General features: G+C 58.2%; 47 protein-coding genes and 3 pseudogenes (1 of these 50 running past the window's edge). 31 read left to right on the top strand and 19 right to left on the bottom strand.

Annotation, left to right across the window (positions count from 1 at the left end):
- Positions 1 to 786, bottom strand: partial view of a sensor histidine kinase gene (locus DEM27_RS28050; RefSeq protein ID WP_109461558.1) — the 5' portion only. 408 nt of this gene lie to the left of the window's left edge; only the first 786 of its 1,194 coding nucleotides appear in the window; the start codon lies at positions 784 to 786; the stop codon falls past the left edge of the window.
- A gap of 208 nt (positions 787 to 994) precedes the next feature.
- On the opposite strand from DEM27_RS28050, the gene DEM27_RS28045 reads away from it, so the two are divergent.
- The 3 genes from DEM27_RS28045 (at position 995) to DEM27_RS28035 (ending at position 6,376) form a co-directional block, all read left to right on the top strand.
- The gene (locus DEM27_RS28045; protein ID WP_109461557.1) at positions 995 to 2,377 is read left to right on the top strand and encodes a sensor histidine kinase; all 1,383 of its coding nucleotides are present in this window, start codon (positions 995 to 997) and stop codon (positions 2,375 to 2,377) included.
- On the top strand, positions 2,377 to 2,745 hold the full coding sequence (locus DEM27_RS28040; RefSeq protein WP_109461556.1) for a response regulator: 369 nt from the start codon (positions 2,377 to 2,379) through the stop codon (positions 2,743 to 2,745). Before DEM27_RS28045 ends, DEM27_RS28040 begins: the two co-directional genes overlap by 1 nt.
- A 79-nt stretch (positions 2,746 to 2,824) precedes the next feature.
- Positions 2,825 to 6,376: a PAS domain-containing protein gene (locus tag DEM27_RS28035; RefSeq protein WP_165823647.1), complete on the top strand. Its 3,552-nt coding sequence runs from the start codon at positions 2,825 to 2,827 to the stop codon at positions 6,374 to 6,376.
- Between the two features lie 146 nt (positions 6,377 to 6,522).
- Here DEM27_RS28035 and DEM27_RS28030 read toward each other — a convergent pair whose 3' ends face one another.
- From DEM27_RS28030 to DEM27_RS28020, 3 genes are all read right to left on the bottom strand, one after another.
- Positions 6,523 to 7,176, bottom strand: coding sequence for an alpha/beta hydrolase (locus tag DEM27_RS28030; RefSeq protein WP_109461554.1), 654 nt, complete (start codon positions 7,174 to 7,176; stop codon positions 6,523 to 6,525).
- 298 nt (positions 7,177 to 7,474) lie between these two features.
- A complete protein-coding gene (locus DEM27_RS28025) occupies positions 7,475 to 7,924 on the bottom strand; it encodes a DUF2383 domain-containing protein (RefSeq protein ID WP_109461553.1) in 450 nt (149 codons plus the stop codon).
- A gap of 89 nt (positions 7,925 to 8,013) precedes the next feature.
- Positions 8,014 to 8,490 (bottom strand): DUF3833 family protein, encoded by a 477-nt coding sequence (locus DEM27_RS28020; protein ID WP_165823645.1) that lies wholly within the window; start codon positions 8,488 to 8,490, stop codon positions 8,014 to 8,016.
- Between the two features lie 210 nt (positions 8,491 to 8,700).
- On the opposite strand from DEM27_RS28020, the gene DEM27_RS28015 reads away from it, so the two are divergent.
- From DEM27_RS28015 to DEM27_RS28000, 4 genes are read left to right on the top strand one after another with little or no spacing between them, the layout of a single operon-like run.
- Entirely contained in the window at positions 8,701 to 8,994 is a 294-nt protein-coding gene (locus tag DEM27_RS28015; protein ID WP_109461551.1) for a hypothetical protein, read from the top strand.
- Between the two features lie 44 nt (positions 8,995 to 9,038).
- A complete protein-coding gene (gene ligD / locus DEM27_RS28010; RefSeq protein ID WP_109461550.1) occupies positions 9,039 to 11,675 on the top strand; it encodes a DNA ligase D in 2,637 nt (878 codons plus the stop codon).
- A gap of 14 nt (positions 11,676 to 11,689) precedes the next feature.
- Complete coding sequence (locus DEM27_RS28005) at positions 11,690 to 12,589, top strand: hypothetical protein (protein ID WP_109461549.1); 900 nt, start codon at positions 11,690 to 11,692, stop codon at positions 12,587 to 12,589.
- On the top strand, positions 12,567 to 13,076 hold the full coding sequence (locus DEM27_RS28000; RefSeq protein WP_109461548.1) for a DUF4334 domain-containing protein: 510 nt from the start codon (positions 12,567 to 12,569) through the stop codon (positions 13,074 to 13,076). Before DEM27_RS28005 ends, DEM27_RS28000 begins: the two co-directional genes overlap by 23 nt.
- Before the next feature lie 137 nt (positions 13,077 to 13,213).
- Here DEM27_RS28000 and ligD (DEM27_RS27995) read toward each other — a convergent pair whose 3' ends face one another.
- From ligD (DEM27_RS27995) to ku (DEM27_RS27985), 3 genes are read right to left on the bottom strand one after another with little or no spacing between them, the layout of a single operon-like run.
- Positions 13,214 to 14,260, bottom strand: a complete 1,047-nt coding sequence (ligD, locus tag DEM27_RS27995; protein ID WP_109461547.1) for a non-homologous end-joining DNA ligase — start codon at positions 14,258 to 14,260, stop codon at positions 13,214 to 13,216.
- Positions 14,257 to 15,069 carry a non-homologous end joining protein Ku gene (ku, locus tag DEM27_RS27990; RefSeq protein WP_109461546.1) on the bottom strand — a complete coding sequence of 271 codons (813 nt, stop codon included), beginning with the start codon at positions 15,067 to 15,069 and terminating at the stop codon, positions 14,257 to 14,259. Before ku (DEM27_RS27990) ends, ligD (DEM27_RS27995) begins: the two co-directional genes overlap by 4 nt.
- A gap of 15 nt (positions 15,070 to 15,084) precedes the next feature.
- Positions 15,085 to 15,981: a non-homologous end joining protein Ku gene (ku, locus tag DEM27_RS27985; protein WP_109461545.1), complete on the bottom strand. Its 897-nt coding sequence runs from the start codon at positions 15,979 to 15,981 to the stop codon at positions 15,085 to 15,087.
- A gap of 198 nt (positions 15,982 to 16,179) precedes the next feature.
- Between ku (DEM27_RS27985) and DEM27_RS27980 the strand changes: the two genes are divergently transcribed.
- From DEM27_RS27980 to DEM27_RS27970, 3 genes and pseudogenes are all read left to right on the top strand, one after another.
- Positions 16,180 to 16,362, top strand: coding sequence for a hypothetical protein (locus DEM27_RS27980; RefSeq protein ID WP_109461544.1), 183 nt, complete (start codon positions 16,180 to 16,182; stop codon positions 16,360 to 16,362).
- A 5-nt stretch (positions 16,363 to 16,367) separates the two neighbouring features.
- Positions 16,368 to 17,137: pseudogene (gene xth / locus DEM27_RS27975) on the top strand (exodeoxyribonuclease III).
- Between the two features lie 3 nt (positions 17,138 to 17,140).
- Complete coding sequence (locus DEM27_RS27970; RefSeq protein WP_109461543.1) at positions 17,141 to 17,512, top strand: hypothetical protein; 372 nt, start codon at positions 17,141 to 17,143, stop codon at positions 17,510 to 17,512.
- Between the two features lie 102 nt (positions 17,513 to 17,614).
- Here DEM27_RS27970 and DEM27_RS27965 read toward each other — a convergent pair whose 3' ends face one another.
- The 10 genes and pseudogenes from DEM27_RS27965 to DEM27_RS27920 all read right to left on the bottom strand — a co-directional run.
- Entirely contained in the window at positions 17,615 to 19,981 is a 2,367-nt protein-coding gene (locus tag DEM27_RS27965; RefSeq protein ID WP_109461542.1) for a hybrid sensor histidine kinase/response regulator, read from the bottom strand.
- A 28-nt stretch (positions 19,982 to 20,009) separates the two neighbouring features.
- On the bottom strand, positions 20,010 to 20,648 hold the full coding sequence (locus DEM27_RS27960) for a chemotaxis protein CheX (RefSeq protein ID WP_109461541.1): 639 nt from the start codon (positions 20,646 to 20,648) through the stop codon (positions 20,010 to 20,012).
- Entirely contained in the window at positions 20,645 to 21,028 is a 384-nt protein-coding gene (locus DEM27_RS27955; protein WP_109461645.1) for a response regulator, read from the bottom strand. The genes DEM27_RS27960 and DEM27_RS27955 overlap by 4 nt, the downstream gene beginning before the upstream one ends.
- A gap of 105 nt (positions 21,029 to 21,133) precedes the next feature.
- A complete protein-coding gene (locus DEM27_RS27950; protein WP_109461540.1) occupies positions 21,134 to 21,376 on the bottom strand; it encodes a hypothetical protein in 243 nt (80 codons plus the stop codon).
- Positions 21,373 to 23,328: a chemotaxis protein CheA gene (locus DEM27_RS27945; RefSeq protein WP_109461539.1), complete on the bottom strand. Its 1,956-nt coding sequence runs from the start codon at positions 23,326 to 23,328 to the stop codon at positions 21,373 to 21,375. The genes DEM27_RS27950 and DEM27_RS27945 overlap by 4 nt, the downstream gene beginning before the upstream one ends.
- Positions 23,329 to 24,195, bottom strand: coding sequence for a CheR family methyltransferase (locus DEM27_RS27940; protein ID WP_109461538.1), 867 nt, complete (start codon positions 24,193 to 24,195; stop codon positions 23,329 to 23,331). It lies immediately after the preceding gene.
- Positions 24,195 to 25,280, bottom strand: coding sequence for a protein-glutamate methylesterase/protein-glutamine glutaminase (locus DEM27_RS27935; RefSeq protein WP_109461537.1), 1,086 nt, complete (start codon positions 25,278 to 25,280; stop codon positions 24,195 to 24,197). Before DEM27_RS27935 ends, DEM27_RS27940 begins: the two co-directional genes overlap by 1 nt.
- 2 nt (positions 25,281 to 25,282) lie before the next feature.
- Positions 25,283 to 26,707 (bottom strand): chemotaxis protein CheW, encoded by a 1,425-nt coding sequence (locus DEM27_RS27930; protein WP_109461536.1) that lies wholly within the window; start codon positions 26,705 to 26,707, stop codon positions 25,283 to 25,285.
- A 4-nt stretch (positions 26,708 to 26,711) separates the two neighbouring features.
- Positions 26,712 to 28,520 carry a methyl-accepting chemotaxis protein gene (locus DEM27_RS27925; RefSeq protein ID WP_245446177.1) on the bottom strand — a complete coding sequence of 603 codons (1,809 nt, stop codon included), beginning with the start codon at positions 28,518 to 28,520 and terminating at the stop codon, positions 26,712 to 26,714.
- A 419-nt stretch (positions 28,521 to 28,939) separates the two neighbouring features.
- Positions 28,940 to 29,200 (bottom strand): annotated as a pseudogene (locus DEM27_RS27920) (type 1 glutamine amidotransferase family protein); the annotation flags it as partial.
- 298 nt (positions 29,201 to 29,498) lie between these two features.
- Here DEM27_RS27920 and DEM27_RS27915 point away from each other — a divergent pair.
- The 5 genes from DEM27_RS27915 (at position 29,499) to DEM27_RS27895 (ending at position 37,546) form a co-directional block, all read left to right on the top strand.
- Positions 29,499 to 32,921 (top strand): response regulator, encoded by a 3,423-nt coding sequence (locus DEM27_RS27915; RefSeq protein WP_109461534.1) that lies wholly within the window; start codon positions 29,499 to 29,501, stop codon positions 32,919 to 32,921.
- The gene (locus tag DEM27_RS27910; protein WP_420028862.1) at positions 32,918 to 33,757 is read left to right on the top strand and encodes a CheR family methyltransferase; all 840 of its coding nucleotides are present in this window, start codon (positions 32,918 to 32,920) and stop codon (positions 33,755 to 33,757) included. The genes DEM27_RS27915 and DEM27_RS27910 overlap by 4 nt, the downstream gene beginning before the upstream one ends.
- Entirely contained in the window at positions 33,757 to 34,320 is a 564-nt protein-coding gene (locus tag DEM27_RS27905) for a chemotaxis protein CheB (protein WP_109461533.1), read from the top strand. Before DEM27_RS27910 ends, DEM27_RS27905 begins: the two co-directional genes overlap by 1 nt.
- Positions 34,321 to 34,328: 8 nt before the next feature.
- Positions 34,329 to 35,387, top strand: coding sequence for a sensor histidine kinase (locus DEM27_RS27900; protein WP_109461532.1), 1,059 nt, complete (start codon positions 34,329 to 34,331; stop codon positions 35,385 to 35,387).
- A 74-nt stretch (positions 35,388 to 35,461) separates the two neighbouring features.
- Positions 35,462 to 37,546, top strand: coding sequence for a hybrid sensor histidine kinase/response regulator (locus tag DEM27_RS27895; RefSeq protein WP_245446175.1), 2,085 nt, complete (start codon positions 35,462 to 35,464; stop codon positions 37,544 to 37,546).
- A 170-nt stretch (positions 37,547 to 37,716) separates the two neighbouring features.
- Here DEM27_RS27895 and rnk read toward each other — a convergent pair whose 3' ends face one another.
- Positions 37,717 to 38,115 (bottom strand): nucleoside diphosphate kinase regulator, encoded by a 399-nt coding sequence (rnk, locus tag DEM27_RS27890; protein WP_109461531.1) that lies wholly within the window; start codon positions 38,113 to 38,115, stop codon positions 37,717 to 37,719.
- Between the two features lie 965 nt (positions 38,116 to 39,080).
- Between rnk and DEM27_RS27885 the strand changes: the two genes are divergently transcribed.
- From DEM27_RS27885 to DEM27_RS27820, 14 genes and pseudogenes are all read left to right on the top strand, one after another.
- The gene (locus DEM27_RS27885) at positions 39,081 to 39,398 is read left to right on the top strand and encodes an ArsR/SmtB family transcription factor (protein WP_109461530.1); all 318 of its coding nucleotides are present in this window, start codon (positions 39,081 to 39,083) and stop codon (positions 39,396 to 39,398) included.
- Between the two features lie 363 nt (positions 39,399 to 39,761).
- Positions 39,762 to 40,859: an HD-GYP domain-containing protein gene (locus DEM27_RS27880; protein ID WP_109461642.1), complete on the top strand. Its 1,098-nt coding sequence runs from the start codon at positions 39,762 to 39,764 to the stop codon at positions 40,857 to 40,859.
- Positions 40,856 to 41,197 carry an STAS domain-containing protein gene (locus DEM27_RS27875; RefSeq protein WP_109461529.1) on the top strand — a complete coding sequence of 114 codons (342 nt, stop codon included), beginning with the start codon at positions 40,856 to 40,858 and terminating at the stop codon, positions 41,195 to 41,197. The genes DEM27_RS27880 and DEM27_RS27875 overlap by 4 nt, the downstream gene beginning before the upstream one ends.
- Positions 41,197 to 41,565 carry a response regulator gene (locus DEM27_RS27870; RefSeq protein ID WP_109461528.1) on the top strand — a complete coding sequence of 123 codons (369 nt, stop codon included), beginning with the start codon at positions 41,197 to 41,199 and terminating at the stop codon, positions 41,563 to 41,565. Before DEM27_RS27875 ends, DEM27_RS27870 begins: the two co-directional genes overlap by 1 nt.
- Positions 41,562 to 43,553 carry a chemotaxis protein CheA gene (locus DEM27_RS27865; protein ID WP_245446173.1) on the top strand — a complete coding sequence of 664 codons (1,992 nt, stop codon included), beginning with the start codon at positions 41,562 to 41,564 and terminating at the stop codon, positions 43,551 to 43,553. The genes DEM27_RS27870 and DEM27_RS27865 overlap by 4 nt, the downstream gene beginning before the upstream one ends.
- Positions 43,550 to 44,065, top strand: coding sequence for a chemotaxis protein CheW (locus DEM27_RS27860; RefSeq protein ID WP_109461527.1), 516 nt, complete (start codon positions 43,550 to 43,552; stop codon positions 44,063 to 44,065). Before DEM27_RS27865 ends, DEM27_RS27860 begins: the two co-directional genes overlap by 4 nt.
- A 22-nt stretch (positions 44,066 to 44,087) precedes the next feature.
- Positions 44,088 to 45,731: pseudogene (locus tag DEM27_RS27855) on the top strand (methyl-accepting chemotaxis protein); the annotation flags it as partial.
- A gap of 272 nt (positions 45,732 to 46,003) precedes the next feature.
- Positions 46,004 to 47,830 (top strand): methyl-accepting chemotaxis protein, encoded by a 1,827-nt coding sequence (locus DEM27_RS27850; RefSeq protein ID WP_109461525.1) that lies wholly within the window; start codon positions 46,004 to 46,006, stop codon positions 47,828 to 47,830.
- Entirely contained in the window at positions 47,830 to 48,324 is a 495-nt protein-coding gene (locus DEM27_RS27845; RefSeq protein ID WP_109461524.1) for a chemotaxis protein CheW, read from the top strand. The genes DEM27_RS27850 and DEM27_RS27845 overlap by 1 nt, the downstream gene beginning before the upstream one ends.
- A 101-nt stretch (positions 48,325 to 48,425) precedes the next feature.
- Positions 48,426 to 49,283, top strand: a complete 858-nt coding sequence (locus DEM27_RS27840) for a CheR family methyltransferase (protein WP_420028861.1) — start codon at positions 48,426 to 48,428, stop codon at positions 49,281 to 49,283.
- Positions 49,284 to 49,292: 9 nt separating this feature from the next.
- A complete protein-coding gene (locus tag DEM27_RS27835; protein WP_109461522.1) occupies positions 49,293 to 50,381 on the top strand; it encodes a protein-glutamate methylesterase/protein-glutamine glutaminase in 1,089 nt (362 codons plus the stop codon).
- A 91-nt stretch (positions 50,382 to 50,472) separates the two neighbouring features.
- A complete protein-coding gene (locus tag DEM27_RS27830; protein WP_109461521.1) occupies positions 50,473 to 50,709 on the top strand; it encodes a hypothetical protein in 237 nt (78 codons plus the stop codon).
- 427 nt (positions 50,710 to 51,136) lie between these two features.
- Positions 51,137 to 52,864: a chemotaxis protein gene (locus tag DEM27_RS27825; protein ID WP_128755578.1), complete on the top strand. Its 1,728-nt coding sequence runs from the start codon at positions 51,137 to 51,139 to the stop codon at positions 52,862 to 52,864.
- A gap of 188 nt (positions 52,865 to 53,052) precedes the next feature.
- The gene (locus DEM27_RS27820; protein ID WP_109461519.1) at positions 53,053 to 54,936 is read left to right on the top strand and encodes a diguanylate cyclase; all 1,884 of its coding nucleotides are present in this window, start codon (positions 53,053 to 53,055) and stop codon (positions 54,934 to 54,936) included.
- 989 nt (positions 54,937 to 55,925) lie between these two features.
- Here the strand turns inward: DEM27_RS27820 and DEM27_RS27810 are convergent.
- Complete coding sequence (locus tag DEM27_RS27810) at positions 55,926 to 56,249, bottom strand: winged helix-turn-helix transcriptional regulator (RefSeq protein WP_109461640.1); 324 nt, start codon at positions 56,247 to 56,249, stop codon at positions 55,926 to 55,928.
- A gap of 128 nt (positions 56,250 to 56,377) precedes the next feature.
- On the opposite strand from DEM27_RS27810, the gene DEM27_RS27805 reads away from it, so the two are divergent.
- Together DEM27_RS27805 and DEM27_RS34210 are read left to right on the top strand one after the other, a co-directional pair.
- Positions 56,378 to 57,007, top strand: coding sequence for a VOC family protein (locus tag DEM27_RS27805; protein WP_109461517.1), 630 nt, complete (start codon positions 56,378 to 56,380; stop codon positions 57,005 to 57,007).
- A gap of 391 nt (positions 57,008 to 57,398) precedes the next feature.
- The gene (locus DEM27_RS34210; protein WP_165823644.1) at positions 57,399 to 57,566 is read left to right on the top strand and encodes a hypothetical protein; all 168 of its coding nucleotides are present in this window, start codon (positions 57,399 to 57,401) and stop codon (positions 57,564 to 57,566) included.
- The last annotated feature ends 105 nt before the right edge of the window (positions 57,567 to 57,671 follow it).

Here is a 57,671-nt window from a genome sequence, read left to right as displayed (position 1 = left end):
CGAGCGCACATCGTTGTGCCGCCAGAGCCTGTCGTGCACGGCTGCGACGGTCTGCACCCGATGGCCGGCATCCCGCAGCGCGCGGGATACGTCCTCGTTGTCAGCGGAACGCGCCTGCATCGACAGGAGGCCTGCCACGATGCTCAAGGAATTCTTGACACGGTGGCTCGCTTCCTGCGTGAGGACTTCCTGGTGCCGCACCGCTTCGCGCAACTTCATGTCGCGCTCTTCTCGCTGCATCGCGACGCCGAGGATCGAGGCAAAACTCTCCATGAAGGCGACATCTTCTTCATCGAAACGACCTTCACCGGGGCTGTCCACCTCAAGCACCCCATAGCTCTTGCTTTCGCTGCGGATGATCACATTCAAAGCCCGTTTAATGCCGTGTTCAACCAGCAGGGTCGGTGTTCTGAAACGCTCCTCGTTGGCGAGGTGGTTCGAGATCACGGCCTTTTCGGTATGAAAGGCATATCCCGCCGGGCTTTCCAGATCATCCCCAACCTTCGCCTCTCCCACCACGCCCGGCTTCCATCCGACACCAGCGGTGACTAAGAATCCCGCTCCATGCCCCAGGTGCTGTAGATATTTGGCATGCGTCGCGTTGAGGCCGACAGCCGACAACCTGGCCGCTTCCTGAAGCAGTTCACCCAAATCCTCCGTTTTGAGGGCCAGGTACCCGAAGTCGGCCGCAATGCGCTGCTGGCGAAGCCTGTACGAGAGCTCTTCGTGGAGGGGTTTTACGTCTGGATGAGGAGAGGCTTCCTCATGGATATCGAGTTCGGGCAATGCGAAAGCCTTTTATTTGCTACATCCGATGGAAACAATTACGGCGCACGAAAGTTCACTCATCGGCGGATCAGGCTCATTAGCGAGCGCGCATATTCTTGTCGAGCCTGTCCAGCCGCCCTAAATGACAGAAAAATGGCGTTTCGGAAAACCGGTATCTCGTATCCTGCTCCGAAGACCAAGGGAAAATGCAGGAATGCGAGACTGAATGCCGAACACAGCCGTCAATTTCGCCGCCATCCTCAGCGGGATGCCGCAGCCTTATCTGGTACTCGATCCCAATCTTCACATCGTCGCCGCAAGCGACAGCTATCTCGCGGTGACCTCGCGAACCCGCGAGGATATCGTGGGCCGCCACATCCTCGAAGCGTTCCCGGAAAATCCGGAAGAGGCGGGCACCGTTGAGCAAGGTCCTCTGGAGGTTTCCTTGCGTCACGTCCTGGCGACCGGCAAGCCGCATGAGATGGCTGTCATTCAGTACGATATTCCCCGCCTCGGTGGCGGGTTTTCGCAGAAGTTCTGGACGCCGATCCACACACCTGTCCCTGGCGATGACGGAAAGGTCGCGTTCATCATCCAAAATCCCATGGATGTGACGGAGAGCGTGCTGCGCAGTCGCGAAGCAGACGCCCGGCTGCGGGTTGCTCTGCACGCTGCCGATCTTGCATCCTGGGAATACGAGCCCGACACGGACATCTGGCGCAGAAGCCACGCGGTCGACGAGCTGTTCGGGTTTAGGATCGGCGAGGCAGGTGCAGTCGCAGCACCCTTTTTCGCCCGGATCCATACGGATGATTTGAGTACCGTCAAGGCGGCGATGCATGGCGCAATGGACTGCCCCGACCAGACAGCCATGAACTTTGATTATCGCATTTCCCTTCCGAGTGGTGGGATCAGGCACGTTGCATCGCGTGGCGAGATATTGCGCACGTCCAGTGGCAGGGTCAGGATGATAGGCGTTCTCATGGATGTGACGGCCGATCGCGAGCGGGAGACTGAGCTTGAGAATGCGTTGAGGCAGCAGGAATTATTGCTTGCTGAAGTCAATCACCGGGTAAAAAACAGTCTGCAGCTCGTTATCAGTACCCTGCGACTGCAAGCACGTCGCCTTCATTTCCCGGTAACGGTCGGCGCCTTTGAAGAAGCCATCTCCAGGGTCCGGGCGATTGTATCGGTTCACGAACGGCTGTATCGCACGGGAAACGTGTTGACCGTCGATATGGCCAACCATCTGCGAAAACTGTGCCTCGATATTGTCGGCGACGATATGGCTGATAGGTTACGAGTGGAGGTCGCTCCTATCGAGCTGCCGCCTGAGCGGGCCATTCCGCTGTCGGTTATCGTCAATGAGCTTCTGGCTCACTGGATCCAGGCAACGGGCCGACAGGTTCGTATTTTTCTTCAGGAGCCAACGGACGGGCAGTTGGAGCTTCGTTTCGAAGTCGATGGGCGACCTGCGTCGAAGCCTCTCGGCGAACTGAGTGTAAAGCTGATTGCAACAATGGCTGCCCAGATCAGGGGCAGTTTCGAGGAGAGCCATGAAGGCGGCACGTACCACGCTGTTTTGCTGTTCCCAAAGGCGGAGTTCTGATGCCGTTGCGCGTGATGATCGTCGAAGACGAAATGCTCCTTGCTCTTGACCTTGAGGATATGTTGCTTGACGCCGGCTTCATGGTCGTGGGGCAAGCGACCGACATGGATCAGGCTATCGCGCTCGCCGAGAAAGCCGGGGGGCAGATTGATGTGGCGATTATGGACGTCAATCTAGCCCGCGGCTCCAACGGCGTCGAAACCGCCGGCGCTCTTCGAACGCGCTGGAATATCCCGTCTTTGTTCGTGTCCGGCAATTTGGATGAGGTGGCGCGCGCGCGGGCACAACAATGGAATCCGGTTGGCTTTGTCGGCAAGCCCTATTCTGAACGAGAGGTCCTGTCATCGCTGAATGCGTTGGCAGCCTGATGCGTCACCGATCCTCCTTGCTGAACCAGCCGATGGGCTTTATTCCCGACTGATCGATTTCCCACGCCAGAGATACTCAGTGACCACGACCAAAGACATGCACCAGCAGATAGTCGAAAGGCTCAGCGCGGCTCAAGCGGCGGGCGGAGTCGGAAGCTTTTCGATCGACATCACGAATGATCTCGTCACCGCCACACCGGAGTTCTCGAAACTCTACGGCTTTTCCCACGTCGCTGTAAGACCGGCAACCGATTTCGAAGCAGTTGTTCTCGCCGACGACGAAGCGATCGTGTCGCACCCAGGAACGCGCAGAGATGGGAACGCCGCGACCGAGGTAGAATATCGTGTTCGCAGGCAAGACAACGGGGAAATCCGCTGGATCGCCCGAAAGGGTGAATTCGAGCGGGATGCGAGCGGCAGTCCTGTCAGATTTATCGGTATCGCCCGTGACGTAACGTCTAGAAGGGTCGCAGAGGATAATCTGCGGAAAACGCAGGAGAAGCTCGCGCTTGCTCTGGAAGCGACCGGAGTAGGGACGTTTGACTATGATCTCGTCCATGACATCCTTGAATGGGATGACAGGTGTCGCGAGCTGTTCGGGCTTCCGGTCGGGGCTCCAGTCTCCTACGACACGTTCCTGAGCGGTTTGCATCCGGATGACCGGGACGAGATTGATGCTGCCGTCAAGGCAGCAGTCAGCGTTGAGGGCGACGGAGATTATGACGTCGCCTACCGTACGGTCGGCGTCGTGGACGGTGTTGTCCGCTGGGTCGCGGCAAAAGGCCGGACGTTTTTCGAGAATGGAACAGCGCTCCGTTTTATCGGGACAGTCCGCGATGTGACGCAGGCGCGGCTGGAAGAGATGGCGCACAGGGAGACCGAGGAGCGCTATCGTCTGGCGAGCCGGGCTACCAACGACGCGATTTGGGACTGGGATTTCTCCACGAACTTTGTGCTGTGGAACGAGGCACTGTCGAAGGCATACGGTCATGCCATCGAGGATGTGAAGCCGACAGGGGAGTGGTGGATCGAGCACATCCACCCGGACGACCGGGTCCGGATCGACCAATCCATCCATGCGGCGATCGACGGATCCAATGCGGACTGGAGCGGCGAATATCGCTTCCGCCGTGTCGACGGGACCTATGCGCCCGTGCTGGATCGCGGACATATCATTCGGAATGAGAAGGGCACCGCAATTCGCATGATCGGCGCAATGCTCGATCTTACCCGCGTGCAGGAAGCGGAAGCCGCCCTTCGGGAGAGTGAACTGCGCTATCGCAGTCTGTTTGCCTCTCTGGACGAGGGCCTTTGCATGATCGAATTTCTCGACGGTCCCAACGGACCGCTGAGTGACTACGTCCATCTCGAATATAATGATGCTTACAAGCGGCAGTCTGGTGTGCCTGACATCATCGGGAAAACAGTTCGCGAGGCCTTTCCGCAGGAGGCCGATAAATGGGTCGAGTTCTATCGCACTGTCTTGGAGACAGGGGTACCGCGGCGGCTTGAACTCGCATTTGACGAGACCAAGCGCATCCTCGATGTCGGTGCCTTCCGTGTTGAGCCGCCGAGCCGGCGCCAGATTGCGGTCATCTGTCAGGATGTCACCGCGCGCCGAAAGGCGGAACAGGCACTACAGGAGATGAACGAGACGCTCGAGCGACGCGTGGCGGAGCGAACCGCCGACCGCGACCGCATGTGGCGGCTGTCGACCGATATCATGCTTGTCGCGGACTTCTCCGCAAGGATAACTGCGGTCAATCCGGCTTGGAAATCGGTATTTGGCTGGGCGGACGATGAGTTGATCGGACGCTCCTTCATGGACCTGGTTCACCCGGACGACAGGCAGTCCACGCTCGACGAAGTGGGTAAGCTCGGGCAGGGCGTGACGACTTTCCTCTTCGAGAACCGGTACCAGGCAAGGGACGGCAGCTATCGAACAATTTCCTGGACAGCAGTGCCTGATGACGCATTCATCCATGCCGTCGGGCGTGACGTTACCGAAGAACGCGAAGCGGCGCTGGCGTTGAAAAGAACGGAAACGGCACTCCAGCAGGCGCAGAAGATGGAGGCCATCGGAAACCTCACGGGCGGTGTCGCTCACGACTTCAACAACCTTCTTCAGGTCGTCGCCGGCAACCTGCAGCTTTTGGCCAAAGACGTTTCAGGCAACGACCAGGCGCAGCGCCGGATCGGAAATGCGTTGGCTGGCGTCGACCGTGGTTCGAAGCTCGCGTCGCAACTGCTGGCCTTCGGGCGTCGACAAGCTTTGGATCCCCGCGTTCTCAACATCGGCCGCCTCGTGCGGGGTATGGACGAAATGTTGCGCCGGACGATCGGAGAGGGCGTCGAGGTCGAGACCATCGTTTCGGGCGGGCTTTGGAACACGCTCGTCGACCCGATGCAGATCGAGAACGCGATCCTCAACCTCGCAATTAATGCTCGCGACGCGATGGACGGTTTCGGCAAGCTGACAATCGAAGTCGGAAACGGCTATATCGACGATGCCTATGCGAGGCTGCACCAGGACGTGCAACCGGGGCAGTATGTTGTGTTGGCGGTCACCGACACAGGCACAGGCATGTCCCCTGACCTGATCGAAAAGGTCTTCGAGCCCTTCTTTTCGACAAAGCCGGAAGGGAAAGGGACCGGTCTTGGCCTTTCCATGGTCTATGGCTTCGTCAAACAGACCGGCGGCCACGTCAAGATCTACAGCGAGGTGGGCCACGGCACGACCATCAAAATGTATCTGCCTCGCTCAATGGGGCAGGAAGATCTTGAGGTCGTGACCCTTGATGGCCCCATTGAAGGCGGCCCCGAGACCATCCTCGTCGCTGAGGATGACGAGGGTGTGCGGGCAACCGTCGTCGAGATGCTGCAAGAACTGGGCTATCGCGTCCTCAAGGCGCCCGACGCCAGCGCTGCGCTCAGCATTTTGGAGAGTGGTATGCCAATCGACCTGCTGTTCACCGATGTCGTGATGCCCGGCCCTTTGAAAAGTGCCGAGCTTGCTCGCAAAGCGAAAGAGCGGCTCCCTCACATCGCCATCCTGTTTACATCGGGCTACACAGAAAACTCGATCGTGCATGGGGGCAGGCTCGATCCCGGTGTCCAGCTTCTATCCAAGCCCTACACACGAGAGGCGCTGGCACGAAAAATTCGCCACGTGCTCAACAACGAACAGCAAGTCGTTCAGTCGGCGAGGGGCGAGCCGAAGCCGGATCGCGCTGACAACTCTAATGACTCACCGTTTCAAGTCGGAGCTTCGTTCCTCCGCGTGCTCCTCGTAGAAGATAACGCTCTCATCCGTATGTCTGACGCAGACATGGTCGGGGATCTCGGGTACGAGGTCCTCGAAGCAGGCTCGGCGGAGGAGGCTCTGCCACTGCTGGAGACAGGTGACGTCGACATTCTTGTTACCGATCTCGGTCTGCCAGGAATGTCGGGCGAGGAGTTTTCGCGCGAGGTTCGCCGTCGGTGGCCGCAGATAGGGATCGTGTTCTCCACCGGGCAGAACATTGCACCGGACCTGGAAGATAACGCGAGAACGGCTCTACTCAGAAAACCGCATGGGCTGGATGATGTAAAAACCGCGTTGGACGCTGTTACCAGACTGCAAGATGAATAAATCCGTCGATAGCTACACCCAACAGCGAGCCCACCTGCGGTGGTCGCTTCCGGTAGACGTTGCGATCGGTTGCATGAGGGGACGGTGCGTGCGCCGAACGAGGTCGGAGCGGCGCACATGAGTATCGGAGTGAGCGTCCGCCCCAGTCAGCCGTCCAGCCGCTGCTTTAGGAACCGAGCTGCGTCCTTTGCCTGCTCTGACGAGATCGTGTGACCGACATTTGGGAAGATTTTGAGCGTGACGTCAAAACCAGCGGATTTGAGCTGTCCGCTGGCCGTCACGGATGCCGACGATGGTATGGTCCTATCGGCTCCCCCATGTATGAGCATGACGGATGTGTCGGATGACGATGATGCCGGAGGTAGCGGCATGAGGCCAGCAAAACTCACGACGGCGCCAATTTTCCAGCGTCCTGAGGTGACCGCGTCGAGTGCCACAATAGCACCCTGTGAGACGCCGACAAATGCGACGTGCTGCAAGTCGTTCTGGAAACCTTCACGTTCGATTATATCGCTGACCAACTCGTCGAAAGCACGACGCGCCGCCCGGATGCGATCCGGACGGAGGACCTGATCATCGACGGTGAACCATTGCCGTCCGCCAGACCGATGTGCAAAAGGCGCGTCTGGAGACACAAATTCTGTCTCGCGCAACGTCGCTTTCCATGACTCGCCGATCGCAGCCATGACCGAACCGCGCCCGCGTATGCCATGGAAGAATATCACCAGACGCCGGGATTGCCGGGTCTCCACCGACCCGCCATCCACATCAGCATCGCTAACGGCGGCCAGCGGAAACATCAGCGCGTTCCGACGCCATTGCCTCCATAGGATGGGACAGCGATGTCATTGCCAGAAAGAGTGCAATGGCGGATTTAAGGAAATTCCCTGAGCTCTGCTTCAACTTGCTGTCCTTGAAAAGGCCGCAACGGGCGGCAGATTTTGTCATTCGGCTGGACACGCGAAGGGCGCTCAACCCACTCGAGGGGAGCGCCCTTCAGACCCGGACAGCCACGAACGCGCGACGGTATCGTCGCAGCAGGCGGCTATCAATCGGGGTGTGAGCCTTAGATGCGGACTCGATTGCTCGATTTCAAGATCAAAGGGCCTTTGCTGTCGTCTCGAACCACTCGCGATGACGCTGCTCGTCGTGCAAAGCCTTCAGGAAGAAGGCTTTCGATTCCGGTATCGCGTCCTCGTGCCGGGAAGCCCGCTCGTAAGCCGTAACGGTATCGTCTTCGTTGGTCTTCATCGCCTTCAGGATGGCGGCATCGCCGAACAGGTCGGCCAGGGCGATCTTGCCCGTGGTCAGCATCTGCTTCATGTCACCTTCGGTCGGCGCCTCCGTGCCGATCTCGCGCGCCATTTCCTTGAGGACTTGGAGATGCTGGAGATGGTCGTCACGGAATGTGGCGACCTGCGCGCTGAGCTGCTTGTCGTCGAGACGTTCGATGACTGATTCATACGCGGCGATTGCATCGTGCTCGAGATAAATGAGGTTCGTGACGAGCTCTTCGATCTTGGATTCATTGCCGACCATGGTGACCATTGGTTTCTCCTCGTTTGAATTGGCAGGTCGCAAACCGAGGCAGCGATGATAAGTTCCCGAATTCTTGTAAGGTGACAGCCCGACGTTGTTCAGCACCGTTCGTAGAAGGCCTGGATGGTGGCGAACTCGATGCCGAGTTTCGTCAGCGAGGCGTGAGCTGTCATATGGTTCTCGTCATGGAGGAAGAACCAGTCGTTGAAGCCGAATTTCGTTTTGGAACCGTCGGCTGCGGGGACCTCCCGATGATACTTCCATTGGAAAGCATTGCCGTCCTGCCTGCCGTCGGCTGTTCCGTCGACCAGCGTCTCGCGCCCCTCGTAACGCCCATCCCCACGGTTGATGATCGTCCACGTGAGGATGTCGCGATGACCGTCCTCGAAGAGGTAAGTTTCCTTCAGCGACAGCGTGTTCGCCGATGCGTCGTAGCGTCCGTCGGCCTCGATCGTGAATCGGTTCTGAAGGTTACCCATACGGCTAAGCGTTACGCCCCATCCACGGAGCGCGCCGGAGAAGAATTTTTCAAGAATAAAAAGCGGGCGCTGGTCGGCGAAGTCTTCAATGTTCACGAGGCTTCCTCCACAGTTGAGATACGCCTTCAACCGAACCGTCGCCTTGCTTCCAGGTTCCATGCATCCCACCGTCTGGGCAAGATAATAAATCAGTACCTCGGCTTAATCAGCGAGTCTCATTTGGCAGCATTTACGCTCATGTTGTCTCTTCGAGGAAACTACCGGCCTCCACCAGCGTTTGCCTCCTTGAAACGGAGGAGGGAAGCAATGGCAGACGACAGCACGGCGACCATCCGGGCCATGTTCGACACACGTGAGGCGGCGGATCTCGCCGTCGAGCATCTGGTCCAGCAGCACGGGATTTCCCGCCCCGACATTTTTATCCAGTCGGCGTCCGATCAGAACACCACCGGCACACATTCATCTCGCGGCGATGTTGCACGCAGCGATGCGACGCATGAAGGCGTGATCGAGGTATCCGCTGATATCGCTGCAAGCAAGATGCAGGACGTCCTAAAGAGTCTAACCGATTCAGGTGCAATCCGGGTTTCGGGAAAATGATCCGACGCAGCCGGGACATCTATTTTGCGTGAGGGTTGTTCGACATGACCGACAAACTTTCCAAGTATCGTCAGAAACGGGACTTTAAGAAAACGAAGGAACCGAGTGGTGAGGTTTCGGTCAAATCCTCGAACAGACGTCGCTTTGTAATTCAAAAGCACGATGCGACGCGGCTGCATTACGATCTTCGCCTCGAGTTGGATGGAGTGTTCAAATCGTGGGCGGTCACAAAGGGGCCGTCGCTCGACCCGCACGACAAGCGATTGGCGGTCGAGGTGGAGGATCACCCCCTCGACTATGGTGACTTCGAAGGTACGATCCCGAAAGGACAGTATGGCGGCGGCACTGTCATGCTCTGGGATAGAGGTTATTGGAAACCCGAAGGATCCAAAACGCCGGAGGAAGCTCTGGCCAAAGGCGACTTCAAGTTCACGCTGGAGGGCGATCGGCTGCATGGCAGTTTTGTCCTGGTGCGCATGCGCCATGATCGCAACGGTGGCAAGCGCACAAACTGGCTGCTGATCAAGCATCACGACGAATTTTCCGTTGAGGAAAATGGCGCCGCGATCCTGGACGATAATCTGACATCCGTCGCTTCCGGACGGGAGATGGACGCGATCGCTTCCGGGAAGGGGCGCAAGCCGAAGCCATTCATGTTGAGCGCCCCAGCGATCGAAGCCGACGCGGTCTGGGACAGTAACGAGGGCCTTGCAGATGAGGAGCGCAGGGCTGGCAAGAATCTGAAGCCGAAAACAAAGCCTAAGACCTCTGGCATGCCCGACTTCATTCCACCGCAGCTATGTGAGAGCCTTGACCGCCCGCCTGCTGCGGGTGGGTGGGTTCATGAGATCAAGTTCGACGGATACCGCATCCAGATGCGTGTCGAGGATGGTGAAGTGACACTTAAGACCCGCAAGGGCCTCGACTGGACTGCCAAGTGGCCAGCGATCGCCGCTTCGGCGTCCGAACTTCCGGACAGCATCATTGATGGCGAAATCTGCGCGCTAGACGAAAACGGTGCGCCAGACTTCGCCGCGCTTCAGGCCGCCCTCTCGGAACAGAAGACCGACGACCTCGTCTTCTTCGCCTTCGACCTGCTGTTTTCCGGCGAGGATGATCTTCGCGATCTACCCTTGACCGAGCGGAAGGACCGCCTGCAGACACTGCTGTCAGACTCGGGCGACGATCCGCGGCTTCGATTTGTCGAGCATTTCGAGACCGGCGGCGATGCAGTCCTGAGGTCGGCCTGTCGCCTCTCCCTTGAAGGGATCGTCTCGAAAGAAGCCGACGCACCTTACCAGTCTGGCCGTACGGACACCTGGGCAAAATCGAAGTGCCGGGCGGGCCACGAGGTTATCATCGGCGCCTACGCTAAGACCAATGGAAAATTCCGGTCTCTGCTCGTCGGCGTTAATCGCGGCAACCACTTCGTTTATGTCGGTCGGGTCGGCACAGGCTACGGCGCCAAGGTCGTCGAGAAGCTGCTGCCAAAACTGCAGGAGCATGAAGCATCCAAGTCGCCGTTCACGGGCATTGGTGCGCCAAAGAAGAGCGCTGACATTGTCTGGCTGAAACCGGAGTTGGTCGCCGAGATCGAGTTTGCGGGCTGGACAGCCGACGGTCAGGTGCGACAGGCGGCGTTCAAGGGTCTGCGCGAGGATAAGCCGGCCGAAGAGGTCGAAGCGGAAAAGCCGGTATCGCCTGCAAAGGCCGATACGCCTCAGCCGGCAAAGGTCGCCGAAAGGCCGACCCGCCGCAAAGGGGCTAAGGCTGAGGTCATGGGTGTGATGATTTCTAGTCCGGACAAGCCTCTCTGGCCTGATGCCGGCGACAGTGAACCCGTCACGAAGGAAGACCTCGCTCACTATCATGAAGCCGTCGGTGCCTGGCTCATCGACCACGTCAAAGGCCGCCCCTGTTCCATCATTCGGGCGCCGGACGGGATAGGGGGCGAGCAATTTTTCCAGCGCCACGCCATGCCGGGGACGTCGAACCTGCTCGAACTGGTGAAGGTCTTTGGCGACAAAAAACCTTACCTGCAGGTCGACCGCATCGAGGGGCTTATCGCCATCGCTCAAATTGGTGGCCTTGAGCTCCATCCGTGGAATTGCGAGCCGGGACAGCCCGAGGTGCCTGGCCGACTTGTGTTCGACCTCGATCCTGGGCCGGACGTGCCATTTTCGGCGGTGGTGGAAGCCGCGCGCGAGATGCGGGACCGCCTCGACGAACTTGGCCTCATCAGTTTTTGCAAGACGACCGGCGGCAAGGGGCTGCACGTCGTGACGCCGCTCGCTGTGAACAAGAGGAAGCCGTTGTCCTGGGACCAGGCCAAGGGCTTTGCCCATGACGTCTGTCAACAGATGGCTGCGGAGGATCCTGACCGCTATCTGATCAAGATGACAAAAAGTCTGCGCAACGGCCGCATTTTCCTCGACTACTTGCGCAACGATCGCATGGCGACAGCGGTGGCGCCACTGTCGCCGCGCGCTCGTCCAGGCGCGACGGTCTCCATGCCGCTCACCTGGACGCAGGTGAAGACCGATCTCGACCCCAAGCGCTTCACGGTCAGAACCGTGCCTTCACTGCTTGCGAAATCATCCGCCTGGCAAGACTATTGCGATGGACAGCGCCCGCTGGAGCAGGCGATCAAGCGGCTTGGAAAGGCACGAAAGGCTGCGTGAGCAGCGGAAAACGAATGGGCGAGCGAAGCGAAAAAGAAACCCCTGTCGGCGCGACCATGGACCTTCCGCATGATCGGATGACCGTCGAGCGGTTTCGCGAGGCCTTCCCGCGCGCCCGCTGGAGCGAAAGCCGGAAGGCCTGGTTTGTGCCAGGCCGCACCGCCCAGAGGCGTATCGGCCGTTGGCCGGCGGAGATCGAGGCTGAGGCCGATGCATTTGCTGACGATAAGGGTCGTGACGCCTTCGCCTTTGATCCGATCGAAAGCCGATATCTTGAGGCTGGAAGCGCCGCTCTTCTCATCCGAACGCCCTATTCCAGGACGCTCGTGTCGGAAATCCGCGAGATCCGGGACGCCCGCTGGGATGCAGATCGTCGTCTGTGGAGCGTGCCGTATCGGTCTTACGAGGATCTTCGCAGCCGGTGGCCGGTTATCGAGGCGATCGCCGCAAGAAGCGAGCCGGAGGCTAGGAAAGAACGACGGGAAGCAATCCGCGGAACGCAAGAGGAAGAGCTCGCCAAAGCACGGAGCCGGGAGCGGCGCCGCAAGCGCTATCCCGTTCCTTCCGACCAAGTACCGCCTTTCGACCGGGCGATTTCGACCTCAATCGGCATCGTCGTCTTTGCTGCACTTGATGGGGAGTTGGCTGAAGCCGAGACGATCGAATCCTTTTATTTCTCACCCACCGCTGGCAGCGACTACCCCTGGGTCTCGTGGCGTGTCGGCACACTTGAGGAGCTTGTTACGACATGGCCCGCCAAGTCTGACCCGACGGCAGAGGAGCGCCAGCGCGGCTGGTGGCAGCCGACGCTAGACGAATTGTGCATAGCTCGACGTAAGGCTAGATCACGGGAAAAGTCCCGCCAACGCCGATTGGAGGGGGCGTCTTCGGATGAACCAACAGACAGTATTTGAGGAGTTCAGGCATCTGCAGGCGATCGCGCCCGTCGAACTTGTCGGCCTTTGGAAAGGACGTGGTATTGCGACCGGGCATCCTTTCGATGGCGTCCTCGAGAACCTCGGATGGTTCGGTAAACGCTTTGCTCCGGACCTGCGAGCCGATGCCCTACTGTTCAAATCGGGTGAGCGACGGCTGATCGCTATCAATCCGTCGCTCGTACCCGTGGGATTGGCTCTTCGCTTCCATCGCTTCGGCAGAACACGTGCGGCGCGCAATCTGTTCTCATATCTTCAACGGCGCTTGACTGCGCAGGGGCCTGTTGCGACGCTAAGGCTCTTGCCGTTCGAAGGCGTTTCAAGCGCCGCGATGGTCTATGATCATAACCCGATCGCGGACTATTTCCGCCGGATCGACGCGGACACGGTGATGGGAATGATGGTCATCAAGGGTGATGATCGCCGATTTTTCTTCGAGCTTGAACGTGTGAAGGAGGATCGTTGACGACACTTGCGAAACGGGCTTGCGCCAACCATCTATCGACTATCACCCGTTTTGATGATCGCCTGCCGCGCAGGTTTCCTGCATCGCACGGTCGTCCGGGTCGACAGGGCGCTCCCCGCAAGGGTTGAGCGCCCTGTTCATTTGGGAATGGCTCTGTCCGTCAGTTCGAAGACGGCGGCATTGTCCTGAACGTCTCGCAGCCCTTTGAACGACGCATGTCGAAGGTTGCCGTCCGCAGTCCAGCCTCTGAACTCAATCTCGGCAATGAGTGTGGGCTGGGCAAAAACAAGATTTTTGCCTTTAAGCGGGACAACAGGTCTCTTCGTCGTTAGCTCATCGAGGGTTTTGCGGAGACAGGCGGCATCCTTGGCGCTAAACCCTGTGCCAACGGACCCGACCGAGACCCAGTCGTCCCGTTTGCGAGCGGCAAGAAGCAGGCTGCCCAGTCCGCCCCGCGCGGCAGACGATTGCTCGTAACCGACGATCATGAAACTCTCGCTCTGGACGCACTTGATTTTCAGCCAGTCGCCGCTTCGCCCGGAGCGGTACGGTCGGTCACGGTGCTTCGCGATGATCCCTTCGAGGCCAAGTGAACAGGCATTGCCGAGAAGGTCGTGGCCGTCACCGCTAACTTCCTCGGAAAGCTGGATTGCTCCAACTTCCCCGTCGAGCAGGTCTTCCAGCAAATGCCGGCGGACCGATAGCTCGGTACCCGTTAGATCATGCCCGTCGAAATAGAGAAGGTCGAAGGCGAACAAAACCGCTTCCGAAGACGCGCGCTTGCCGCCGCGACCTCCGAGCGATCGCTGTAAAGCGCCAAAGTCTGACGTGCCTTGGTCGTTTAGTACGACAGCCTCGCCGTCGAGGATCGCCGTGCCAACGCCGAGTTTTTTCGCCGCCTCGGCAATCCTGGGAAAGCGGTTCGTCCAGTCATGGCCGCCCCGCGTGATCAGGCGCACCCCCTTGGGTTCGATGTGGACCGCCAGCCGGTAACCGTCCCATTTCACCTCGAATGCCCAATCATCTCCGACAGGGGGAGACGGCTTCAGCGTTGCAAGGCAAGGCTCGACGCGATCCGGCATGGGATCGAACGGCAGGTTTGGCTGTGCGGGATCACGCGGTTTGCGCGGCTTTGATTTAGCGACCTGGTCATCCTGCAGGAGGGGCTTGGCGCGGCGGCTCACTTGCTGGACCGAGTCTCGGCCGCGACCGACTTCTTCAGCGCATCCATGATGTTGATCACATTGCTCGGGCCGGGCTTTGAGGACGGTTCCTTCGATTTGCTCCGGCTGGGCTTCTTCAGGGCCTTCTTCTTGGTCTCGATCAGGTCCAGCAGATGGTCGTGGACAGGATCGACGACCATCTTCGGCGACCAGTTCTTCGTTTGCTTTTTGATCAACTGCTGAACCAGCGGCATCATGTCTGAATCCGCCTTTTCGTCGCCAACGCCCTCGAAGTAGCTGTTTTCATCGCGTACCTCATCGCCATAGCGCAGCGTCCAGAGTACGATACCCTTGTCGCGTGGCTCCAGCATGATGGCGCGCTCGCGACGAGAGATCACTAGCCTGGATATGCCCACCATTTTCTGCGCTTCCATCGCGTCACGGATGACCGAAAAGGCCTCTTGGCCGACGGGATCGTTGGGGGAGAGGTAGTAAGGTGTGTCGAGCCAGATCCATTCGATGCTGTCGCGCGGTGTGAACGTAGAGATGTCGATCGTTTTGGTGCTGTCGAGTGCGACATTCTCGAGTTCGTCGTCTTCCAGCATGATGTAGTCGTCTTCGCCGCGCTGGTAGCCTTTCACTTCGTCATCTTCCTTCACCTCTTTCCCGGTGACGGAATCGACATAGTGGCTGACGACGCGGTTCTGTGTTTGGCGGTTAAGCGTGTGGAAACGAACCTTTTCGCTTTCCGATGTCGCAGGCATCATCTGCACCGGGCATGTGACGAGCGAAAGCTTGAGGTAGCCTTTCCAGTAAGGGCGAACGGCCATGAACGTATCTCCCCTTTAACCGGCGCGACGTGATGGCGCGGACGATTGCTTGGTCTTGCTTGCAGTTTTCGATGCTGCCTTGCGTGATGTGCCGCGGTTGGCACTCGCAGCCGGGCGCTTCGGCCGGGCTGGCTTTGTGCCCATTCCCGCGCTCTCGCGCAGTGCCTGAAGAAGATCGCTCGGCTTCGACGCGGCCGGTGCCTTTTTCCTTGGCAGCGGCCGACCCTCGATCTTGGCCTTCACGAGTTCGGCTACAGCCGCCTCATAACGGTCGTCGAACTTGCTGGCATCGAAACTGCCTTTTTTGGTGCCGATGATATGCTCGGCCAGGTCCAGCATCTCGCCCTCGATCTTCAGGTGGGGCATCTCGTCGAAGGCGTCCTTCGACGATCGAACCTCGTAATCGAAGTTGAGCGTCGACGCGATCAGGCCTTTGCCGTGCGCACGGATGAGAACGGTGCGCAGGCGGCGAAACAGAACGGTCCGGGCGATGGCTGCCACCTTCGCCTGCTTCATGCCATCGCGAAGCAGAACGAAGGCTTCCTTGCCCATCTTGTCTGGCGCCAGATAGTACGGCTTGTCGAAGTATGTCGTATCGATCTGGGAGCATGGGATAAAGGCGTCAACCCTCAGCGTCTTGTCGCTGTCGGGGATGGCCGCGGCCACCTCGTTGGGCTCCAAAATGACGTATTGACCGTTTTCGACTTCGTAGCCCTTCACCTGGTCGTCACGTTCCACGGCATCGCCAGTCTCGCTATCGACAAACTCGCGCTTCACGCGATTGCCTGTCTTCCGATTGAGCGTGTTGAAGGCGATGCGCTCCGACGACGACGCGGCGGTGTAAAGCGCCACCGGACAGGAGACTTCTCCAAACTTGATATAGCCTTTCCAATTCGCCCGCGGTGACACCATGACGCTCGAACTCCTACGCAACCATGGCGATTCAACCGAATCACCCGGCGAATCGTTCCGAGTCGAAATGAATCTGATTTCAAAGACTTAAGCGTAGTTTCTGTGCCCGTTATGCGAGTCTGCACTAGCCTGATGATTCCATGCATCTTTTGGTCTCCCGGTGCGTTTTCTCATCGCTACACCCATAAGGAGAAAGCCATGAACAAGCGCGAACTGATCGATACTGGAACCGATAAACGCTATGTCCGCCGTGACGAGGATGGCAAGTTCAAGGAAAGCGTCGATGTTGGCAAATCCCTCTCCGCCGACAAGCGCCACAAGGCCAAGAACGAAGCGAAGCCCGGTGAAGGCGATAGAGGTGATCACCACGCCAAGCACTGACCGTTTTGAAGCTCGCGACCTACAACATCAACGGCATCAATGGGCGGCTCGACATCCTCTCGCAATGGCTGGAGGAAGCCGCCCCAGATGTCGTCTGCCTGCAGGAACTCAAGGCGCCGGATGAAAAGTTCCCGCGACGGGCGATCGAGAAAGCTGGCTATGGCGCGATCTGGCGTGGGCAGAAAAGCTGGAATGGGGTCGCGATCTTGGCGCGCGATGCAGATCCGATCGAGACGCGCCGTGTCCTGCCTGGCGACGCAGATGATGATCAGGGTCGTTACATCGAAGCGGCAGTCGATGGCATCATCGTCGGATGCCTCTATCTTCCGAACGGCAACCCGGCGCCGGGGCCAAAATTCGACTACAAGCTCCGTTGGTTCAAGCGTCTCCAAAAATACGCTCAGGAATTGCTCGACCTTGAGGTACCCGTAGCGCTGATCGGTGATTTCAATGTCATGCCGACTGATCTCGACGTCTATAAACCAGAGCGCTGGCGCGATGACGCGCTATTCCGACCGGAGGTCCGCCGCGCCTATGCCGCAATGCTTAAACAGGGGTGGGCGGACGCCATTCGCACGCTCTATCCAGACGAGCGGATCTACACGTTCTGGAATACTGGCGCAATTCGTTCGAGCGAGATGCCGGCCTGCGCATCGACCATTTTCTTCTCAGCCCATCGCTGGCGACCAACCTGAAATCGGCCGGTGTCGATCGTTGGGTTCGCGCCCTGCCAAAAACCAGCGATCATGCGCCCGCGTGGATCGAAGTGGATTGAAGAATGAGCGCGAAGTCCTCGGTTGGAAAGGGTGGCAAGTCCAGCTCGGAGACGAAATACCCCGACACGCCCGATGGACGTTACTTTGTCGTTCGAGGCCGGCTTTGGCGGAAAAGCAACCCGGCGCTGTCACCATCGCTCCGCGACGAGCTGGTGAAGGAGCTCATGTCAGCGCGCCGCGACGTTCGGAAATTCAAGGGAGACCCGCAACGCATGTCCGAAGCGCGTGAGCGGGTTGATGCCGTCAAGGTCGCGCTCGGCGAGCGTGGGCCGGTCTGGTGGAATGACGGGGCGCCAGATTTCAACCGGCATCTGGCGGCAAATACCCACTACGCCGATTGGTACGCAGACCTCACATGTTGGAACAAAGATTAAGCTATAAGTCCTTGTACATACTCTAAAAAAGACGCGGGGGTGGACGGCTAGGCCGACAGTTCAGATCCCTTCAAGAGCTTCAAATGTCTCGATCGGCCATGCCTATCGAGGATTCGAAGGCTTGAGCATCTCTGTCACCTTCTGGGCAAGGTCATCAATGGCAAACGGCTTCGTGATCATTTCCATCCCCGGCGCTAGAAACTCAGCACGTGCAGCGGCCGCTGCGGCATAACCGGTGATAAACAAAACATTCAGCGCGGGACGCGCAGCTATCGCGATTTCCGCGAGTTGTCGACCATTCAAGCCGGGAAGACCTACATCGGAGACAAGCAAATCAATTCGCCCTTTGCCTTCAATGAATGGCAATGCCTGCGCACCATCAATGGCTTCTAATACCCTGTATCCAAGCTCTTTCAGGGTATCGACGACAAGCATGCGAACAGAATCGTCATCTTCTACGACGAGTATAGTTTCACCCTTGCCCCGGGGAAGAATGGCCTCCTCTTCCTTCTCAAATGCCGATTGCTCTCCGGTTGCGTGGCTGGCGGGAATATAAAGCTTGATGGTCGTTCCCATTCCGAGCTGGCTGTAGATTCGGGCATGCCCCCCGGACTGCTGCGCGAAGCCGTAGATCATCGAGAGACCCAGACCGGTTCCCTGACCAATTGGCTTTGTGGTGAAAAAGGGATCGAATGCCTTAGCGATGGTCGCCTGTGACATACCGGTACCCGTGTCACTCACAGCGATCACAACGTAGCTTCCAGGCTCAAGGGTCTCGCCCTTGGCAAGGTCGGCTTCGGTGAAAGCTACGTTGTTCGTTTCGATCGTCAATTGGCCGCCGTTCGGCATGGCGTCGCGGGCATTGATCACCAGATTGAGTATGGCGCTTTCCAGCTGATTGGCATCGGTTTCGGCCTTCCAAGTCTCGGCGGCAACGTTGATCGCAAGTTCGATCTGCTCGCCGAGGGTGCGTTGAAAGAGCTCCTCCATGGACGTGACGAGCTGCTTTACGTCAACAGATTGCCGATCAAGCGATTGGCGCCGAGAAAAAGCAAGTAGCCGGTGGGTTAGCGAGGCCGCGCGATGCGCGGAGGAGGTCGCGGCGTCGATGAACTTGTCGAGATCTTCCGTTCTGCGGGCCGCAATCCTTCGCTTAATTATAGACAGAGCGCCAATCACTCCAGTCAACATGTTATTGAAATCATGTGCAATACCGCCGGTTAGCTGGCCGACGGCTTCCATCTTCTGCGCCTGTCGTAATTGGGCTTCCGTTTCTTCCAGGGCGACCTTTTGCTGCTGTTCGACGGTCACGTCACGACCATAGGCGTAAACACGGTCGTCTTCCCGGGACGTCATCCATGAAATCGTCCGAGGGGACCCGTCCTCGTGAGTCATCCTCACCTCGATCTCGGTGTGGATGTTCTCGGCGGCTTTCCTCAGGTCCGATTTCGCCTGGTCGCGATCCTCTGGCCATACAGCGTCGATCACTTTGCTGCCAGTAACCTTATCAGGCGCGTGACCAAGGATGTCGAACCACGAGGGGCTGACATCCCGAAACACACCTGCCGTATCGATCACGACAAGGAGGTCTCGGGAGTTCTTCCATACCCGGTCACGCTCGCGCAGGCTTTCACGAGCGAGCTCTGCAAGCATGTCGTTCGCTTCACGCAAGCTTTCTTGTGTATGCTTGGCTTCGGTAATATCGAATATCACGCCAACATAGCGGCGCCCGTCTGTATGGATGTCGTCAACATACTCGCCGCGCCGCGCGAGCCAGCGCTCTTGTCCGTCACTTGCGCGTCTGATCCGGAACTCAATATTGCCTTCGCTTTGAAGCTCATCCGGCCTGGTGAGATCGATGACAGGTTTGTCGTCGGGATGGATGAGACCATTAAGAGTTCTGACCGGCAGCATTTTGTTGGGATGCAAACCGAATAACCGGCATAGCTGCTCCGAAACGCTGATCGTCCCGTAGCCCACAATGTATTCGAAGGTACCGATTCCACCGGCTGATTGGGCAATGCGGAGCTGCTCATCGACACGCTTTTGTTCAGTAATGTCGATCAAGGATCCAACAAATTTGGCTGGCTCGCCTTCCGCATCGCGTATCGCGCGGCCGCTGGCGCGGACCCAGCGATACCCACCGTCGGCGCGTAAAAGTCTGTATTCCCTGGAAAAAACTTCTGATCCGGCAATTATCCCGGCAACCGCAATCTTTACCCGTTTAAGATCCTCAGGGTGGATGGATACGAAGAAGCGATCGGGCGAGACGCCGTCGGCCAGTTCGACCGGATCCTGGTTCGTGATACCGGCAAACAACGCATCCGCGACGAAACGCTTTTTACTGATATCCCATTCCCACCCACAGGTCGCACCGGCTGCGTCAAGCACTAACTGCAGACGTCGCTGAGCAGCGTTTAGGTCCGCATGTAACTCTTCAATTCTCGGCCCATCGGCATTATCAGCCATCAACTCAGCTCACATTCATCAGACTTGCCTAATCGGTTTCGTTCATCACGCGTTCGATGAAATCAGAAATGAGCTGCTTCAGCTTCTCCAGAGAGGGCAGGTCCATGATCATCGCGATATATCCGCGAATATTTCGTTCCCGTACCGAGAAGTTGATATAGAGAAACAACACAAAGCTTGCGTCTCGGCTGCTGTTGTGTGCATCAAACAATAGGGTGCTGTCGCCGCGCCGGACATCCGGCAGGGACATTTTTAGGCTGTGCTGCAGCATATTCGCCATAGAGCCTAGACAGCCATTCAGAATGACGTTGCCGGTCTCGGCCAGGGCTTCGTCTTCCATTTCGAGAAGTTCAGCCTCTTGCATCTCGTCGCCGACTATTGCGCGCACGAGCGAAAGCCCATTGCTCTGCGGGAAAATCAGGAGCGCGCGTCCGGAAAAGGGGCCGTCGAACTGCTGCTGTACTGCGATGAGGGATTCGCTCTCCCGCTGCCCAATCAACGACGCTGCGGACCTTCGTGTGACGATCTCGACTGAAGGTACAGAAAGGAGGACTTCCTTGTTGACCATTTTTCGTAAGCTTGCTGCGGCACGGCTAACCCCTATATTAACAAGCTCTGTGAGCGCGTCGCGCTCCAGTTCGTTCAGATCTGTCGTGTCCGCTATCATGTGCCTGCCTTCTTGAGCCGAAGAGCAGCTCCTGATATGAACGGACCGAGTGCATCCTGGGTAACGGGTTTTGCGACAAACGTGGCGTTTAAGGCACGGACCCGGGCGATAATTTCATCCTGAACATTGGCTGTGATGACTGCGATCGGCATGTGAGGATGCGCGGAGCGCAATTCAGCTGCCAACTCCAGCCCGTCTTTGTCGGGCATGTTGAAATCCAGTATGGCGACGTCGATCTGCTGAGATCCGACAAGGGCCAAGGCATCCTGAGCGCTGCCAGCTTCCACACGCGTCCAGTCAGGCTGCAAAGCGGCAAGCGCCTTACCTGCCACGATTCGAGCCAATTTACTATCATCTACGACCAGAACCGTGACCGTCATTTTACCCCCGAAGTCCTCGCGACCATCGGGCCGCATATATGCTGGAACACTTATTTGCCTGAAGACGCTTTCGCAAGTTCGAGAGACGATCCTCAGGCGTCTTTCTCATAGACTGACTTTCACCGAAGCCAAGACCTTATCCGATATCAAGGTTGAGACGGAGGTCTCTGCTATCCTCGGCCTGAAAACCATCAATGCCTGCCAAAGGGCTGTATGGATCGTCGTCGCGGCGCTCAGATCTATATGTAGGTCAGGATGGCGATCCATGTAGTCCACCAGCACTTCGACTTCCTCGACGCCGCATGGCCCAGTCAGCCGGATTGCCTTGTCATCGACGCTAACAGTCATCGGATCAACTCCTTGAGATCCAGGACGAGCAGCACCCTGCCGTCGCCGAGGAGTGTTGTGCCGGCTATGCCTGTCACACCCTGCAGCAGACCCGACAGCGGTCGCGAAAGGGTTTCGGCCCTCTCGGCAATTGCATCGACAACCACGCCGATCCGGTCTTCCCCGGCTCGGGCCACCAGAACCTTCAAGTCCGAACCCGCGGCGTTCGCGTGCGGGATCTGCAGCAAGTCGGCGAGATCAAGCAAGGGGATGGTGCGGTCGCGCAAAATGAATGCACGGCCCGCCCTGATTGGCTGAATGGCCTGTGTTGGCACTTTCACGGTTTCAAGGATGTCGGAAATCGGAATCCCGTAACGTTCGCCACCAACTTCAACTACCATCAGTTGTGCCATCGAGAAGCTGATCGGGAGCTTGAGCGTGAAGGACGTTCCGGTTTCAGGCCTGCTTTGCATGTCGAGCGTGCCGCCGAGCCGCTGGATCGAACGCTGCACGACATCGAGGCCGACGCCGCGGCCCGAGAGGTCCGATACCGCGGCGGCAGTCGAAAAGCCCGGCGAGAAGACGAGCTGCAAAGCATCGCCGTCACTCAGGGCCGCCGCGCGCGAGGCGGTCAGCAGGCCGCGGTCCACGGCGGCTTTTCGGATTCGCTCCGGGTCCATGCCCCGGCCGTCGTCGGTCACCTCGATCTCGATCTGATCGCCCCGCTGCCGTGCGCGCAGAAGGATGCGCCCTCTCGCCGGCTTCGATGATTGCACCCGTTCGCCTTCGTGTTCGATACCGTGGTCGAGCCCGTTCCGGATGAGATGGAGCAGGGGCTCAAACAGGTTTTCGACGATCTCCCGATCGGCTTCGACAGTCTCGCCTTCGATCACCAGATCTAGCGCCTTTCCGAGCTTCGTCGACGTCTCTCGGACCAGCCGCGGAAAACGGCGGAACGTCCGCTCCAGAGGGATCATCCGGGCCTTGGTGACGGCGCTGTACAGCGATCCCACCAGCCTTTCGATCTCCTCGTGGCTGGAGCTGATGCGTCTGGCGAGCGCGCTGTCACCCTGGATTCGCGCTGCTTCGGCGAGCGGCACCAAGCCGTTCTTAGCGGTGACCAGTTCACCGGCGATCTCGATCAGCCTGTCGATCCGCGCCGCATCCACCCGCATCGTCGTCTGGCGATCGGCCGAGCGTTCAGGCGGGAGATCTGTTGCGGCGGATTTCCGCTGATCGTCCGGCCGCGGCAACTCCGCCAGCGTCACCTGATCGGGGATGAGGCGAAATTCGGCTTGCAGCTTCGACAGCGGCCCATCGCAGATCGCCTCGATCACCAGGGTGCAGCGGAAGGGATCATAGTCTCTCAGAGAAGGAGGTGGCTCTCTGAGCGAGAGCGACAGATGTCGAAGCCCGGGCAGGCGCGCGACCAACGCCAGAGGATCGTCGCCATTGAAGAAGCATTCCGGGTGCGGTTCGTAGCGAATGGCGATCGCCGCCCCGTGGGCATCGGAGGAGAGTAGTTCGGCAAGTGAGATCGCCCAATCCGGTATTGTTGTCGATGGGCCCGTCGGTTCGTGGGTTTCGCGCCCGATCATTTCGCTGGTCAAAAGTCCCAGCAGCCGGGAGGCTTGCTTCTCCTGAGCGTCGGACAGATGCCCGGTCTCCACGATTGCGTCGATGCTGTCTTCCACCCATTCGATCACCGATAGAAGCGGATCAACGAGGGTCGCGTCCACTGCAATGGTGCCTGCTCTCGCTTGCGAGAGGAGGTCTTCGCCGCGATGCAGGACGTCCTGCATCGGGCCGAGGTCGAAAAGGCCGACGGAGCCCTTCAGCGTATGTACCGCCCGAAAGGCGCTTTCCAGATGTTCGCGATTCCCGGTATCCGCTTCAAGTGCCATCAGATCGTCCGAGGCCTGCTGGACGAGTTCGCGCGCCTCGATGGCGAATTGTTCGATCAATTCATCCATCTATCTGTGTCTCGTCTCGCGATAAACGATGGCATCGGGAAAACGCACCGGTTCGAAGGTCTCCGATATCCTCGACATCGACTCGGTATGGCCAAGGCATACATAGCCGCCGGGATAGAGCATTTCATGAATGTTCCGCGCCGCAGCCTCGCGGGCAGCCTCGTCGAAATAGATAAGCAGGTTGCGGCAGAAGATCACGTCGAAACGACCGATCGCGGCAAGGCTCTGGCGATCGACGATATTGCCCTTGGCGAAAGTGACCGATTCCCTGAGATCGTCGATCAGCCGACGCTGCTGATCCCGTTCGGGTTCAAAATAGCGATCGAGAAGATCGGAGGGAAGTTTGGAGAGCGACCGCTCGCCGAAATAACCGTCGACCGCGCGGCGCAGAATGTCGGTATCGATATCTGTACCGACGATCTCGATATTGTAGGCATCGACCAGCGCCCAGTTTTCGAGCAGCCAGATTGCAATGGAGTAGGGTTCCTCTCCGCTGGAGCAGGGCATCGACCAGATGCGGATCCGGTCGCCCGGATCCTTCGCGCGGATGAGGTCGGGAAGGATCGAATTGCTCAGGCATGCGAGCTGGTGCAGTTCGCGATAGAAATAGGTCTCATTGACCGTGACGCTGTTGATCAGTCGTTCGGATTCACCAAGATCGCCACGCAGTATCGAAATGTAGTCCCTTACCGATTGCGCCCGCCGCTGACGCACCAGATCAGTGATGCGGCGCTCGATGTAATAGCGCTTCGTCTCACCAAACACCATGCCGCTGCGCTTGTAGATGAGCGCGCAGATTTCCTCGAGGTCGCCCGCAGAAAGAGGCTCTTCTTGGTATTTCTGGGAGATGATTGGCGGCACGGCCATCAGCAGACCCGATCCACAAGGTGTTGCCCGATTTGGTCCAGTCGCTTCACCTCTGACGCTCCGCCGCGCCGTACCAGCTCGCCCGGCATTCCCCAGACGATGGCAGTCTCCTCGGCTTCGGCAATCGTGTAGCCGCCGGCAGACCTGAGTTCGGCCATGGATGTCGCGCCGTCGTTGCCCATGCCGGTCATCAGGACGCCGATCAAGGATTGCGCCGGCAGGTGCTTCATCGCCGAGCGTACCATGCGATCGACGCTCGGATGCCACCGAAATTCGGGGTCGCTCGGCGCCGCCATCGCCACCAGAGCCCCGGCGCGGGAAGAGATCAGGATATCGGCGTCACCCCGGGCGATGTAGATATTGCCTGGCTCGAGCCGCGTTGGCCGCGCGACTTCCGTAACGCTCATCGCGCAAATCTTGTCGAGGCGCTTGGCAAGGGGGCCGGTAAAAGAGGCGGGCATGTGCTGCGCGACAACGATTGGCCATTTGAACCCGGACGGCAACCGGGCAAGCACCGCATCAAGCGCCGGAGGGCCACCTGTCGACGTGCCGACCAGCACCAGCCCATGGCCCGCCACACCTTCGGTCATGGGACGGGACGCGGTGTGCCGAGGTTTGGAAGGGGATATCGGTGCGGACGGCAGGGGCTGCGCGAGGCGGACGCGCTCTGCGAGCCGGCGGCTGCGCCGGATGCGCACGGAGGCGGCGATGCGGACCTTTTCTACCAGGCGGGGGGCCAGTTCCTCGATGCCGAGGGAAATGGCCCCGCTCGGTTTTGCGATGAAGTCGACGGCGCCGATTTCGAGAGCCACCAAAGTCTCCTCCGCTCCCTCCTCGGTGAGCGACGAGACCATCACCACGGGGCAGGGGTGCTCGAGCATGATGCGGTCGAGACATTCCAGGCCGTTCATCCGCGGCATATGGATGTCTAGCGTGACCACGTCGGGGCGAAAGTCCGAGATAAGCTTCAACGCCTCGTCGCCGTCGCGGGCAAACCCGATCTCGAAATCCGGCTCCGCGCCGAAAATCTGGCCGAGCAGCTTCCGCATCAGGGCGGAATCTTCAACAATCAGGAGACGGATCATGGTCAGATGTCGCCCGTCTTTTCCTCGGTACCGGCCTTGCGCTCGGTGATGGCGGCGACCACGTCCCGCTCCGCTCTCGTCAGAAGCTCCTGCGGATCGAGCAGAAGCACCATGGGTCCATCCGCTTCGATATGGGCGATGCGGTCGAAAACATCCGTCTGCTCGGAAGAAAACTCGGGCGCTGGAGTGAGAGCGGCTGCGGGGAGGGCCTTGACCTCCGTCACGGCGTCCACGACGAAGCCCGCCTGCAGCTTGCCGATCGTCACGACGATCGCGCGTGCCGCTGCTGCCTGCACCGAGGCCGGGCTGTCGAAGCGGCTTCGCTGGTCGATCAATGGGATGGGCCTGCCACGCAGATTGATGACCCCTGTCACGAAGGCAGGCGCGCCGGGCATACGGGTGACATCGACTGGCACCCTGATAACTTCGTCCACAGAGGCGATAGGAAGACCGTAATTTTCCTCGCCCAGCTGGAAGATCAGGAACTGTTCAATTGCTTCCGGCGCTGTCTCCATCGATACGGCTCCTGCTCTCTGGCCAATGGCCTTTGCGACCTCGTCATGACCGAAAAGCCTATCTGGTGACAGGATAGAGATCAGTCGTCCGCCACCCGCAATTCTGCCGATCGCCGCGATCTGCGCATCGCCGCCGCCACGCTGCAGGACTGCGGGAACGGAATCGATAGCGTGCTCCGGTAGGCGATTGATGACCTCTATAGCGTCGACGACAAGACCGATCAGGTCACCCTTATGCTCAACAACGACGATTCGCCCATGGTCAGCGGACGATTTTGTGACTTCGAGAGCCATCAGCGACGCGAGCGACACCAGCGGCAGGACGCCGTTGCGCAGGGACATTAGTCCGATTACCGCTTCCTTTCCGTTAGGCAGTACTGCAAGATCATCAGGAATGATAGCGACTTCACGCACTTGTTCGAGGGGCAGTCCGTAAAGCTGACCCGCGACGCGAAACGACAAAACAGGCATTAGCGTCAAGCTTGACCGGCTGCCAGCGTCGCGCTCGATGGAGTCCGTTCGCCCTAACGGCGCCCGCCGTGTGGTCTTGAAAGCGGCATCGAGAAGATTGCCTAAGCCCTCGAGCGGTGTTGCGCTCGTATCCTCGGAAAGCGTGAGCACGTCGTCAACGAGCAGGCCGACAGCTCCGCCGTGATCATAGACGATGATCTTGCCGCCGTGGCGGGAGGCATGGTCGTCTCGGGATAGGATCTGCCCCATCGAAAGGACCGGTACCGGCCGCCCCCGCAGGTTTGTGATACCCTTCAGGGCCGCCGGACCATTGGGCACCCGGGTGATGTGGCCGGCTCTTACCACTTCCAGAACCCCAGCGGCGTCAATCTCGTGGCTTTGCCGTCCGACCCTGAATACGAGCCGGCGTCGTAGGTCCGCCGTCAAAGGGGAGCTTTCCATCGTGTCAGCTTCCCGACATCTGGAGTTCGTCTGCCAGCGATGCGATTTCCTCCACGGCTGCGGCCAAGTCTTCCGCACTGCGCGACTGCTGTCGCGCCGCGGTGGCGGCCTGTTCCGAGGCAGCGCTTGCCTCTTGGGCAACGGAGGCGATCTGCTGCGTGCCGGCCTGAACCTGCGTGGCCGCAATGAGAATTGCCTGCGCGGCTTCCAGAATGGAGGCATTGCCGCGCACTATCGCTTCGACGTCGGCTTCCGCTGCGGACAGAAGATCGACGATCAGCTTGCCCTTGGCGATCTCCGCTTCGGAAGCCGCCACGGTCGCTTCGAGCTCGCGCTGAACGGCGAGCATCTGGGCTTGTATCGACCGCACGTTATCCTTGATGCCTTCGATGTTTTCCGCGGCATCCTTGGCGAGCTTGCGGATGTCAGTGGAGACGACGGCAAATCCGCGACCGGCCTCACCGGCTCGGGCCGCTTCCACCGAGCCGCTGACCGCCAGCATGTTGGTCTGGACGGCGACAAGCACGATCCGGTCGACAATGCGCTCTATCTGAAAACCGATCTCGCTAAGCGAGTTGAGGTCCGCCAAGGCATTGCGGGTTTCGGTCAGGGCGTCGGAAATTCCAGATGCGATGCCCATCAGGTTGGCCTTGTTCTTTGCCAGTAGGGCCTTGATTTCCTGGCTCCGCCCGCTTGCCTGTTCGGCACCTGTCTGAGCCTGCGAGGCACTTTTTTCGATCTGGACCATCGCTGCATTGGCCTGCTGGGTGGCGGCCGCCTGGGCTTCAGCGCCGCGGCTTATCTGCTCAACGGCGATCAGGATTTCGCCGGCGGCGCCGGAAAGCTCCTGGACGGTTGCTGAGAGTTCTTCGGCGGCCGAACTCAGTTCTTCCGCCCGTGAGGACCGGCCTCCTGCGTTCATCAGTTCGTCGGCAAGAGTGGCCAGCGCCTGAGCCGTCTTCTGACTTTCCTCCAGCGCCGAACTCTGCTGTTGTACCGCGCGTTGCGCTTCTGTCGCCGCCGCCGACTGTTCTTCTGCGGCGGCAGCGACCGTTTCGGCACCCTTCTGCGCCTCTCGGGTCGCCACTTCAGCCTCGACAGCCGCTATCAGGATTTTCTGGCTGTTTTGCGAAAGAGCGCTCAGGCCCGAACGGATGGCGTGCAGTTCTTCGGCGACAGCCCGTCCAGAGGCCGTTTGCTCGCGCGCCTTGGTCGCAGCGGAATTCGACCGAGCGGCAATCCGGCGGACGCCGTCGACGATCGTCTCGGCGTGCTGGTTGACGTCACGCGAGCTGCGCTCGGCAACTTCTGCCAACGAGCGGACTTCGTCGGCGACCACGGCAAAGCCGCGACCGTCATCACCGGCGCGTGCGGCCTCGATCGCGGCGTTAAGCGCAAGCAGGTTGGTGCGATCGGATATATCGGCAACGGCGACTGTGGTCGCGCCGATCATCTCAGCCTGCGACTGCAGCTTCTCTACGATTGCGACCGAGGCTATCTGGCGCGAGGCGTTGGTGTCGATGGCGATGACCGACGTGTCGATCTGTGCTGCGGCTTCCAGCACGGAGACCTGGAGTTCCTCGGCGCGTTTGCGGGCGGCCTCTGCTTCGGATCGGGCATCGGTGAACCGCGCGGAAAGGTGCGTGGTGGCAGAAAGGGATTCGTGCGCTGCGCCAGCTGCTTCTTCCGCGCCGCTGGCGATTTGCTCGAGCGCGCGGCGAAGCTCTTCGGCGGCCGAAGCCGCCTCGGTAACGCCGGTCGATAACTCTTCCGTCGCTGCACTGATCCGCTCGGCTGCCTTTTCCTGGCGCATGCGGGACCGATCATGGGTGCGGCGTGAAACCGCTGACTTGTCCCCTCCATTGTTCGCCCTGGAGCCTGATGTCAACACTTTGCTCGCGGCCGGCTGTGCGCCCAGTTGGGAAGTCTTTACCAGTGCCATAGGAATGTCCAATGTCTGTGGGCCTAAGATGCATGCTTGCGCAGTATGGCGCCGAGCATTCACACGGCAGCTAACTCTTTAGATTTTTATGGCTTAAAGGCCTGCGCAAAGCAATCTTTCCGACCCGGGTAAAGCATCAGCTCACGGATATGGTTTATGACGGTTGATGTCATAGGGTTTTCAGAGGAAGGGAGTTCTGCTCGGCAGCTCATACTTCGCAAAGTTCCTGCGCCTAATCCGTATCAGCAGGCAACAATTTTGGGCGCGGCTGTAGCCGCGCCCCAGAGTCATTACACAACGGGAGGAGAAGCCTTGCCAAGCTTGACCGAAGGTTCACGCCCCCAGACCCGAAGCTTGCCGAGCTCCTGGATGAAAGCCGCGATCTCGTTGCTGTTCTTGATCGTGAGGGTGCCTTCATCGAGGGAGCCGGAGATGCCAGCTTTGTCGAGGAGTGGCAGCGCGGACTGATCATAGCCGATATACTTGCAGTGCTGGAAAGCGTCGGCAACGAAGTCGCGGGCGGTTGCTTCCTTGACCAAGTCATCGATCGCCTGGTGAGTCGCCATAGTGAACTCCTACGAGAGAATGGTGCCGTATTGGCGGAACTGCCGGTGTCGTGCCACCATGCGCCGTTAACACGTTTCCGCCATATTTGTTCCACTGCGGGATCGAAGCGGCCGGGCCACCGGACGATGAATCTGCTTCAAGCTCGGCTAAATATTATACGCTGCGCCTAACATATCTGATATCCCACTCCCAGATCATCGCAGACACAGACGTAGGCCTGCCATCGCGGCCCGCGGATGAACCCATGCGCGACGTCCCGCCGTCGCTACCAACGAGGACACTATGAAGCAGCCAGGTCGCTCCAATCTCTCAAAAAAGACCTTGGGGCTCGACCCTGCTGTCGCGGTCGGCCTTGTCGGCGCAGTCGTCTTCTTCCTCATCAGCGGCGTGGTGGCATACTTCAATCTGCTGTCATTGGAAGACGGCAACGAGAGGGTTGTGCAGACACACGTTGCGATCGTCGCGCTGGACGAACTGCTTTCGCACGTCCAGGACGCCGAGACCGGTCAACGCGGCTTCCTTCTGACGAACAATGATGGCTATCTCGCGCCCTACAATGCAGCCCTTCGAGCGATCCCTCCGCAACTGGAGAAGATCGGCGAGTTGACAGGCGCTAATCCGGGCCAAGGCCAGAGGCTGACGACGCTGAAGCGGCATGTTGACGCGAAACTTGCCGAACTCGCTCAGACGATCGAGGTCCGTCGATCCCAAGGTCTTGAAGGAGCACTGGCCCTCGTCAACTCGGATAGCGGCAAGCTGGAGATGGACGCGATCCGAGCCCAGATCGCGGCGATGGCGGAGGGGGAAGCACAAGTCCGTGTGCAGCGGCTAACGGATATGAAAAGCGCCCAACGACAGGCGCTTTGGAGCACACTGCTGTCAGGGGCTCTCGGTCTGCTGTTGACCGGCACGATCGGGTTCCTGGTCAGGCGTGCGACGATTGCTCGCCGCCGTGAGGAGTGGCTCCAGTCCGGTCAGGTCGGTCTCGCCAATGCCATGCTGGGCGACCAGCCGATCGAACGGCTCGGCAACAGCATTCTCGACTTTCTGGCGCGCTATGTTGGCGCCGTCGCCGGCGCCGCCTATTCCGGTGACCATAACAACTTCCAGCGTGCCGCGGTTTATGGTGTCCCCGATGAAAAAGTCATCCCGGCCGGGTTCCGGTCGAGAGAGGGTTTGCTCGGACAGGCGGCCGCGGAGGGCAGAGCCATGGTGGTCGATGACGTGCCGGACGGCTATCTGTCCTTCGGGTCGGCGCTCGGCTCGGATAAGCCACGACACCTCGTCATCTTGCCAGGCAGCGTCGACGGCGCCGTCAACGCCGTGATCGAACTCGGCTTCCTGCGGCCGGTCGATGAAAGCACGATCGCCCTTCTGGACCGCGCGTCGGAAGCAGTCGCCGTTGCCGTACGGTCGGCCACCTATCGCAGCGAACTGCAAAACCTGTTGGAAGAAACACAGAGGCAGTCTGAAGAACTGCAAACGCAAAGCGAGGAACTCAGGGTCTCCAACGAGGAACTGGAGGAACAGGGCCGGGCGCTCAAGGAATCGCAGGCGCGCCTCGAACAGCAGCAGGTCGAGCTCGAACAGACCAACTCGCAACTTGAAGAACAGGCGCAGCAACTGGAGGGACAACGCGACACTCTCGAACAGGCCAACGCCGCCGTCCAGCTCAAGGCGCGTGAACTCGAGCAGGCGAGCCAATACAAATCCGACTTCCTCGCCAACATGTCTCACGAGCTTCGTACCCCCCTGAACTCCTCCCTCATCCTCGCCAAGCTGCTGGCCGATAATCCGGAGGACAACCTGACCGAGGAACAGGTCAAATATGCGAAGACGATCCAGTCATCCGGCAATGACCTTCTGAACCTGATCAACGACATTCTCGATCTGTCGAAGATCGAGGCTGGCCACGTTGAAATCCGGCCCGAGACTGTTTCGATCGAGCGGCTGACGACCAATCTCCGCCAAATGTTCCAGCCGCTGGCGGCCGACAAGAAGCTGAGTTTCGTCATCGAGGTCGATCCGGATTGCCCGCAAACAATCGATACGGATCCGCAGCGGCTTGAACAGGTGCTCAAGAACCTCCTGTCCAACGCCATCAAATTTACCGAAGCGGGCCAAGTTTCCATGTCGGTTCGGAGCATGCCTGACAAACACATCGCGTTTTCGGTAGCCGACACGGGAATTGGTATTGCCGCCGATCAGCAGCAGAGTGTCTTCGATGCCTTCCACCAGGCCGACGGCACCATCAGCCGCAGGTTTGGCGGTACGGGGCTCGGCCTTTCCATCTCTCGCCAGCTCGTACGCCTGCTCGGCGGTGCCATCGACCTTGAAAGCCAGCCGGGCGAGGGAAGCACGTTCACGGTGACCGTTCCGCAAATCTACGATCCGGCGAAGGTCACGCCGCGCGATGTGAGACCCAGCACTGCGGTTGCGCCGATCACATCGCAGGCGGAACCTGCTCGTCAAGCAATGCCGGTTCGCAAGGTCGATGACGATCGCCATGCGCTGACGGAGGAAAAGCGCGTTCTTCTCGTGATCGAAGACGACGAAGCCTTTGCGTCCATTGTACGCGATCTGTCGCGCGAGATGGGCTTCCAGTCGATCGTTGCCGGAACTGCCGAGGAGGCGCTGAACCTCGCGAAGGAATTCCGGCCGAGCGCGATCGTGCTTGATGTCGGATTGCCGGATCAATCCGGTCTTGCGGTTCTCGACCGTCTCAAGCACGACGTGCAGACGCGCCACATTCCCATTCACGTCGTCTCGGCAAGCGACCATACCGAAACCGCCTATTCGCTCGGTGCCGTGGGGTATCTCCTTAAGCCTGTAAACCGGGAACAACTCGTCGACGTGCTGCAGAAGTTTGAAGCCAGGCTTTCGCAAGGCGTGCGCCGGGTGCTGATTGTCGAGGACGACCCAGTGCAGCGCGAGGCCGTCGGCAAACTGCTGGCCTCGCACGACGTAGAGACCGTAACGGCAAGCACGGCGGCAGAGTGCCTGGAACTCCTGAAGCGGGAAACCTTCGACTGCATGGTTCTGGATCTCTCCCTGCCGGATGCATCCGGCTACTCTCTCCTGGAAACGCTCAGCCAGGAAAGTGCCTACGCTTTCCCGCCCGTCATCGTCTATACCGGCCGCGACCTTACGGCCGATGACGAGCAACGGCTGCGGCGTTATTCGAAGTCGATCATCATCAAGGGGGCGAAGTCACCCGAACGGTTGCTGGATGAAGTAAGTCTCTTCCTGCACCAGGTGGTTTCGGAACTGCCGGCCGAGCAGCAAAAGATGATCCGCAAAGCTCGCAGCCGCGACGCCCTTCTCGAAGGTCGACGGATCCTCGTAGTTGAGGACGACGTGCGCAATGTCTATGCGCTCACCAACATCCTCGAGCCGAGGGGTGCGATCATTGAGATCGCCCGAAACGGCCGAGAGGCACTTGATGTCCTGGAAAAATCGGCGCCAGACGCGCCGGTCGATCTCGTGCTCATGGATGTCATGATGCCGGTCATGGACGGGCTTACCGCGACACGTGAGATCCGCAGCAATTCGAAATGGAGAAAGCTGCCGATCATAACCTTGACAGCCAAGGCCATGCCGGACGACCAGCAGCGCTGTGTCGAGGCCGGCGCCAATGATTACATGGCAAAGCCGCTAGACGTTGAAAAACTCCTGTCGCTCGTTCGCGTCTGGATGCCCAAATGACGGAGATGCTTGCGTCGGAAAAGATAGAGGACATCGAGATCAGGCTCCTGCTGGAGGCGCTGTTTCTCAAATATCACTATGACTTCCGCAGCTATGCGATGGCGTCCATCAAAAGGCGGCTCAAGCAGGCGCGCGAGCAACTGGGGTTCACCACCTTTTCCGCCATGCAGGAAAGCCTCTTGCGCGACCCCGACATGTTGCCCCAGATGTTGCGGTTCCTGACGGTACAGGTCAGCGAAATGTTTCGCGACCCTTCCTACTTCAAGGCGATACGGGAAAAGGTCGTGCCGCATCTGCGGACCTATCCGTCGATCAAGGTGTGGATCGCCGGCTGCAGCGGCGGCGAGGAGCTCTATTCCCTGGTCATCCTGTTCCGTGAAGAGGGTCTGGAAGAACGGACGCTGTTCTATGCCACCGATATCAATCCAGAGGCGCTCAAGACGGCAGAGGCAGGAATATTCGCTCTGGATCGGCTGCAGCTTTTCACGGAGAACCACCGCAGATCAGGCGGCAAGTCTTCGTTATCCGATTATTACCAGGCGGCTTATGGCAAGGTCACCTTCGACAAAACGTTGCGGCGCAACGTGGTTTTTGCCGACCACAGTCTGGTGACCGACGCGGTCTTCGCCGAGATGCATCTGATCTCATGTCGCAACGTGCTGATCTATTTCGACAGAGATCTGCAGGATCGGGCACTGGGGCTGTTCAAGGACTCGCTGGCCCGAAAAGGGTTTCTGGGGCTTGGCGCCAAGGAAAGCCTACGGTTCTCACGCCATGCCGGTGCGTTCGAGGACTTCGTAAGGGAAGAGAAACTCTATCAGCGGCGGGGCGACTGATGACGATCGAACCAGAGGCTGTGGTGATCGGAGCTTCGGCGGGCGCCCTCGAAGCGCTCTCGGCCATTCTTCCCGCTCTGCCGGCCGGCTTCCGGATGCCGGTCCTGGTCGTGGTCCATGTTCCGCCGGACCGGCGCAGCGCACTGGCCGAACTGTTTCGGGCCAAGTGCAAGCTTCCGGTCGAGGAGGCGGAAGACAAGCAGCCGATCACCGGCGGCACGATCTATTTCGCGCCACCAGCTTATCATCTATTGGTTGAGGTGGATCGGACGGTATCGCTGTCGAGCGACGAGCCGGTTCTTTTTTCCCGGCCCTCGATCGACGTGCTGTTCGAAACTGCGGCCGACGCCTATGGCCCGGCGCTGATTGCAATCGTGCTCACCGGCGCCAATCAGGATGGCGCAAGGGGTCTGAAGGCTGTCGTTGAGGCCGGAGGAACAGCCGTCGTCCAGGAGCCTGCGACCGCTTTCGCATCGGCCATGCCGGAAGCCGCAATTCTAATGTGCCCCAGCGCGAATGTCATGTCGCTGGGAGCAATTACCCAATATTTGAAAGAGGTTTGAGACAAGTCATGGGACCTGTTCCGTTTTTGCTGGTCGACGATTTGGAGGAAAATCTCCTTTCGCTTGAAGCGCTGCTTCGGCGCGACGACCTCCTTCTCCTGAAAGCCCGCTCCGGCGACCAGGCGCTCGAGCTCCTGCTTCAGACCGACGTTGCCCTGGCGCTGATCGACGTGCAGATGCCTGGTCTCAACGGCTTTGAGCTTGCCGAACTGATGCGGGGCAACGAGCGCACGCGCCGCATTCCGATTATCTTTGTCACGGCGGGCACGTCCGATGGTCAACGTCGTTTTCGCGGCTACGAGGCGGGGGCGGTCGACTTCATCCAGAAGCCGATCGAGCCGGATATCCTGCGCAGCAAGGTGGATGTGTTTTTCGAACTCTATCGCCAGCGCCAGCAGATGGCAGCACAGCGCGACGAACTTGCCTTGCAGGCGGACGCGCTGAGGCAAGCGGCCGGCCACAAGGACATCCTCCTGCGCGAGATCAACCACCGCATCAAGAACCTGTTCAGCCTCACCGCGGGCCTGATTTCCTTGAGCGCCAGGACTGCCACCAGCGTCAAGGAAATTGAAAGCGATCTCAGGTCACGGGTGCAGGCGCTGGCGCGCGCCCATGAGCTGACGCTTCCTGATCCCGGTAATGAGAACGAGGCTGCCTGGACAGCCACGACGGTAACCGCTCTTTTGAAAGCCATCGTGGCGCCGCATGAACACGAAGATGGGCCGCATGTTGTGATCGAAGGTGCGGATGCGCCGCTCAACGGCAATGCGCTGACCTCGCTTGCATTGCTGCTCCATGAGCTGACGACCAATGCCGCCAAATATGGCGCCCTTTCCGCTGCGACCGGCCGACTAACAATAGATGTCTCGGTAGCCGATGAGATCCTCCGTCTGACGTGGGAGGAGCGAGGCGTTACGGCGGCCCTCGATGTATCGGCGCGTGAAGGTTTCGGCACCACCCTGGAAAAAGCCGCGCTGCAAGGTCTGAAAGGCAGCATAGAAAGGGAGTGGACGAACGATGGGTTGTCATTGTCGCTCGACGTTCCGTTGACGAGCCTGGTAACGTGACGCCTACCCGCCGTCGCTGAAGCAAGCCCCCATGATGTTAACCCGCTTGCAAGAATTACGCAGGACCTTATGTCTTGGAACGTGACGAACAGGACTTACTTCGCTTGAACAAGGCCCGGCCAGCGCTTCTCCTTCTGAGCGCCTCTCTTATACCAGTCATCATTCTGGCCGCAGGAATGGCATGGTTTTTCGTAACGGAGCAGCGAAATTCGCTCGACGAAGACGTGCGTGTGAGGGCGCAAACTATTGCGGCGACAGTTCAGCGGGAACTGCATACACAGATCCAGCTCCTGTCGGTGATCGCGGATTCACCGCGGTTCGATCTTCCGATTTCTCGCTCGAGCTTCGCCGAGACCGCCCGGCGGCTGCGGGAGCGTGTTCCGCGATGGCAGCAGATCCGTGTCTCAGATGAGGAAGGCAATGTCGTCCTAGCCTTTCCGCCGCTCGATGCCTCCGCAAGCAAGCGTGTCGTAGACATCGAGAGCCATGAGAGGCTTCTTCAGTCTCGGAGCGCTGTCATCGGCAACATCGTGACCGGATCGAAGGGACAGGCTGGGTTCGCCATCCGTGTTCCCATCGAGCGCAACAATAATCTTCGAGCGGTTGTCTCGGCGGTCATTCGCCCAACAATGGTAAAGGACCTGCTGCATGCCGGCGGCCTGCCTGATACCTGGTCAGCCTGGATTGTCGACGGGCAGGGCCGGCTGGTGGCGTCCACCGGCGCACCGGAGCTGGCCGGCAAGACGGGAGAAGAATTCGCCCGGTTGTCAGGCACCGATCCCGGTCTTGCTACTTTGACTGGAGGAGGCGATATCCGGGTAGGAGAGGCCACCTTCCAGGAGATGCCTTGGCGGGTGAGGGTGGGACTGCCGATCGCAGAATATGATAGGTTGGCGCGCAAAGCCTGGGTGTTTGCGGTCGTCGGTTGCTCGGTGACGCTGTTGCTGTCGGGCGCAGCCGCTTTGCTATTTCTGCGAGAGGTAAATGCGCGTAATCGCGAGCGGGAGAGCATGGCGAACTGGCAGCGGATGGATGCCCTCGGGAAGCTCACGGGCCAGGCGGCACATGATTTCAACAATCTCCTGATGGTGTTCCAGTCAGGCGTCGAGGGCATCAAGCGCCGCAGGAGCGATGAACAACGGGTGACGCAACTGCTTGATCACATGTCGAACGGCATCACTCGGGGAAAGTCGATTACGCGACGCCTCCTGTCCTTCTCCCGGCGATCCAATCAGGGAGCAGCGCACGTCGAACTGGACTCCAGGCTTCCCGAAATGAGCTCACTGTTGCGGCAGGCGCTGAACGATGCCGTGGTTATGGACCTCGTCATCCCCGATGATATCTGGCCCGTTCATGTGGATTCGGCGGGTTTGGAGATCGCTCTCATCAACCTGCTTACCAATGCGCGAGAAGCGATGAAAAATGGTGGCCGGGTCACTATTACGGCCAGGAACGTCCCGGAGGGCGCAGCGGAGGATCCCACAATTGCCGGCGCGTTTGTGGCGCTGACGATCGCGGATACGGGAAAAGGTGTGGAACCCGCCAACCTGAACAGGGTTTTCGAGCCGTTCTTTTCGACAAAGGAGAGCGGGCGAGCAGGTCTTGGCCTGACGCAAGTCCATAGTTTCGCAAAAGCCGCCGGCGGTGTGGTCAAGGTTACGAGCCTGTTCGGCCATGGCAGCGCGTTTACGCTTATGCTCCCGAAATCGAGTCAGCCGCGGGCTCCGCGCGAGATCACGCATCCAGACCGCAAATTTCCGCAGAAAATCCTCATTGTCGATGATACGCCGGCATCGCTTCAGTCCGCTCGTATATCGCTGGAGGAACTGGTGCCTTCAATATATACTGCGGATGGCGGCCAGCAGGCCCTTTCAATCCTCGAGCAACATGCCGACATCGAAGCCGTATTAAGTGACATCATGATGCCGGACATGTCCGGCATCGAACTTGCGGAAGAACTGTGTCGCAGGCACCCGCAGACGCCGGTCGTGCTGATGACCGGATACAGTGACCGGCTTGAGGCGGGGTTGGAAATCATGTGGCCCGTCGTCGCGAAACCTTTCAAGAATGATGAGTTGGCGGCAGCTCTGGCCTCAGCGCGCTCTCATGTCCGCGACCACAGCAATGTTATACGGTTGAATCCGTCGTTCAAAGTCTGACAGTCGCGGGTGGAGATGCTGGACGATCTATCAGCAAAGCTTCGCACTCCTGTGGTTCACTAGCTATCAAGCGAAAGGAAGCCACTTTTGGCAAGGGTGTCAGAGCTCCTTGATCGGCTACCTGAAAAGTGAGCCTAAGGGATCGTATTCGATCTGTGCACAGCCATCGTTCAACTGAACTCCGTGACCTCCTGCACTGTCAGGCGATGAATGCGACCGTCGCGAGCCGTCCAGTCGATGGATTGGCCCGCAGACAGACCGATAAGCGCGGCGCCGATCGGCGTCATGATTGAAATCCTGCCCGCTGCGATATCCGCTTCGCCCGGATATACGAGAGTGACCGACCGGTCTTCGCCGAGGTCGCTGGTATATCGAAGAGAAGATCCCATCCGGACGACACCATCTGGAAGATTGGCGTCATCAATGACACGCGCGCGTTCCAGTTCTGCCATGAGTTCGTCAGATACTTCGGGATTTCGGTTCGCAAGGGATTCGGCGAGCTTCGTCAAGCGTTCGTGCTCCGAACGTGCGATAGCGATCGAGGGCTTGCGTGCAGTCTTGGAGGCCATGTCAGTTCTCCTGCCGCTGGCAGCCGGACTTCCGGCGCTGGGGCTATAACGATGTTGTGCGGGGGATGATGTCGCTCAATTGTGTTCGGCCGCTGATCAGACCGAACACCTGCGCCCCTCGGCCGGGGACGACGCAACCGGGCCGGGGGCTAGCTTCCCGCGATGGGAAACACTTCTGCAAAAATTGTATTTAGGCAGGAAATCAGCATGACCATACAATGGTCGCGACAACTGGCCTCGTCAAGGGCCTAGGCGAAGCGTCCCCAAAGCTCAGTCTAGTAGTGATCGGAGAAACGATACCGGAAGACGCCACCCATGGTCGGCAGCCTCCTGCAATGACTTGTGGGCAATGAGTTACAGTAGCCTCAGGCAACCCATATTAGGAGCGCAAGATATTGTATCGCTGCGCGTGCTTCGATCATCATAGCCTGGTTCGTTGAATTTGCTGAAACCAGCTGATTAGCTCCGTTAAGCTAATGCCCACTTCCCGCGAACATCTGCCTTCATAATCCTTTGGGCGGTCATTCAACCTTTCTCGTACAGTTGATTGATGGCTGCGTGAGTTTCTCGGCGGTGTAGGCCCGGGAGAACTATGCAGATTGGCGAATGGGCTACGCAGCGAACGGCACGGGAAAGCAGCAAGCGAAACGCATGGCCCGTTAGCCGGTTCAGCCGGGACCACTGCCGACGATATCGACTATACTTTCACTCCTTTGGTACGAGCACTGCTCGAGTGAAGATATTCACGAACTTATGGGTGACCGACTGGGTCATGTCCGGCATCCCGAGGAGTTCGACGCGCCGGTCATAACGTCGGGCTGTTGACTTCTCTCGCGTTTGTCGTGCAATCACGCACGAAGTCAAAGCCCAGCCGTCTTTGATACGCATCGGTCGCAATCAGGCGACATAATATTCGCACCCTTGGGGTCTAAAAGCGAATCGGCAAGTTTCCGCGGGAGGGGAAAATGAATCCGAATTTATCCTTATGTCCGACTTGGGGCGCTGACTTCCTGTCTCTGCTCTCTAACGCTGCTCGTCTGAAGATTTTGTGTCGGCTATCGGAAGGTGAATGGGATGTCGGAGCCCTCGCCCGAGATGTCGGACTGAGCCAATCGGCCCTTTCGCAGCACCTCAAGAAGCTTCGGGACGGCCGACTTGTTGAGTCGCGGCGAGACGCGCAGAATATCTACTATGTCTGCAATCACCAGGGCGTCGAAAAAATGCTACAGACCCTAGGTGCGATCATGAAACAAGGTTCGGATCGAAACGCCGTGCATAAATAATGCGGAGAAAGGTGTTGCGTCCATCCGCGGTCCCACCGACCTGGGTCTTTGGAAGCTCCCTGCTCAGAGGTTTTCCGTAAAAATATACTCTTCTTTGATCTGCGCCTTCGCAGGAAACCCGCGTTGTGTGGGACGAGGATCAGCCAGCCTCCCCGCGCGGGCAGCTTCGTTGTTGTTGCGACGCGCACGAGCACAAGGAAAGCGTCGTCTTATACTTTCCTTTAGAGATTTATTAACCAACTTAGTGTTGTCTATCTGAAGATTTCGAATGGCGGGGTGATGTTGATCCCGTGCGACTAACAAATGCCGCCGAGCGCCGTTCGCGGCCTCACGTCCTACGCTTCCTGTCAAATCGAGCGCATTGTGAACGTCGCCATAATCGACGACAGTAGATCTGTGGTCGCAGCCCTTATACATAGTCTAAACGCCATCGACAGTATCTTCTTGCATGGGTTTCTAGACCCAGCTGACGCGCTGCTTGCCGCGAAGGACATGCAATTCGATCTTGTTCTTGTGGACTATACCATGCCGCGGATCAACGGGGCAGAGGTGATCGGCGCGCTTCGAGCGGATCCGCGTCATGCTTCCGTGCCGATCATTATGCTCACCTCAGAGACTGACAACGATGTCAAGATCAAGGCAATCAGTGCGGGCGCTACCGAATTTGTCGCTAAGCCAGTGGATCCCATCGAACTTCGGGCCCGTGCCATCAATCTGTTAGCGCTTCGGCGGGCTCAGATGCAGTTGGAATCGAGGGCATCCGACCTGGAAGCGGCTGTGAAAGCCGCGACGGCCGAAATTGCGGCTCGTGAAGAAGAGATCATATGGCGCCTCGCTCGCGCAATCGAGTTCAAGGACGGGCATACCGGAAATCATGTGACCCGCGTCGCGGACATATCGCGGATCATCGCGCTTGAGATGGGGCTTACCGCTCAGCAAGCCCATATGATCTATCTCGCAGCACCTCTCCACGATGTGGGAAAGATTGGCATTTCCGACGCGTTGCTCGGAAAGCCAGGCAGGCTCAGTGCCGAAGAATACGCGCAGATGCAGCAGCACGTCGAGTTTGGGGTCCAGATTCTCGGCGATGCATCCACGGAGCTGCTGAAAGTAGCGTGCGCCATTGCCGGTGGTCACCACGAAAAATGGGATGGAAGTGGATACCCAAATGGCCTGGTGGGAGACAGCATCCCACAGGAGGCACGTGTCGTGGCGATAGCAGACGTTTTCGAAGCGCTTTGCTCCGAACGGCCTTACAAAAAGGCGTGGTCACTAGAAGCGGCATATAATGAAATCGTGGCATGCAGCGGCACGCATTTCGATCCGGAGTGCGTGGCTGCGTTCTCCCGGCAGTGGCGGCAGATCTGTCGGTTGATGGGCAGCGAGCCCGCAGCGGCGCCTGCCTCCACGCCACCATCGGATAGTGTTCAAAATCGAGTACCGGAGGCGGTCGCGTCATGAAAAATTCGCCTGAGAGCCATGAAAAAGCGGGAGAGCAGCCTCTGTCATTGCCGGCCCCCTATACGATCCGCAATGTTCAACAGCATTACGAAGCCATTCGTGAGGCAATTCTCGATCACGGCGGCGTCCGATTAGATTTGGCCGCTGACACTGAGCCAGATCTCAGCTTTCTTCAGCTCCTCGAAATCGCGCGCGAATATGCGGCGTCGCAGGGCAAGCCGTTCGCGCTGGAAAACCCCGCCTCTCCCCTCGTTCGCGACAAGCTCGAGGTTGCTGGTTTTTTGAAGAACGCTGATGGCGCATTCCATCGTTTCTGGTTTCATCAGGAGGCTTGCTGATGGACGCCCAAATTCTTACCGTGGACGATTCCGCCAGCATTCGGATGACGACGAAGATTACTTTGACCAACGCCGGATACCAGGTCACGGAGGCCGTCGACGGTCTCGACGGACTGAATAAGGCGAAAGCGGGCAACTACGACCTTATCATTACCGACCTGAACATGCCTAACATGAACGGTCTGCAGATGATCGAGGCTCTTCGTCAGTCAGGTTCGAACGTCGGCGTTCCGATCATCTTTCTCACGACAGAATCGGATGCTGAGCTGAAAACACGTGCGAAGGCGGCGGGAGCAACAGGGTGGATCACAAAGCCATTCAATGCGGAAAGCCTTGTAAAGATCGTGCAGAAGGTGTTGGGGCGATGATGAACGATCCTATTCAGGTTTTTCGCACTGAGGCCAGCGAGCTGTTCGAGCAGATCGAATCGGGACTGCTCGATTTGTTACATGATCTGTCAGACCGAGATCAGATCGACGCTGTGTTTCGGGGACTCCATACCCTTAAAGGGTCCGGCGCAATGTTCGGGTTCGAGGGACTGGCGTCATTCACTCATCACTGCGAAACAGCCTTTGACCAGGTCCGAAAGGGCGAGGTCCCCGCAACCGAGGCTCTCGTCTCGGCAATCCTGAACGCTCAGGATCATATGAAGGCCTTGATCGAAAGCCCCGGTCCACACCACGACGCGCAGAGCGAACGCTTGCTTCTGACCCTCAATGCGGCTCTTGGTGGCTCCTCAAGTGCGTCCGCGGATGGTCAGATAGCCATCGAAGGGAAAGCGCCCTCGACGAAGACCGGCTCCACAACCTGGCGCCTCAAGATACGGCTTCCAAAAAATGCGATGGCCAATGGCACAAATCCGCTCGGGCTCTTGAACGAGCTCCGGGGCGTTGGGGAATGCGAAATTACCGCCGACCGAACAAGTTTTCCCGATTTTCTGAACCTGTCGCCTCTTGATCTGCATCTCGCTTGGGACGTGACGCTGACAACCGAACGATCGCGCAGCGAGATCGAAGACGTCTTCATGTTCGTCATTGATGACATGCAGCTTGAAATCCAAGAGCTGCCCATGCGCTCCGTCCCCGCCGGAGCGGTCGGCGACGGTTCGGCACCACGCCCACCACAGTCAGTTGAGACGGTCGCCGCCGGTAAACTCACCGACACCAAGTCAGGCTCCAAGGCCGGCGATAACGTGAAGGTTCCTGCCGAACGTCTCGATGAGCTGATGGACCGGGTCGGTGAGCTCGTCATTGCGCAATCAAGGCTTTCGCAACTTGCCGCTTCGATTGGAAACGGACAGCTTCGCGATGTTTCGGAGGATGTCGATCGTTTGTCGGGCGAATTGCGTGATACGATGATGGTCCTGCGTATGGTCCCGGTCGGAAGCCTTTTCTCACGCTTCCGCCGCCTCGTGCACGACCTCTCACGCGAAACCGGGAAAACGATCGAACTGCAGACCGATGGCGAAAGCACCGAAGTCGATAAGACCGTCATTGAGCGGCTGGCAGATCCGCTGGTGCATCTCGTTCGCAACGCGATCGATCATGGCCTAGAAGGTCCGGAGGAGCGCCTGCGCAATGGCAAAAGCAGCACAGGGATAGTCAGCCTTTCCGCGACGCAGGCCGGCGGCGAGGTTGTCATCTCCATCAAGGACGACGGACGCGGCATCAATCGCGAACGCGTTCGAGCAAAGGGCGAAGCGGCCGGGCTTGTTCAACCCGGCGCGGTAATGTCGGATCAGGAGCTTCTGCAGCTGATATTCAAGCCGGGCTTCTCAACCGCCGAAAAAATCACGAACCTTTCCGGCCGTGGCGTTGGAATGGACGTAGTTAGACGGACGATCGATGAGCTTCGCGGTACGATCGACATCAGAAGCGAATTCGGCGTCGGATCGGAAGTAAACCTCCGAATACCCTTGACGTTGGCAATCATCGACGGCCTCCTGGTTCGTGTTGGCGACTCTCGCTATGTGATCCCTCTCTCTGCAGTCGAAGAGTGCCTCGAACTTTCACTTGAAGAGGATATTCGCTCGCGGGGACGGAGCTTTATCTCGCTCAGGGATAGCCTTGTTCCGTTCCTGCGCCTGCGCGATCTCTTTGCGACGGGGACAGAACCTGAACTCCATCAGAAATGTGTGATCGTCTCGACCGGGAACGAGCGCGTCGGACTGGTTGTCGATCAGATCATCGGCGACCACCAGACGGTTATCAAATCGATGTCGAAGCTCCACAGCACCGCTGACATGTTCTCAGGCGCGACGATCCTCGGCGACGGCGGCGTGGCTTTGATCATGGACGTTAACCAGCTCGTTTTGCGCGGGCAAAGTAAGGAGGCGCTGATGCGAGCCGCAGTATGACGTCGGTGCTCGAAACCTCGAGACCCGACCCGATTTGGCCAGAGGCGCAGCAGATCGAGGCGCTCCTATTCGAACTGAACCGCGAGACATTCGCGCTCAATGCAAAGGTTGTTCAGGAAATCCTCGATGTGATGCCAGAGACGCGGGTGCCGGGTAGCCCCAGCTTCGTCAACAGCGTCATCAATTTTCGCGGAAAGGTCATCCCGCTCGCTGACATCCGGATCGCATTCGGAATGGAACCGAGAGAGAGCTCGATTGACAGCCGGTTTATCGTGATCGAAGTCGATGTGTCGGGCGAGGCCACTCTCGTCGGCGTTAAGGCCGACAAGGTGCATGAGGTCACGGCGCTTTCACGCACCGATAGCGAGCCCACCCCGAGCGTGGGGATGCGGTGGCGACAGGACTATATCCACTGCCTCGTCAAGCGAGGCAGCGAATTCATCATCATTCCAAACCTCCAGGCAATATTCGCACATGAGGAGCGGCTGAGCGGGAACGGGATTTCCGACTGATTTAGGGCAAAAGGGGACAAGTATGCGCTTAACGATCAAAACCAAACTCGCGTTGGCTTTCGGGCTGATCATCGTACTTCTGGTCGGCACGGCCGCCTATGGCATGTTAAGCCTCGGCTCACTCAACGACGCTGTTAGCAGGCTGGTAGCCGGCCCGGCGAAGCGGCTGGAGTATGCACTCGAAACAAGTGTACGGCAGCTTGAGATGGTTCGTGCGCAAAAGAACCTCATCTTGGCGGACAACGCTGCGGATGCTGCACAATTCCGTAAAAATGGCGAAGCTGCGAAGACTCTTTTGATCGGTGCCCTTGAAAATGGCCTCTCAATCGCTTCGCAGGAGGGACGTCCCATATGGGAGAACGCGCGGAAGTTGGCCGACGACTTTATCGCGGTCGATCTGCGCGTGGCCCAGCTTAACGAGCAGGGCAACACCGTTGAGGCACAACGTCTTTCAGCGGGCGAGGGACGTCAGATCGGCGACAAGCTCGATGCTGCTCTACGCCAGGTCCTGGAAGTTCAACAGGCAGACATGGTCGCGTCCGACAAGGCTACCAATGCACAGTATGCGTCGACAAGCGTGACCATGATGACGGCGTCCGGCGTGGCCGCTTTCATTGCGATGGTTGCAGCGGCATGGATCGCAATCGGTATCAGCCGCGGGCTTCGAAAGGTGATGGATGCCGCCGACGCTGTCGCAATCGGGGACCTCAACCAAGAGATCTCCGTACGAACGAACGACGAGATCAAGGACATGGTCGATACGATCAATGTCATGACGGGTAATCTGCGCAATACCGCCAATATCGCTGATCAGATAGCTAACGGTGATCTGACGGTCGAGCCGAAGCCACTTTCCGAAAAAGACACTCTCAGCCTGGCGTTGGGTACCATGGTTGATCGCCTGCGCGGTGTCGTGGCAGATGCCATTGTTGCCGCTGACAACGTCGCCTCGGGCAGCCAGGAACTTTCGGCTAGCGCCGAGCAGCTTTCGCAGGGAACGACCGAACAAGCCGCTTCTGCAGAAGAGGCATCTGCAGCGATGGAGCAAATGGCGGCGAATATTAAGCAGAACGCCGATAACGCCGCTCAGACCGAGAAGATTGCCCGACAGTCGTCAAGGGATGCTGAAGCAAGCGGCGACGCGGTCGGCAGAGCCGTCGGTGCGATGCGCACCATCGCCGAAAAGATCTCGATCGTACAGGAGATCGCACGTCAGACTGATCTACTTGCGCTTAATGCCGCGGTCGAAGCCGCTCGGGCGGGAGAACATGGAAAAGGCTTCGCTGTCGTCGCCTCTGAAGTTCGAAAGCTGGCAGAGCGTAGCCAGACCGCGGCAGCCGACATCAGCGCCTTGTCAGGAGATACGGTCACTGTAGCAACCGAAGCCGGTGAAATGCTGAGCCGTCTTGTCCCTGATATCCGTCGAACTGCCGAACTGGTTTCCGAGATCTCGGCTGCCTGCCGAGAGCAGGACATTGGCGCCGCACAGATCAACGAGGCGATTCAGCAGCTTGACAAGGTCACCCAGCAGAACGCAGGCGCCTCAGAAGAGATGTCGTCGACCTCGGAAGAGCTGGCCGCCCAAGCCGAGGAGTTGCAGGCATCGATCAACTTCTTCAAGGTCAACCAGTCAGCGTCAGACAAAAGAAGAGCATCGCCGCTGAAGAGTCGGAAAGCCGGCAGCGTCGAACTGGGCGAGACCGATCTCTCGGAAATTGACGCGCGGGCTGCATAAGGCCGCGCGAAAAGGCTGAGTCTGTCGCCGGTCACGGGCGACAGACCTTCCATACCAACGTGTGTATGCGTTGGCGCCCGTGATCGTGGAGCGGCGGCAAACCGGCGGGGATGAATGACTTCGTCTCAGGATGCTGCACCCATACGTCACCGATGCTCCAGGGGGGCTTCGGACCACTAACACTATCTTGCATGGGGGAATACATGCGCTTTACGATCAAAATGAAGCTCGGACTGGCTTTCGGTCTGATTATTGCACTTCTCGTGGGAACGGCATTTTATGGGATCACCAGCCTCGGGTCGCTCAATCAAGCTATTACGGATCTGATAGCAGGTCCCGCAAAGCGCCTCGAATACGCGTTGACCAGCAACGTTCGTATGCTCGAGATGGTGCGGGCTCAGAAAAACCTGATTCTTTCCCAGACGTCCGAGGAGGCAAACAGATTCCGTGACGCCGGCGAGGCCGCTCGATCGGAGATGATTGCGACCCTGGACTCTGGTTTCGCCATTGCGTCGGAACAAGGCAAACCGATCTGGGAGAAGGCAAAATCGCTAGCGGTAGATTTTGCGGCCGTCGACCGCCAGATACAGGATCTGAAGTCGCGAGGTGACGCAGCCGGCGCACAAGCACTTTCGGCAGGGAGGGGGCGCGAAATTGCGGATACGCTTGACACGGCGCTCAACGACCTCCTGAAAATCCAGCAAAACGGAATGCATCAGGCGGATGTCGACACCAACGATCAATATGCAACCACGCGCACACTCATGATCACCGTCGCAGCTATTGCGGCGCTAATCGCGACGGCCGCCGCCTTCTGGATCGCCGTCGGAATCAGCGCCGGTCTTCGTCGGGTGATGAGTGTTGCGGACGCTGTCGCTATCGGCGACTTGAACCAGAATGTCGAAATCAAGAGCAATGACGAGATCAAGGATCTCGTCGATCGCATCAATACGATGACCGCCAATCTGCGCAAGACGGCGGATATCGCTAGCCAGATCGCGAATGGCAATCTGACTGTCGAACCGAAACCACTCTCGGACAAGGATACGCTGGGCCTGGCGTTGGAAAGCATGGTCGAGCGCCTTCGAAGCGTCGTTGCCGACGCGCTGGCAGCCTCCGACAACGTTTCTTCAGGTAGTCAGGAGTTGTCGTCGAGCTCGGAGCAGTTGAGCCAGGGTGCGACAGAGCAGGCGTCCTCCGCGGAAGAAGCGTCTGCATCGATGGAAGAGATGGCATCCAATATCAAGCAGAACGCTGACAATGCGGCACAGACCGAGAAGATCGCCCGCCAGTCTTCCAAGGATGCGGAAGCTTCGGGCCAGGCAGTCAATCGCGCCGTCGGTGCAATGCGAACGATTGCCGAGAAGATCTCCATCGTTCAGGAGATCGCCCGCCAGACCGACCTTCTTGCCCTGAATGCCGCTGTGGAAGCAGCTCGCGCTGGGGAGCACGGCAAGGGCTTTGCCGTAGTGGCCTCGGAGGTCCGCAAGCTTGCCGAGCGCTCCCAGGCAGCTGCTGCGGAAATCAGCGCTCTTTCCGGCGAAACTGTCCAAGTCGCCACTGAGGCCGGCGAAATGTTGAACCGTCTGGTACCGGATATCCAAAAGACGGCGGAACTCGTGTCCGAAATCTCAGCCGCCTGCCGCGAACAGGATATCGGCGCCAGCCAGATCAACGAGGCGATCCAGCAGCTCGACAAGGTGACCCAGCAGAATGCCGGCGCCTCGGAAGAGATGTCCGCGACGTCCGAGGAGTTGGCAGCACAGGCAGAAGAGCTTCAGGCATCAATCGCCTTTTTCAAAGTCGATCAGGCTGGTGTTAGCAAGGCTCCTGCTCGTCCCGTCGCTAGAAGCGCCTCCTTCAAGCCCGCTGCGCCTCGCGCCGTATCAGCACCGATGTCGAAGCCAGCCGCGAGGACGACTTCGGACAACTCGATCGGGGGGCAGCAGGCCCGCGTGAAAGGGTTCGCTCTCGATCTTTCGCTCGGTGGTCCCGATTCCGACGATGCAAACTTCCGGGAGAGCGCGTGATGGCAGACCAAAACGCTGAGTTGCAGTTCGTAACATTCGGACTGGGACAGGAAGTCTTCGCGCTGCCAGTCGGTGTTGTGAGGGAAATTCTCGACCATGAGGAAGCGTTTAAGATTCCCCATGGTCCGAACTTCCTCCTTGGTCTTCGCGACGTGCGGGGGCAGGGCGTTCCGATCATCGATCTTCGCCTGAAGCTGGGCATGGATGCGTCCGTCAGAACCCAGAACACCAGAATTCTCGTTCTCGACATCCCTTTGGACGAGCGCGTTTTGTCACTGGGTCTTGTCGCGGACAGGGTGTTTGAAGTCGTTGCTTTCCGTGCTGAGCAGTTGGATAAGGCGCCGGATATCGGTGCTCGATGGAAATCCAACTACATCGCTGGTGTCGTGCGAAGAGACGGCGGATTTGTCGTCATCCTTGACCTCCCGCAACTGTTCAGCGAACCAACAGGGATCTCCGAGGCGACGCCTTTTGCATTGTCGAACGTCGCCTGATCGAAACCCGTTGACGTTCCTGGGCCGGTGTAAGCCGGCCCTTTCACTTCATTCAGATAAGCGACAGCTGAGACAGCGAGACCTCAGCGACGGCGGGAGTATTGCGTATGGGAGCCTTAGCTCGTGTCGAAACGTTCGGAGATGGCCTCTCCGCGCGAAATTTCGAGATCTTGGCCAAGTTCATATATGATTATAGCGGCATCAAGATGCCGCCCACGAAGCGCACGATGCTCGAAGGACGTCTTCGCAAAAGGCTACGTTATACCGGCGCCGTTTCGTTGGACGATTACTGCGATTTCCTGTTCAAGCGCGGTGGTCTCGATAGCGAGGTCATTTTCTTGATTGACTGCGTCACCACCAACAAGACGGACTTCTTTCGCGAGCCAAACCACTTCGACTTTATGGTCCGAAAGGCTCTGCCAGACATTGCAGCGGACGGCGTGCGGAATATCCGCGTATGGAGCTCCGCGTGCTCGACGGGCGCGGAACCTTATACGATCGCCATGCTCCTCGCGGAGTTTGCTCGAGCCAATCAGGCAATTGATTACCGTATTTTGGCGACAGACCTATCGACAGATGTGCTGAAGAAGGCGCATTCGGGACTTTATGCTCCTGAGCTCCTCCAGCCGGTTCCCGCTGATCTCATGCGGCGGTACGTAATGCGGTCGATCGACCCCAAAAGGCACGAAATGCGCATCGTTCCCTCGCTACGTGCCAAGGTGGCGTTTGCTCGGTTCAACCTCATGGACGAGACCTATTCGGTTGGCGATGCCTTTCACATCATTTTCTGCAGGAACGTCCTTATTTACTTCGATAAACAGACGCAGACTCACGTTTTGCAGGAACTCTGTAAGAATCTTTTGCCCGGCGGTTTCCTCATGATTGGCCACTCCGAGTCGATAGCTGGAATTGATCTTCCCGTTCGCCAGGTTGCTAACACCGTGTTCCAGAAACAATAAAGGTCCTCAATGGGCAAGAAGATCCGTGTCCTCATTATCGATGACTCTGCCAGCGTTCGACAGACACTCGCTTCGGTATTGCAATCCGATCCCGAAATCGAGGTCATCGGCACCGCATCAGATCCGTTCATGGCCGCAAAGAAGATCCAGGAAGAAATACCCGACGTCATTACTCTCGACGTCGAGATGCCCAAAATGGACGGCATCACCTTTCTCCGAAAGCTTATGGCGCAACGACCGATCCCGGTCGTAATGTGCTCGTCCTTGACCGAGGCGGGATCAGAGACGCTCTTGCAAGCGCTTGAGGCAGGGGCCGTCGATATCATCGTCAAACCCAGGATCGGAGCGGCGGATCACTTAGCCGAAGCCGGCCAGCGGATATGTGATGCGGTGAAAAGCGCGGCCGTTGCACGGCTGGGCACCCAAAGACGGCTGCCCGTTCGAACCAGCGGGCTCGAACCTACGGCCAAACTGACGGCTGATGCAGTTCTGCCGCCTCCGTCGGGGAAGGCGATGGCGAGAACGACAGAAATGGTGGTGTGTGTGGGTGCTTCAACAGGAGGAACGGAGGCACTGCGCGAGATGCTCGAACAACTCCCTGCCAATGCGCCGGGCCTTGTCATCGTTCAGCACATGCCGGAGAAATTCACCGCGGCCTTCGCAAAGCGTCTGAACGGCCTCTGCGAAGTCGAGGTGAAGGAAGCAGAGGACGGTGACCCCGTTCTACGGGGGCATGTCCTTATCGCGCCCGGCGATCGGCATATGTTGCTGGAGCGCCAGGGTGCTCGTTATCACGTCGCGGTTAAGGCGGGGCCTCTTGTATCGAGACACCGCCCTTCAGTCGATGTGCTATTCCGATCTGCCGCACGTTCTGCGGGAAGTAATGCCATGGGCGTGATCATGACGGGAATGGGTGACGACGGTGCGCGCGGGATGAAGGAAATGAAGGAGGCGGGTGCCTATACGATCGCCCAGGACGAGGCATCCTGCGTGGTGTTCGGGATGCCGAAAGAGGCCATTGCCCACGGTGGCGTCGCAAAGGTGTTGCCACTTAATCATCTCGCGGGCGAGATCATGATTGCGGATCGCAAACGTTGATATTAACCAGGCATTAAGGACGGTGTAATCTCTGCCGGAACTGTCCCCATCCGAAGAGCATTTTGTTCTCGATGCTCCAGATGAGGAAAGAATGACACCACAATTCCGAGAACGCTACATTAGTCGTGAAGAACACAATTCGATCGTTGCCTACTACAAGAAGCTCGTCGTGCAGCTTCACCGTACTGCCAACCGGAAGACGGCAACCGGTATTTCAGAGGTTTGCCAGGAACGCAGGGGCGGCGAAGACTGTTGGACCGAGCTTGGCGACATGAAGTTCTGCGGAAGCGCCACCAATGTCATCAAATTGACTGTTCGTCCAAACTGACCAGTCATCCCATCTTGTTAGGTGACATATGCGAATGAATGCCCGTGACCCAAAAAGGGCGGCGACAACTATGGGCTTTCAACGCTGGCCTTTATCGCGCGTGAATTTCCGCACTTCCCGGGGGACTCTTAGATATCGTACATATCCTTGCCAGACGCGGCGTCCGCGTCTGGCTCCCCACACTCCACGATCGAAGCGTCGAGTTGTTCCAGCGGTTACGAATACTGAGAAAACTCTCAATTAAGCACAGATCACGCGATCAGACCGAGGCAGTCAAGATATTGGCTAGAACTGGTGGAGATAGGCGTCGCTGCATCGTCGGATCCTCGATTGAAAGATCTTGTAAACTAATCCGCGGACTATTTTCGTCCGTTCATAACTCGTTTCGGATCTCCCGGTAGTGTCGCCTAAAGCAGTGGGGCTCAGCATGAGCGTAGCATATCAATTCGAAACAACATTTTCGCCTCATCCTCTGGCTCAGAGGCTGGCCGTTGCCCAGCAACGGATCGAGCGCTCTTTTCTGGAAGGCGGAAGCGTCTTGATCGCAGTGATGGAAGCAGTAAGTGGTCTCACACAAACTCTTGACAGCATAACTGGTTTCTTCAGCCCGCAAGCGACCCGGACAGTCGTCGATGGAATGACACAGGCTGTCGATGAACTCGCTGGCTTGCCGGCAGCTGCGGATACCAAACAAGATGCTTTTACCACCATCGCGGCCCTTTGCGACAGCGTTCACAAGAACGTGGACGAGATGCGGGAGGTTATACGACATCTGCGCACCATAGCTGTGACCGTGAAAATCACCGGAGCCGGTATCCCGGAATTCTCCGGATTTGCTGATGAAATCCGTGAGCGAATTCAGAGGGTGTCAGAGGAAGTCGACCGTTTCGCTCGTGAATTAGTGGCAATGCGCGACCGTCTTTCAGAGGCAACCCAAAGTTCGGAAAGCGTTATTCGCGACTTTTCGGCGACCATCCCGCTCCTCGTCGCCAATCTCGATCGTGGATCCGTCGCGCTATCGGATCAGCAAACGCGGATGACAGAAACCGCGAACGAGCTCAAGGACATCATCGGTTCGATCCAGATGAAGCTCGCCACGATCCTTTCAGCGCTGCAAATTGGCGATATTACCAGACAACGTATCGAGCACATTATTACGTTGCTGACCTACTACGAGGAATTCAAGACTTCAGAGCAAATTGGATCAATTGACGTTGTGCAGGTACTCCATCTCGAAAAGGCTATCGTCGGGCTCGTCAGAGCTCAGCTGGAGGAGAGCGTCGTTGAATTTCACCAGCAGTGCGGGACTATCGCGGGAACGATCGCTAGCTTTTCCGCCGATACCAGCCGAGTCATGACGTTGCGCGACAAACTCGCTGGTAGCCATAATCGAGCAGAAGATAATGTTTTGAGGCAGATGCAGGGAGACCTTGCCCAAGCAGCGGACTTGTCGAATCAGGTTCTAACCCGAACCCGCGATCTAGATACTGTCGCATCGACCGTTGAAGAGTCGACACAGTCGTTAATCGCCGGCATTGCTGCTATCCGTCGTATCAAGCTCGATATCTTTTACATGGCCCTGAACTCCAATCTGGCCTGCAACAAGCTCGGTGAGGCTGGTCGCGCCGTCAATGTAGTCAGCGGCGAGCTGCGGACCTTCGCAGACAGGCTCGAAGGGCCTGCGGAAGGTATTATCCTGGCGATGCAGGATATAGACGCTGCGAAGTTAAAACTGACATCCATTTGTATGATTTCTGCCGATGGTGGAAGCCATCCACTCGATGTGGCACGGCGCGAAGTCGATACCGCGGCAAATGAAATGTCCGCAGGCCTAGTTGCCTTATCGGGTGAAGGCGAGGTTGTGTTTGCTTGCATCGCTGAAGCAATCAGGAGGCTTGATTTCAGAAGCGATCTTGGTGACGTTCTGGATGATTGCCTTGCTGTTGCTGGCTCAGGTGATGTTATGCCGAGCACCCCCATCGACGCAGGCATTGCCGCTATCGAACAGCTCTCAGCGCGGATCTTCCAAATCTACACGATGACCCAGGAGCGTGAAATTCACCGCCGGTTTCTTTCGGTATCACAAACCACGCCGCTAGTGACATTCCCAGGGACAGATGTTGAGGATGATGAGATGCTGGGAGTCTTTCTCTAAGTCCATACGGTCCCGTTCTCATGTATTATTAGAGTTCTGGTAGCGGACCCGGTTATAGAGGCGACTCCATTTCGGCAGTTGGCTTGCAGGATGGCCGCCTTTGGCCGAGCTAGCTCTTCGATGGCCGAGACTAACCGCGTACATGTTCACATCAATGATCGAACATTTCGTTTGACTGAGGTCTCCGATTGACGACGCTATTCCCTTTTCGCTCGCGCTTAGCCATGTCGGCGGTTTTAGCTGCTTTCCTTGTTCTCTTAGGCGCCGGAGAGGTGGCAACCTGGCGCTCTACGGTCGCCCGCTACGAACTTGAAGTCGTCGGAACAGCGCGACGTTTGCTGCAGCACGCTCGGGAGACATTCGAATCCGCTCGTTTGCCATTGGTGGCCATCGCTGAGGACCTGGAAGCATACCGTATCACGAAAGAAGGACTTGCGGCCTTGGATCGGAGGATCACGCGACAGGTGAACGCTTCAGGCCGGTTGAGCAAGCTGTTCGTGCTGGGAGCGGATGGTCGGGTTTTGGCGGGGCTGGGAGGTGATCAACGAAAGCGGGACTTCTCCGAACAAAATTTCTTCGGAGCCCATCGGTCCTCGGTTTCACAACAGTTCAAGATCGGTCAACCGCTCTTGAACCCGTTCGGTCAAGGGTGGGTCATTCCGGTCACCCAGCGGGTTAACACTCCGGACGGCCATTTCGGCGGTGTTGCCGTCGCTCTTTTCGAGAGCGCGTATTTCGCCAAGATATACGAGAATGCCAAAATGCGCCCTGACGACGTGCTGATGCTTACGCATTCGGACGGCCGCATCCTGGCAACTCTCCCCTCCCATCAGGCAAGGATAAGTTCGATTAGCAAGCTGCAGGGCATTCTTTCGAGCCAATCCCAGCCGCCCTTCTTCTCACACCACTATCTGAGTACCGCGACGGACGCGCCAAGGATCGGCGGCGTGGCGGAAAGCCCCCGGAGCGATCTGGTCATGATCGTCGGGATGTCCCAGGCAGACGCTCTGCATGACTGGATTTCCAATGTTTGGCCGCGGTGGCTTCTGGCCGCCGTGCTTGTCGTGGTCACGAGCCTGCTGTCCAACAGGCTAAATTTCCAGGAAAAAATGCGGCGGAAAAGCGAGCGGCTACGGGCTAGGGGCGAGGACGAATTTAAGCAACTTGCGGAGGCATCAAGCGATCTTATCCTGCGCTTAGGCGATCAGGGTTCTTGTGATTATGCTTCAGCAGCATCGGAAGCCATATTGGGTTGTCCGCCAGAAGAACTGATCGGACAAAAATTGGTGGAGGTGACCCATCCCAATGACGCCGCGGCCGTTGAAAAGGCGCTGGCGCAGCTCCATTCAGGCCACCATCGTAAACGTCTGGAGTTCCGCGCTCTCCGGAAAGATGGCGGTGTAGTCTGGTTGGAAGCGACAGTCAGCAGGCTGGGATCAACGAAGGGCGAAGAGAATGACGGCATAGTGGCGATTGTTCGCGACGTTACAAAAAGCAAGGAACGCTACGAGGAGCTGTTGGCGACAGCAAACACGGACGCGCTGACCGGTCTCGCCAACCGAGGCGTATTCGATGAGCGCATTCCCGAAATGGTTACTGATTCGCTCAACAAGGTCCGGCCTTTATCACTGTTGATGATCGATGCGGACAATTTCAAGGTCTACAACGACACCTATGGACACACAGCGGGTGACGAGTGCTTGCGCTCAATAGCCGACGTTCTTCAGGGGAACACTCGACGCCGCACCGATTTGGCAGCCAGATATGGTGGCGAGGAATTCGCTGTGATTCTTTCAGATACCGATCTGGGTGGAGCACTGGCTATCGCAGAGGACATTCGCGACAAGATTGCTGCCTTGAACATTGAACATCATGCAAATTTGCCGTGGGGCATCGCGACCGTCAGCATTGGTATCGCATCGCTCGATCTGTTTTGCGAGCACGACACCTCGGGCCTGAATCTTGTCAACAGGGCGGATGCTGCCTTGTACGAGGCCAAGGCCGCTGGTCGAAACACCTATACGGCCTCAGCCGACCGGCATGCTTCGCCGCAGCCTCGGACCGCGGCATGAATTATGTTCTTTCATCTAGCCACTCTTCTCATTTTTGACTTCGCGGGCGACCGGTAAAATGCGGCTTACTTTCGTAAGGTATTGTATTCCAATATATTGAAAGAATAGCGCATTAATATAGGCTTTATGATGCGTGGGCTAATCCTTGCTCAAGTAAAGGGAACGCTCTTCCAACTCATTATGGCGTACTTTGCCTTCGCCCTCGGGGCGTGTAACATCAATCTTACTGTGAGTCTGACAATGGATATTATTTCCGCTCTTAACGCGCAATATTCTTCCCTCATCGACCCCAATCTGAAAATCACCAGTCTCAAAGCCCTTTCGTCCGACCCCCAGAATTAGCAGACCCCACGACAATCTCGCGGCAGCACCCTCTCAGGGGAATAACGGCGGCTCGCTCTCGCTCGGGTCCGGCGCTCAGTCCGCCGTAACAGGCGTGCCTTCGGGAGCAACGATCAAATTTGCCGGGCAACTTGCCGCTCTTTCACTAGGTACGCATGTGCCGGTCACGACAGAAGGAGCCGAGAGCACCCCAGGGCCTGCGGACGAGGTCGGTTTCTCAACGTCATCCCAACCGTTACTTCATCTACCGGTAATCTCGGCGCCAGCTCTTTCGCCGGGTCTCAGGTCCAGCAGCAGCCGAATGACCTGAGTCACCTGTTTAGTTGAGACGGTCCAATCGGGAGCCCGCGACCGGCGGGCTCCTTCTCTAGCGACAAATTAGACGCCCGGATAGAGACGAACGCAGACCTCCCGCGGGGAGGTGTCGCAGTATGTCTTGTCTCCGGAGGTCAGAGCCGACGTCGAAGAGCAGGGTCGTTTGAGTGAAATCAACGCTATGCGGGCGCTGCCCAGTTTTTTCACCAGAACGCGATCGAAGGTCTTCGCTTCGAAGGAGAGACCGAGGGCGTTGCTCTCTTTGGATCATAGGAATTCGCACAAGATCGCTGTTTTAGCTTGCAATCGCAGACGCCGCTTGTTGCTCTTGCTTACGTCAGTACTGGGTCGTGTCCAGCCCATTTAAGGATGGCCTCGAACACGGGCTGCAAGCGCCTGGCGTCGTCGGAAAGCTCGTATTCGACCCTCGGAGGAACTTCAGGATAGGCCGTCCGCCGCACAAGGCCGTCTTTTTTCAACTCGCGAAGCTGGGCTGTCAACATGTGCTGCGTGACTCCGGGGATCGCCCTCCGCAGCTCATTGAACCGATGCATGCGCTGGTTCAGGAGCCAAAGTATTTCCAGCTTCCACCGGCCGCTGAACAGGCTCACGGCTCGACGGACCCCGTTGCGGGTAGTTATAATCTCCTCGTTCAGGTCATCCACGGTGTCTGTATCCGTCCTAAGTATCAAAATTCATCCTACTTGAAGCATCAACTGTACACTCGATATCCTGCCTTCCACAAGCGACGCGACCTACGCGCGATCTGAAGAAGGAGCTACCCATGCCACTCAATACTCAGACTATCGTTCATCTGCGTTTGCACCACCTGGGAGTGACCACCGCAAACACCGATGCGATGGCTGACTGGTATCGAACGGTGCTTGGCATGACGATTGTTCATCAGACCGCTTCGGCTAATCCAGGGCAGCAAGGTGCGCCTTCCATCAAGTCGACGTGGATGACCAACGACGAAGCCAACCACCGCATCGCCTTAGTAGAGATACCCGGCCTTGAAGCTGACACCGAGCGCTCCCATCACCGTCGCGTCCAACATTTCGCGTTCGAGTACGACACGCTCGGCGATCTGCTTGGAACCTATCTGCGATTGAAGGAAGGTGGGATTGTGCCAGTCCTCTGCACTGATGCTGGGCTGCAAACCGCGTTCTACTACCAGGACCCGGACGGGAACACTGTTGAGATCAACGTAGACAATTTCGGCAACCCGCTTACGTCCAGCGAGTACATCAGGACGTCGCCGGAGTTCGCGGCCAACCCGATGGGCGCGTACGTCGATCCGGACAAGCTGGTGGCCGCATATGCAGAAGGAACATCCGCATGGGACCTGCATACCAAGGCACGCGCTGGTGAGTTCGCTCCCGATGTTCCCTACGATCCTCGTGTCATGATGTAGGCCGCAATGGCCGCAAGGTCAGGGACACGCCGTCGACTACCAGATTGGCCCGGAATCAGCCGCTCAGATCTGGGCTGGTCGGTGTGCTGTGCGGCGACCTTGCCAACTTTGAACTCTGTCGAGCCACGGGCATTCCAACTCTTTCTGCGAGACTCGGCAGCACTGAAAGCCAAAAGACCCGCGCCAAACCCTCACAGCATCTGAAGCACTCCAATCCCGCTTCTTGTGATGGCGTCCTGGACCAGGTCCGGATCTCCGTCGATCAACCCTCGAGGGGTCGGCTAGCAAGCTGCCGCCGCTCCGTCTTCGTCTCCGCGGTGATCGCGACCGTCCCTGTTCCTTTGAGGAGCCATCAGCGGGAATTGGCCCGCTTCCGATGGAGCACCTCAAGATGGCACACGATCTTTCTCTCGCCCAGTTTCACGCCTTCCACCTCTGCAACAACCTGATGGTCCCAATCACTCTGTTCAGATCCGGCGACGAATTCGGCGTCCTTCCGTCCGATGAACTCGATGACGAAGACGATCTTGAGATCGTGCACGAATATGAGCCGTGGTGACTTATGTTCACCTCAGGCTCGATCGCCCTGCTTTGCAGAGCATCCTCGACTTTCACCTGCACATAATAAGCTCGTTGCCCGTCAATCCTCAGCGTCGGGCACAGG

It is taken from the genome of Rhizobium album (assembly GCF_003122325.1).
GTDB lineage: Bacteria > Pseudomonadota > Alphaproteobacteria > Rhizobiales > Rhizobiaceae > Metarhizobium > Metarhizobium album.
The sequence above is the reverse complement of the archived record's forward strand: the minus strand, read 5'-3'. Positions and strand labels throughout refer to the sequence as shown.

What these genes read in the sequence shown, in the direction of transcription:
- DEM27_RS28045 (WP_109461557.1), top strand. Translation starts at nt 995, where the DNA reads ATGCCGAACACAGCCGTCAATTTCGCCGCCATCCTCAGCGGGATGCCG.
- DEM27_RS28040 (WP_109461556.1), top strand. Translation starts at nt 2,377, where the DNA reads ATGCCGTTGCGCGTGATGATCGTCGAAGACGAAATGCTCCTTGCTCTT.
- DEM27_RS28030 (WP_109461554.1), bottom strand. Translation starts at nt 7,176, where the DNA reads ATGTTTCCGCTGGCCGCCGTTAGCGATGCTGATGTGGATGGCGGGTCG.
- DEM27_RS28025 (WP_109461553.1), bottom strand. Translation starts at nt 7,924, where the DNA reads ATGGTCACCATGGTCGGCAATGAATCCAAGATCGAAGAGCTCGTCACG.
- DEM27_RS28015 (WP_109461551.1), top strand. Translation starts at nt 8,701, where the DNA reads ATGGCAGACGACAGCACGGCGACCATCCGGGCCATGTTCGACACACGT.
- ligD (WP_109461550.1), top strand. Translation starts at nt 9,039, where the DNA reads ATGACCGACAAACTTTCCAAGTATCGTCAGAAACGGGACTTTAAGAAA.
- DEM27_RS28005 (WP_109461549.1), top strand. Translation starts at nt 11,690, where the DNA reads ATGGGCGAGCGAAGCGAAAAAGAAACCCCTGTCGGCGCGACCATGGAC.
- DEM27_RS28000 (WP_109461548.1), top strand. Translation starts at nt 12,567, where the DNA reads ATGAACCAACAGACAGTATTTGAGGAGTTCAGGCATCTGCAGGCGATC.
- ku (WP_109461546.1), bottom strand. Translation starts at nt 15,069, where the DNA reads ATGGCCGTTCGCCCTTACTGGAAAGGCTACCTCAAGCTTTCGCTCGTC.
- ku (WP_109461545.1), bottom strand. Translation starts at nt 15,981, where the DNA reads ATGGTGTCACCGCGGGCGAATTGGAAAGGCTATATCAAGTTTGGAGAA.
- DEM27_RS27980 (WP_109461544.1), top strand. Translation starts at nt 16,180, where the DNA reads ATGAACAAGCGCGAACTGATCGATACTGGAACCGATAAACGCTATGTC.
- DEM27_RS27970 (WP_109461543.1), top strand. Translation starts at nt 17,141, where the DNA reads ATGAGCGCGAAGTCCTCGGTTGGAAAGGGTGGCAAGTCCAGCTCGGAG.
- DEM27_RS27965 (WP_109461542.1), bottom strand. Translation starts at nt 19,981, where the DNA reads ATGGCTGATAATGCCGATGGGCCGAGAATTGAAGAGTTACATGCGGAC.
- DEM27_RS27960 (WP_109461541.1), bottom strand. Translation starts at nt 20,648, where the DNA reads ATGATAGCGGACACGACAGATCTGAACGAACTGGAGCGCGACGCGCTC.
- DEM27_RS27955 (WP_109461645.1), bottom strand. Translation starts at nt 21,028, where the DNA reads ATGACGGTCACGGTTCTGGTCGTAGATGATAGTAAATTGGCTCGAATC.
- DEM27_RS27950 (WP_109461540.1), bottom strand. Translation starts at nt 21,376, where the DNA reads ATGACTGTTAGCGTCGATGACAAGGCAATCCGGCTGACTGGGCCATGC.
- DEM27_RS27945 (WP_109461539.1), bottom strand. Translation starts at nt 23,328, where the DNA reads ATGGATGAATTGATCGAACAATTCGCCATCGAGGCGCGCGAACTCGTC.
- DEM27_RS27940 (WP_109461538.1), bottom strand. Translation starts at nt 24,195, where the DNA reads ATGGCCGTGCCGCCAATCATCTCCCAGAAATACCAAGAAGAGCCTCTT.
- DEM27_RS27935 (WP_109461537.1), bottom strand. Translation starts at nt 25,280, where the DNA reads ATGATCCGTCTCCTGATTGTTGAAGATTCCGCCCTGATGCGGAAGCTG.
- DEM27_RS27930 (WP_109461536.1), bottom strand. Translation starts at nt 26,707, where the DNA reads ATGGAAAGCTCCCCTTTGACGGCGGACCTACGACGCCGGCTCGTATTC.
- DEM27_RS27925 (WP_245446177.1), bottom strand. Translation starts at nt 28,520, where the DNA reads ATGCGCCAGGAAAAGGCAGCCGAGCGGATCAGTGCAGCGACGGAAGAG.
- DEM27_RS27915 (WP_109461534.1), top strand. Translation starts at nt 29,499, where the DNA reads ATGAAGCAGCCAGGTCGCTCCAATCTCTCAAAAAAGACCTTGGGGCTC.
- DEM27_RS27910 (WP_420028862.1), top strand. Translation starts at nt 32,918, where the DNA reads ATGACGGAGATGCTTGCGTCGGAAAAGATAGAGGACATCGAGATCAGG.
- DEM27_RS27905 (WP_109461533.1), top strand. Translation starts at nt 33,757, where the DNA reads ATGACGATCGAACCAGAGGCTGTGGTGATCGGAGCTTCGGCGGGCGCC.
- DEM27_RS27900 (WP_109461532.1), top strand. Translation starts at nt 34,329, where the DNA reads ATGGGACCTGTTCCGTTTTTGCTGGTCGACGATTTGGAGGAAAATCTC.
- rnk (WP_109461531.1), bottom strand. Translation starts at nt 38,115, where the DNA reads ATGGCCTCCAAGACTGCACGCAAGCCCTCGATCGCTATCGCACGTTCG.
- DEM27_RS27885 (WP_109461530.1), top strand. Translation starts at nt 39,081, where the DNA reads ATGAATCCGAATTTATCCTTATGTCCGACTTGGGGCGCTGACTTCCTG.
- DEM27_RS27875 (WP_109461529.1), top strand. Translation starts at nt 40,856, where the DNA reads ATGAAAAATTCGCCTGAGAGCCATGAAAAAGCGGGAGAGCAGCCTCTG.
- DEM27_RS27870 (WP_109461528.1), top strand. Translation starts at nt 41,197, where the DNA reads ATGGACGCCCAAATTCTTACCGTGGACGATTCCGCCAGCATTCGGATG.
- DEM27_RS27865 (WP_245446173.1), top strand. Translation starts at nt 41,562, where the DNA reads ATGATGAACGATCCTATTCAGGTTTTTCGCACTGAGGCCAGCGAGCTG.
- DEM27_RS27860 (WP_109461527.1), top strand. Translation starts at nt 43,550, where the DNA reads ATGACGTCGGTGCTCGAAACCTCGAGACCCGACCCGATTTGGCCAGAG.
- DEM27_RS27850 (WP_109461525.1), top strand. Translation starts at nt 46,004, where the DNA reads ATGCGCTTTACGATCAAAATGAAGCTCGGACTGGCTTTCGGTCTGATT.
- DEM27_RS27845 (WP_109461524.1), top strand. Translation starts at nt 47,830, where the DNA reads ATGGCAGACCAAAACGCTGAGTTGCAGTTCGTAACATTCGGACTGGGA.
- DEM27_RS27835 (WP_109461522.1), top strand. Translation starts at nt 49,293, where the DNA reads ATGGGCAAGAAGATCCGTGTCCTCATTATCGATGACTCTGCCAGCGTT.
- DEM27_RS27830 (WP_109461521.1), top strand. Translation starts at nt 50,473, where the DNA reads ATGACACCACAATTCCGAGAACGCTACATTAGTCGTGAAGAACACAAT.
- DEM27_RS27825 (WP_128755578.1), top strand. Translation starts at nt 51,137, where the DNA reads ATGAGCGTAGCATATCAATTCGAAACAACATTTTCGCCTCATCCTCTG.
- DEM27_RS27805 (WP_109461517.1), top strand. Translation starts at nt 56,378, where the DNA reads ATGCCACTCAATACTCAGACTATCGTTCATCTGCGTTTGCACCACCTG.
- DEM27_RS34210 (WP_165823644.1), top strand. Translation starts at nt 57,399, where the DNA reads ATGGCACACGATCTTTCTCTCGCCCAGTTTCACGCCTTCCACCTCTGC.